This window comes from Afipia sp. DC4300-2b1 (assembly GCF_049895725.1).
Lineage (GTDB): Bacteria > Pseudomonadota > Alphaproteobacteria > Rhizobiales > Xanthobacteraceae > Afipia > Afipia broomeae.
In genome coordinates this window covers 403,124-460,794 of record NZ_JAFCSX010000004.1, presented here as the reverse complement: position 1 = coordinate 460,794, position 57,671 = coordinate 403,124, and the positions used below count along the sequence as shown (strand labels likewise).

At 60.8% G+C, this 57,671-nt stretch carries 48 protein-coding genes (1 of these 48 cut by a window edge); 18 read left to right on the top strand and 30 right to left on the bottom strand.

The window, feature by feature from the left end:
- Positions 1 to 1,051, bottom strand: the 5' portion of a protein-coding gene (locus tag ACP7AL_RS18630; protein WP_425993430.1) for an acyl-CoA carboxylase subunit beta. The gene continues 506 nt to the left of window position 1, outside the view; the window shows 1,051 of its 1,557 coding nt (coding positions 1–1,051); it begins with the start codon at positions 1,049 to 1,051; the stop codon falls past the left edge of the window.
- Positions 1,052 to 1,210: 159 nt separating this feature from the next.
- On the opposite strand from ACP7AL_RS18630, the gene ACP7AL_RS18625 reads away from it, so the two are divergent.
- From ACP7AL_RS18625 to ACP7AL_RS18610, 4 genes are all read left to right on the top strand, one after another.
- Positions 1,211 to 1,432, top strand: coding sequence for an acetyl-CoA carboxylase biotin carboxyl carrier protein subunit (locus tag ACP7AL_RS18625; RefSeq protein ID WP_425993429.1), 222 nt, complete (start codon positions 1,211 to 1,213; stop codon positions 1,430 to 1,432).
- Positions 1,433 to 1,578: 146 nt separating this feature from the next.
- The gene (locus tag ACP7AL_RS18620; protein ID WP_425993428.1) at positions 1,579 to 2,736 is read left to right on the top strand and encodes a TAXI family TRAP transporter solute-binding subunit; all 1,158 of its coding nucleotides are present in this window, start codon (positions 1,579 to 1,581) and stop codon (positions 2,734 to 2,736) included.
- A gap of 50 nt (positions 2,737 to 2,786) precedes the next feature.
- Positions 2,787 to 4,895, top strand: a complete 2,109-nt coding sequence (locus ACP7AL_RS18615) for a TRAP transporter permease (RefSeq protein WP_425993427.1) — start codon at positions 2,787 to 2,789, stop codon at positions 4,893 to 4,895.
- A gap of 190 nt (positions 4,896 to 5,085) precedes the next feature.
- Positions 5,086 to 5,328 (top strand): hypothetical protein, encoded by a 243-nt coding sequence (locus ACP7AL_RS18610; protein ID WP_006019769.1) that lies wholly within the window; start codon positions 5,086 to 5,088, stop codon positions 5,326 to 5,328.
- A 72-nt stretch (positions 5,329 to 5,400) separates the two neighbouring features.
- Here ACP7AL_RS18610 and ACP7AL_RS18605 read toward each other — a convergent pair whose 3' ends face one another.
- Complete coding sequence (locus ACP7AL_RS18605) at positions 5,401 to 6,792, bottom strand: aspartate aminotransferase family protein (protein ID WP_024920582.1); 1,392 nt, start codon at positions 6,790 to 6,792, stop codon at positions 5,401 to 5,403.
- Between the two features lie 147 nt (positions 6,793 to 6,939).
- Here ACP7AL_RS18605 and ACP7AL_RS18600 point away from each other — a divergent pair, with 147 nt between their 5' ends.
- A complete protein-coding gene (locus tag ACP7AL_RS18600) occupies positions 6,940 to 7,545 on the top strand; it encodes a DUF2147 domain-containing protein (protein ID WP_425993598.1) in 606 nt (201 codons plus the stop codon).
- A gap of 12 nt (positions 7,546 to 7,557) precedes the next feature.
- On the opposite strand, the gene ACP7AL_RS18595 is transcribed toward ACP7AL_RS18600, so the two are convergent.
- Positions 7,558 to 10,152: an MMPL family transporter gene (locus ACP7AL_RS18595; RefSeq protein WP_425993426.1), complete on the bottom strand. Its 2,595-nt coding sequence runs from the start codon at positions 10,150 to 10,152 to the stop codon at positions 7,558 to 7,560.
- A gap of 213 nt (positions 10,153 to 10,365) precedes the next feature.
- Between ACP7AL_RS18595 and dxs the strand changes: the two genes are divergently transcribed.
- From dxs to ACP7AL_RS18570, 5 genes are all read left to right on the top strand, one after another.
- Entirely contained in the window at positions 10,366 to 12,282 is a 1,917-nt protein-coding gene (gene dxs, locus ACP7AL_RS18590) for a 1-deoxy-D-xylulose-5-phosphate synthase (RefSeq protein WP_425993425.1), read from the top strand.
- Positions 12,283 to 12,304: 22 nt separating this feature from the next.
- Positions 12,305 to 13,264, top strand: coding sequence for a 4-hydroxy-3-methylbut-2-enyl diphosphate reductase (gene ispH, locus ACP7AL_RS18585; RefSeq protein WP_425993424.1), 960 nt, complete (start codon positions 12,305 to 12,307; stop codon positions 13,262 to 13,264).
- Between the two features lie 6 nt (positions 13,265 to 13,270).
- On the top strand, positions 13,271 to 14,461 hold the full coding sequence (gene hpnH, locus ACP7AL_RS18580) for an adenosyl-hopene transferase HpnH (RefSeq protein WP_006019763.1): 1,191 nt from the start codon (positions 13,271 to 13,273) through the stop codon (positions 14,459 to 14,461).
- A gap of 116 nt (positions 14,462 to 14,577) precedes the next feature.
- Entirely contained in the window at positions 14,578 to 14,943 is a 366-nt protein-coding gene (locus tag ACP7AL_RS18575; protein ID WP_009735793.1) for an ArsR/SmtB family transcription factor, read from the top strand.
- Positions 14,921 to 15,430, top strand: coding sequence for an SRPBCC family protein (locus ACP7AL_RS18570; RefSeq protein WP_425993423.1), 510 nt, complete (start codon positions 14,921 to 14,923; stop codon positions 15,428 to 15,430). The genes ACP7AL_RS18575 and ACP7AL_RS18570 overlap by 23 nt, the downstream gene beginning before the upstream one ends.
- 91 nt (positions 15,431 to 15,521) lie before the next feature.
- On the opposite strand, the gene ACP7AL_RS18565 is transcribed toward ACP7AL_RS18570, so the two are convergent.
- From ACP7AL_RS18565 to ACP7AL_RS18530, 8 genes are all read right to left on the bottom strand, one after another.
- On the bottom strand, positions 15,522 to 16,214 hold the full coding sequence (locus ACP7AL_RS18565) for a phosphorylase (RefSeq protein ID WP_425993422.1): 693 nt from the start codon (positions 16,212 to 16,214) through the stop codon (positions 15,522 to 15,524).
- Positions 16,211 to 18,184 carry a squalene--hopene cyclase gene (gene shc, locus ACP7AL_RS18560; protein WP_425993421.1) on the bottom strand — a complete coding sequence of 658 codons (1,974 nt, stop codon included), beginning with the start codon at positions 18,182 to 18,184 and terminating at the stop codon, positions 16,211 to 16,213. The genes ACP7AL_RS18565 and shc overlap by 4 nt, the downstream gene beginning before the upstream one ends.
- Positions 18,185 to 18,202: 18 nt before the next feature.
- A complete protein-coding gene (gene hpnE, locus ACP7AL_RS18555) occupies positions 18,203 to 19,462 on the bottom strand; it encodes a hydroxysqualene dehydroxylase HpnE (protein ID WP_425993420.1) in 1,260 nt (419 codons plus the stop codon).
- Entirely contained in the window at positions 19,462 to 20,316 is an 855-nt protein-coding gene (gene hpnD / locus ACP7AL_RS18550) for a presqualene diphosphate synthase HpnD (protein WP_425993419.1), read from the bottom strand. Before hpnD ends, hpnE begins: the two co-directional genes overlap by 1 nt.
- A 1-nt stretch (position 20,317) precedes the next feature.
- Entirely contained in the window at positions 20,318 to 21,199 is an 882-nt protein-coding gene (gene hpnC / locus ACP7AL_RS18545) for a squalene synthase HpnC (protein ID WP_425993418.1), read from the bottom strand.
- Positions 21,196 to 22,368 carry a glycosyltransferase gene (locus tag ACP7AL_RS18540; protein ID WP_425993417.1) on the bottom strand — a complete coding sequence of 391 codons (1,173 nt, stop codon included), beginning with the start codon at positions 22,366 to 22,368 and terminating at the stop codon, positions 21,196 to 21,198. Before ACP7AL_RS18540 ends, hpnC begins: the two co-directional genes overlap by 4 nt.
- Before the next feature lie 173 nt (positions 22,369 to 22,541).
- A complete protein-coding gene (locus ACP7AL_RS18535) occupies positions 22,542 to 23,729 on the bottom strand; it encodes an NAD(P)/FAD-dependent oxidoreductase (RefSeq protein WP_425993416.1) in 1,188 nt (395 codons plus the stop codon).
- Between the two features lie 45 nt (positions 23,730 to 23,774).
- Positions 23,775 to 25,361, bottom strand: coding sequence for a B12-binding domain-containing radical SAM protein (locus tag ACP7AL_RS18530; protein ID WP_425993415.1), 1,587 nt, complete (start codon positions 25,359 to 25,361; stop codon positions 23,775 to 23,777).
- Between the two features lie 239 nt (positions 25,362 to 25,600).
- Between ACP7AL_RS18530 and ACP7AL_RS18525 the strand changes: the two genes are divergently transcribed.
- The 3 genes from ACP7AL_RS18525 to ACP7AL_RS18515 all read left to right on the top strand — a co-directional run bounded on the left by ACP7AL_RS18525 (position 25,601) and on the right by ACP7AL_RS18515 (position 29,737).
- Entirely contained in the window at positions 25,601 to 26,599 is a 999-nt protein-coding gene (locus tag ACP7AL_RS18525) for an NADP-dependent oxidoreductase (protein WP_425993414.1), read from the top strand.
- A 127-nt stretch (positions 26,600 to 26,726) separates the two neighbouring features.
- Entirely contained in the window at positions 26,727 to 28,013 is a 1,287-nt protein-coding gene (gene oxlT, locus ACP7AL_RS18520) for an oxalate/formate MFS antiporter (RefSeq protein WP_425993413.1), read from the top strand.
- A 134-nt stretch (positions 28,014 to 28,147) separates the two neighbouring features.
- Positions 28,148 to 29,737, top strand: a complete 1,590-nt coding sequence (locus ACP7AL_RS18515) for a gamma-glutamyltransferase family protein (protein WP_425993412.1) — start codon at positions 28,148 to 28,150, stop codon at positions 29,735 to 29,737.
- Between the two features lie 196 nt (positions 29,738 to 29,933).
- Here ACP7AL_RS18515 and eda read toward each other — a convergent pair whose 3' ends face one another.
- The 7 genes from eda to ACP7AL_RS18480 form a co-directional block, all read right to left on the bottom strand.
- Complete coding sequence (eda, locus tag ACP7AL_RS18510) at positions 29,934 to 30,593, bottom strand: bifunctional 4-hydroxy-2-oxoglutarate aldolase/2-dehydro-3-deoxy-phosphogluconate aldolase (RefSeq protein WP_425993411.1); 660 nt, start codon at positions 30,591 to 30,593, stop codon at positions 29,934 to 29,936.
- Positions 30,590 to 31,528 (bottom strand): sugar kinase, encoded by a 939-nt coding sequence (locus ACP7AL_RS18505; protein WP_425993410.1) that lies wholly within the window; start codon positions 31,526 to 31,528, stop codon positions 30,590 to 30,592. Before ACP7AL_RS18505 ends, eda begins: the two co-directional genes overlap by 4 nt.
- Positions 31,529 to 31,546: 18 nt before the next feature.
- A complete protein-coding gene (gene denD / locus ACP7AL_RS18500; protein ID WP_425993409.1) occupies positions 31,547 to 32,530 on the bottom strand; it encodes a D-erythronate dehydrogenase in 984 nt (327 codons plus the stop codon).
- Positions 32,531 to 32,571: 41 nt separating this feature from the next.
- Positions 32,572 to 33,483 carry a carbohydrate ABC transporter permease gene (locus ACP7AL_RS18495; protein WP_024573898.1) on the bottom strand — a complete coding sequence of 304 codons (912 nt, stop codon included), beginning with the start codon at positions 33,481 to 33,483 and terminating at the stop codon, positions 32,572 to 32,574.
- Between the two features lie 90 nt (positions 33,484 to 33,573).
- Positions 33,574 to 34,530, bottom strand: a complete 957-nt coding sequence (locus ACP7AL_RS18490; protein ID WP_006019745.1) for a carbohydrate ABC transporter permease — start codon at positions 34,528 to 34,530, stop codon at positions 33,574 to 33,576.
- 120 nt (positions 34,531 to 34,650) lie between these two features.
- On the bottom strand, positions 34,651 to 35,976 hold the full coding sequence (locus tag ACP7AL_RS18485; protein WP_425993408.1) for an ABC transporter substrate-binding protein: 1,326 nt from the start codon (positions 35,974 to 35,976) through the stop codon (positions 34,651 to 34,653).
- 76 nt (positions 35,977 to 36,052) lie between these two features.
- Positions 36,053 to 37,120 carry an ABC transporter ATP-binding protein gene (locus ACP7AL_RS18480; RefSeq protein WP_425993407.1) on the bottom strand — a complete coding sequence of 356 codons (1,068 nt, stop codon included), beginning with the start codon at positions 37,118 to 37,120 and terminating at the stop codon, positions 36,053 to 36,055.
- Between the two features lie 206 nt (positions 37,121 to 37,326).
- Here ACP7AL_RS18480 and ACP7AL_RS18475 point away from each other — a divergent pair, with 206 nt between their 5' ends.
- From ACP7AL_RS18475 to ACP7AL_RS18465, 3 genes are all read left to right on the top strand, one after another.
- Positions 37,327 to 39,204 (top strand): IlvD/Edd family dehydratase, encoded by a 1,878-nt coding sequence (locus ACP7AL_RS18475; RefSeq protein ID WP_425993406.1) that lies wholly within the window; start codon positions 37,327 to 37,329, stop codon positions 39,202 to 39,204.
- Positions 39,205 to 39,219: 15 nt separating this feature from the next.
- A complete protein-coding gene (locus tag ACP7AL_RS18470; protein ID WP_425993405.1) occupies positions 39,220 to 39,954 on the top strand; it encodes an SDR family oxidoreductase in 735 nt (244 codons plus the stop codon).
- 205 nt (positions 39,955 to 40,159) lie between these two features.
- Entirely contained in the window at positions 40,160 to 40,906 is a 747-nt protein-coding gene (locus ACP7AL_RS18465) for an SDR family NAD(P)-dependent oxidoreductase (protein WP_425993404.1), read from the top strand.
- Positions 40,907 to 40,974: 68 nt separating this feature from the next.
- Here ACP7AL_RS18465 and ACP7AL_RS18460 read toward each other — a convergent pair whose 3' ends face one another.
- The 11 genes from ACP7AL_RS18460 to ACP7AL_RS18410 all read right to left on the bottom strand — a co-directional run bounded on the left by ACP7AL_RS18460 (position 40,975) and on the right by ACP7AL_RS18410 (position 54,376).
- A complete protein-coding gene (locus tag ACP7AL_RS18460) occupies positions 40,975 to 42,291 on the bottom strand; it encodes an MFS family transporter (protein ID WP_024920602.1) in 1,317 nt (438 codons plus the stop codon).
- A 46-nt stretch (positions 42,292 to 42,337) separates the two neighbouring features.
- Positions 42,338 to 44,050, bottom strand: coding sequence for an IlvD/Edd family dehydratase (locus tag ACP7AL_RS18455; protein ID WP_425993403.1), 1,713 nt, complete (start codon positions 44,048 to 44,050; stop codon positions 42,338 to 42,340).
- 65 nt (positions 44,051 to 44,115) lie between these two features.
- Positions 44,116 to 45,081, bottom strand: a complete 966-nt coding sequence (locus tag ACP7AL_RS18450) for a Bug family tripartite tricarboxylate transporter substrate binding protein (RefSeq protein ID WP_425993402.1) — start codon at positions 45,079 to 45,081, stop codon at positions 44,116 to 44,118.
- The gene (locus ACP7AL_RS18445) at positions 45,078 to 46,058 is read right to left on the bottom strand and encodes a fatty acid desaturase family protein (RefSeq protein ID WP_425993401.1); all 981 of its coding nucleotides are present in this window, start codon (positions 46,056 to 46,058) and stop codon (positions 45,078 to 45,080) included. Before ACP7AL_RS18445 ends, ACP7AL_RS18450 begins: the two co-directional genes overlap by 4 nt.
- Before the next feature lie 24 nt (positions 46,059 to 46,082).
- Positions 46,083 to 47,606 (bottom strand): UxaA family hydrolase, encoded by a 1,524-nt coding sequence (locus tag ACP7AL_RS18440; RefSeq protein ID WP_425993400.1) that lies wholly within the window; start codon positions 47,604 to 47,606, stop codon positions 46,083 to 46,085.
- Between the two features lie 155 nt (positions 47,607 to 47,761).
- A complete protein-coding gene (locus ACP7AL_RS18435; protein ID WP_425993399.1) occupies positions 47,762 to 48,538 on the bottom strand; it encodes an HpcH/HpaI aldolase family protein in 777 nt (258 codons plus the stop codon).
- Positions 48,539 to 48,630: 92 nt separating this feature from the next.
- Complete coding sequence (locus ACP7AL_RS18430) at positions 48,631 to 49,716, bottom strand: malate/lactate/ureidoglycolate dehydrogenase (protein WP_425993398.1); 1,086 nt, start codon at positions 49,714 to 49,716, stop codon at positions 48,631 to 48,633.
- Positions 49,717 to 50,445 (bottom strand): ABC transporter ATP-binding protein, encoded by a 729-nt coding sequence (locus tag ACP7AL_RS18425; RefSeq protein WP_425993397.1) that lies wholly within the window; start codon positions 50,443 to 50,445, stop codon positions 49,717 to 49,719. It lies immediately after the preceding gene.
- Positions 50,446 to 50,448: 3 nt separating this feature from the next.
- The gene (locus ACP7AL_RS18420) at positions 50,449 to 52,227 is read right to left on the bottom strand and encodes an ABC transporter permease subunit (RefSeq protein WP_425993396.1); all 1,779 of its coding nucleotides are present in this window, start codon (positions 52,225 to 52,227) and stop codon (positions 50,449 to 50,451) included.
- Positions 52,224 to 53,099 (bottom strand): branched-chain amino acid ABC transporter permease, encoded by an 876-nt coding sequence (locus ACP7AL_RS18415; RefSeq protein WP_425993395.1) that lies wholly within the window; start codon positions 53,097 to 53,099, stop codon positions 52,224 to 52,226. Before ACP7AL_RS18415 ends, ACP7AL_RS18420 begins: the two co-directional genes overlap by 4 nt.
- 131 nt (positions 53,100 to 53,230) lie before the next feature.
- Positions 53,231 to 54,376 carry an ABC transporter substrate-binding protein gene (locus ACP7AL_RS18410; RefSeq protein ID WP_425993394.1) on the bottom strand — a complete coding sequence of 382 codons (1,146 nt, stop codon included), beginning with the start codon at positions 54,374 to 54,376 and terminating at the stop codon, positions 53,231 to 53,233.
- On the opposite strand from ACP7AL_RS18410, the gene ACP7AL_RS18405 reads away from it, so the two are divergent.
- Both ACP7AL_RS18405 and ACP7AL_RS18400 read left to right on the top strand, forming a co-directional pair.
- A complete protein-coding gene (locus ACP7AL_RS18405) occupies positions 54,270 to 54,674 on the top strand; it encodes a hypothetical protein (RefSeq protein WP_425993611.1) in 405 nt (134 codons plus the stop codon). The two genes, ACP7AL_RS18410 and ACP7AL_RS18405, sit on opposite strands and share 107 nt — an antisense overlap.
- Positions 54,675 to 54,676: 2 nt before the next feature.
- Complete coding sequence (locus tag ACP7AL_RS18400) at positions 54,677 to 55,180, top strand: hypothetical protein (protein ID WP_425993393.1); 504 nt, start codon at positions 54,677 to 54,679, stop codon at positions 55,178 to 55,180.
- 76 nt (positions 55,181 to 55,256) lie between these two features.
- On the opposite strand, the gene ACP7AL_RS18395 is transcribed toward ACP7AL_RS18400, so the two are convergent.
- A complete protein-coding gene (locus tag ACP7AL_RS18395; RefSeq protein WP_425993392.1) occupies positions 55,257 to 57,611 on the bottom strand; it encodes an efflux RND transporter permease subunit in 2,355 nt (784 codons plus the stop codon).
- Between the last annotated feature and the right edge of the window lie 60 nt (positions 57,612 to 57,671).

Genomic DNA, 57,671 nt, shown 5'->3' with positions numbered 1-57,671 from the left:
GCACTACTTTTTGGCACGTGTCCGCCGCCCACGATCCCCCATAGATAAAGGGGTCGCCGGCCAGCACCAGAACCGCTCGCCCCTGCAGGCGCGCAAATCCTGTGATGATCGACCGGCCGAAGTTCTGGCCCATCTCAAAAAACGAACCACGGTCCACCACCGACTCGATGATCGGCCGCATCTTGTAGACCTGCTTCCGGTTGCGCGGCACGGCGCTCAGCAGCATCTCGTCAGCGCGCTCTGGATCATCATTGCAAGGAATGGTCGGCGGCAGGTCGAACACCGACGACGGCAAATACGATAGAAACTTCCGTGCACATTCGAAGGCTTCTTCTTCGGTCTCAACTGCGTGGTCGACACCACCGGCCTTGGTCTGGATCTGCCAGCCGCCCAGTTCCTGCTTCTCGAGCGATTGGCCGAGCCGCGCGACCACAGGTGGCCCCGCCACAAACATCGCAGACGATTTTGTGATGACGGAATAATGACTGGCGGCGAGCCGCGCAGCACCAAGTCCCGCTACCGATCCAAGACCTAGACCGACAACAGGGACACGCGCCATGTTCGCGGTCGTGTACCAGTACCATTCCGTCCCGCCGATGCCGCCGGGCAGGTTGGCCGCTCCCTTGGTCTCGATGGTTTTCACCGAGCCGCCGCCGCCTGAGCCTTCGATGACCCGGATGATCGGCAGGCGGAAGTCATGCGCCATCTGCTCGGCCATCATCGGCTTCGCCCAGATCGACGCGTCAGCCGAACCGCCGCGCACCGTGAAATCGTCACCGACGATGACAACGGGCCGGTCCCCGACCTTGCCGCGGCCGAATACGCAATTGGCGGGCGTGGCGGAAATGAGTTCGCCGCTTTCCGCATATTCTCCGATGCCTGAAATCGCGCCGATCTCGTGGAAGGTCTTTGGATCGAGCAGCTTGTCGATGCGCTCGCGAACCGTAAACCGGCCCTGATCGTGCTGCCGCTTCACCTTGTCGGCACCGCCCATTTCTTTCGCAAAGGCTTCGCGCCGCGCAAGTTCGTCAAGTTCAGGCTTCCAGTTCATCGTCGCTCCTTGCAGTCCGCGTTGCGAACGCGTCATTCTGTTCTGCGGAATAAAGTTTCCTCTTGCGGAACACGCTACCCCGGGCAATCTTCCGTCACAATAAAGAAGCCGCGCTTGCAGAGCCCGCATGCTCTGCTCAAAGCGGATGGGGGAAAGTCAATGCCACAGATCAAGATCGTCACCGAGGTTGCCGGACGTGTCTGCGCGGTTGTCGCCAGCACCGGCGGCAGTATCGGAAGCGGCGACGACGTCGTGCTGGTCGAAGCGATGAAGATGGAAATTCCCGTCCCCTCGCCTGCCGCAGGAAAAGTCGTTTCAATCCTCGTTAGCGTCGATGACGTCGTGGCAGAGGGACAAACGATCGCTCTTCTCGAAACGTGAACTGCGCGAAGCGTTGCGTTCCGCGACAAACTGTCCAGTACACCTTAGTAGGCTTGCAGCCGTTGCGCTGGTCCTTGCACGATGACATGATCCGGCAAAATCAAAAACGCGTTTCGCACAGCGAAAGCAGTTGGGGAGGGTTTTTCATGACGCGGCATATCATTTCAGTTGCGGCAATCGTTCTTGCAGGCACGACGATTTCGCCTGTGCTGGCGCAAGAGGTCAAGCTACCGACCTCGATGGCGTTTACCGCCTATGACACCGGCACTTCCGGTTTCAACATCGCAGTCGGTGTCGGCAAGATGATGAAGGACAAGTACGGCTCCGACGTTCGCGTGCTTCCGGCTGGCAACGACGTGGCGCGTCTCGCCCCGCTGCGCACCAACCGAGCGGTGCTGGCCTGGATGGGAACGGGAAGCTATTTCGCCCAGGAAGGCGTATTCGAGTTCGGCGTCAAGGAATGGGGCCCGCAGGCGTTGCAGATGACGCTCTCGACGGTCGACTGCAACGGACTGTCGGTCGGCGTCGCGAAAGACAGCGGCGTGAAGGAATGGAAGGATTTTCGCGGCAAGCGTTTGGGCTTTGTGGTGGGCTCACCCGCACTGAACCAGAACGCGCTGGCGATCATCGCCTACGCCGGACTCACCCAGAAAGACGTCAAGATTGTCGAATTCGCCAGCTACGGCGCGATGTGGAAGGGCGTCATCAACAATGATGCCGACGGCGCGTTCGGCTCGACAGTGACCGGCCCCGCCAAGGAACTGGAAAGCTCGCCGCGCGGAATCGTCTGGCCGGAGTTGCCTGCGGGCGACAAGGCCGCCTGGGATCGTGTGAAAAAAGTCGGCGCATTCTTCAATCCGCACGACGTCACCTGCGGTGCAGCCATCGAAGCTTCGAAACCCCTGAAGCTGGCGACCTATCCCTATCCGATTGCAACCGCCTATGCGACGCAGCCCGTTGACCAGATCTACGGCCTCACGAAGGCAATGATCGTCAACTACGACATGTACAAGGATGCTGCGCCCGGTTCATCCGGCCTTGATGTCAAGAAGCAGACCAAGCAGTGGGTCATCCCCTATCATCCCGGCGCCGTGAAGGCCCTGAAGGAAGCCGGGCAATGGACCGACGCGGATGAAAAATACAACAACGACCTGATCAAGCGGCAGGGCGTTCTGGCGGACGCGTGGAAAGCCTACAACACGGCAAGCGCACCGGGTGAGCCGGCCGCATTCCTCTCGGGGTGGATGGCTGCGCGGAAGGCCGCACTCGCCAAAGCCAACATGCCGAACGGCTTCGAGGACTAAAGGTTTTAAGGCCAGCGGACGTCGTCAACATTCTATTTTCGGTACTGCCAATGTCAGCTTCGTCCGACAACACCCAAAATACAGCAGTCGCTCCGGTTGCGGCTGCCACCATTAACTCAGCGCAAAAGAAGGTCGTGTTCGATGATCCGCATGCGGGTGTCGGCGGCCTGCAGGAAGCCGAAGTCACCCGGGTGCGGACCCTTCGCGGTGGTTGGCGCTGGGCTCTCGTTGCAGCGACCGCGGCGACGATCCTGCTCTGTATCAATCAGCAATTCACGTTGCGCTTCTTCATCGGCTACACCCAGCTCAACACCGAGTATTTCTATCTGCTCATCGCGCTGATGCTGCCCTTCACGTTCCTGATTTTTCCGGGAAGCGAGAAGGCTCCGCTTGATCGGATTCCCTGGTACGATATCGTCCTGTTCGTTGCGACATTCGCTTCGGCAATCTGGCTGATGATGAACATTCGCAAGGCCGCGGCCCTCGGATGGGAATTCGCAGGCGCGCCGGCACCGGTCATAGCAGGTGGCCTGGTCATGTGGGCCGTGCTGATGGAAGCCCTGCGCCGCACCGGCGGCTGGAGCTTGTTGCTTTGTGTGCTTCCCTTCACCGTTTATCCGCTTTTTGCGGAATCAAGCTGGCTGGGTCCCTTCCGCGGTACCCAATCCACCCTTGATCAGGCCACGGCCTACCATGTCCTCTCCGGCGAAAGCCTGCTGGGCATTCCGATCCAAGCCTTCGCCGATACGGTGATCGGCTTTCTCGTGTTCGGCACGGCGCTGATGATGACCGGCGCCGGGAAGTTCTTCATCAACATCGCGTTCGCACTTTGCGGAACATTCCGCGGCGGCGCTGCCAAGGTCTGCATCTTCGCCAGCGGCCTTCTCGGCATGATGTCGGGCTCGATCATTTCCAACGTGCTGACCGCAGGCACGATGACGATTCCCGTCATGAAAAAGAGCGGCTTTCGCGCCTCGTACGCCGCAGCCATTGAAGCCTGTGCTTCGACCGGTGCAGTCCTCGCGCCGCCGGTGATGGGCGCGACCGCATTCGTCATCGCGCAATTCCTGAACGTCAGCTACGCCGACGTCGCGGTGGCGGCGATTATTCCAGCCGCGCTTTATTATCTCGGCCTTTTCATGCAGGTGGACTCCTACGCCGCGCGGCACAACCTTGCCGGCATTCCACGCTCAGAATTGCCGCGCGTCTGGGACACCGTCAAGGAAGGCTGGTACTACATTTTCGTTATCGCGCTGCTGGTCGTGATGCTGCTGTACTTCAAGCGCGAAAGTCACGCGCCTTTCTACGCGACCGTTCTCCTGCTCATCCTCAATCAATTATTCTCCAAGGACACCCGCTGGACTGTTGCGACGATCAGCAAGTTCCTGGAAGTGAACGGACGCACCTTCGTCGAACTGGTCGGCATCTTGGCAGGCTGCGGCCTGTTGATCGGCGCATTCTCGATGACCGGCGTGATATCGAGTCTCGCCAATGATCTGCTGACAATCGCCGGTGACAACGCTTTTCTGCTTCTGGTGATGTGTGCCTTTACCAGTCTGGTGCTGGGACTCGGCCTGACCACGACGGCCTGTTACATCTTCCTCGCCATTCTCGTAGCGCCGGCGCTCGAGAAGGTCGGCCTCAACAAGATGGCTGTGCACATGTTCATCTTCTATTGGGGCATGCTCTCATCCATCACGCCTCCCGTGGCGATCGCTTCCTTCGCGGCAGCGGGCATCGCCGGTTCGCCGGCGATGAAAACCGGCTGGGAGTCGATGTGGGTCGGCAGCATCATCTACTTCATCCCCTTCTTTTTTGTGCTCAACCCTGCCCTCGTGCTGCAAGGCGATGCGCCCTATCTCGCAGCGCTTGGTCTGATGACGCTGGCCGGAATGGGAACATTGTTCATCTGCGGAGGGATTCAGGGCTACCAGGCCTTTATCGGCGACTTGCGGCGAGCCGGATCACTTGAGTGGCCGATCCGGGTGCTGCTGGTCATCGGAGGATTTGTTCTTGCAACGCCAGGGGGCGGCATCATGCCCGTCTCGCAATGGCAGGTCATGGCGATCGCGCTTGCGATTCTCATTCCCACCTTGATCGTCACTTTTATTCTCGTGCAACGGAACCCGGTTGCCCGATCGCAGTTGTCGGCGCGCTAGACAAGCGAACCCGCGCCAAATTGTGGCGAGAGTTGGTATTCAAGCCTTGCGTAATGCTGTGACGCGGAAAAGCCGTGCATCAACGCCACACCCGGCGAAATACGATGCCTGTGCCATAGCGTGGAGACTTGTATCTGGCATTCCGATATGTTCGACCTATAGTCTGGTCAATCGAACGCTAGGGATAATGATGCTCAAAGCACTTCTTGCAACCACTCTGCTCGTCTCGGCGACCGTTGGCGCCTTCGCACAGGCCCCGGCTCCGCAGCGCGGCGGCACCCCGGAAGAACAGAAAGCCTGTGCTCCCGATGTTTCACGTCATTGCCGTCAGGTAATGAACGATGGCGATTTCGTGATTCTTGGTTGCCTGCAGGCCAACCGCGCCAAGATCAGCAAGAAGTGCGATGCTGTTCTCAAGAGCCACGGCCAGTGAGCCGCAGCGTTCTTCCTGATTAATTCCGGATAATAAAATCAGCCTGACCGCTCGTCAGGCTGATTTGCTCGGTCAGGCTGTTTTTCTTGCAGCGTTGTCGACCAACGTCTTCCCGAGCGACCAGATCGCGCCGGGAACACGGTGGCTGTTTTCGATCACCGTATCGAACGAGCTTGTGATCCAGTTACAATCTTCCTGCGTGATCGTGAGCGCTGGCAGCAGCTTGATTGTGTGGCTGGCGTGGCCGGAGACCTGGCTGAGGATCTTGTGATCCTTGAACAGCGGGATCGTAATCAACTGGCAGAACAGACCCTTGCTCGCCGCCTCCAACATCGCCCATGAGGCCTTGAGCTTGAGCGACTTCGGCGGACCGAATTCGACCCCGATCATCAATCCCTTGCCGCGCACGTTCTTCAAGAGTTCATAGCGCGGGATCATCGCTGACAGGGTCGCAAGCAGTTCGGCGCCCCGCGCCGCCGCGTTCTCGATCACCTTCTCCTGCTTGAGGGCCTCCAGCGTCGCAATGCCGGCAGCCATGGCGAGATCGTTCTTGGAGAACGTCGAGCCGTGGACCACCGCGCGATCCATCCGGTCGAAGATCTTGTCGAAGATCGCCTTGCGCGTCAGGACGGCTCCAACCGGGACGTGACCGCCGGACAGCGACTTCGACAGCAGCACCATATCGGGCTCGACGTTCCAGTGCTCGACCGCAAGAAACCGCCCTGTACGGCCCATTCCGGTCTGGATTTCATCGGCCACGAACAGTGTGCCATAGCGCTTGCACAGCGCCGCAGCGCCCGCGAGATATCCGTCGTCGGGCATATTGACGCCCTTGCCCTGGATCGGCTCGACGATGAAGGCCGCAATCTGGCGAGAGGCCAGCGCTTTCTCGAGCGCGGCGAGATCATTGAACGGGATCGAGAAGGTGTCCGGCAGCAACGGTCCGAAGCCGTCACGGAAATTCTTGTCGCCGGTCAGCGACAGCGAACCGTAGGACAGGCCGTGATACGCATGGTCGCAATAAACGATGCCGGTACGGCCGGTCGCACCGCGCGCGAACTTGATCGCAGCTTCGACACACTCCGTCCCTGAATTCGCAAAAAACACCTTGTCCAGATACGGCACATGCGCGATCAGGCGCTCGGCCAGAATGCCGGCCAGCGTGGACAGATCGAGCTGAACGAGGTTCGGAAGATCGCTGTCCAGGACGCTCTTGAGGGCGTCCTTGACGGTCGGATGATTGCGGCCAAGAGCAAAGACGCCGAACCCGCTCAACAGATCGAGGTAACGATCATCGTTGCGGTCGAACAGATACTGCCCCTGCCCGCGTTGAAAGCCGACGTCGTAGCCGATTGTTTTGAGCACCCGGACGAGTTGCTCATTGAGATATCGCGTGTGCAGAGCGTTGCGCTGAAACTGGCGATCCGCGAACATCTCTGAAATGTCTAGATTTGGCTGCATGATGTCATACATACTTCGTTTGTCAGGCTTCTAGTCAACTGAAATTAGTGTATGCGTCGTTTTGTCAATCTCTGGAACAATGCACGGCCTTTGTGTTTAAATTGGTTGCAATGCACGCGAGGATTCATGCGGAAACTAGCCTTTAGTGGAATGTTCTTGCTCGCTGCCGCCGGAGCTGCCTCTGCTGCCGAACCGCTGGGCGAGTGGAAGGTCGAGGATGACAAGGCGACGATCCGAATCGTTGAGTGCAACTCCAGGCTTTGGGGGGTCATCGCCTCTGAACAAATTCCGGGCAACCTCGACAGCAAGAACCCTGACAAGACCAAGCGGACGCGTCCCACCCTGGGCATCCCCATCCTTCTGAACATGAAGAAAGCGGATGACGAGAAAGACAAGTGGGAAGGCCAGATCTACGACGCCACCAGCGGCAAGACCTATGACGCCAATATCCAGCTCAAGTCGCCCAATTCGCTGCGCGTCGAAGGCTGCGTCGCCATGATCTTGTGCGGCGGCCAGACCTGGACGCGCGTGGCTGAAGGCTCCGCCGCTCCCGGTGGGGCCAAGGCCGGCGCGGCAGCTCCGGGGGCTCCCAAGACAACAGGAAGCCCACCGGCTCCGAAGACAACGGCCGCACCACCATTCCCGACCCCTGTCGGCGCGCCGAAGACCGCGGCTCCGAAAGGCGCGAAGGCTGGCGATCAGGCCACTTCCGAAATTTGCCTTCTCCCCGAGATTGCATCAGCACCTGCCAAATAATCCGGCAGGATCTTACTTCTGCTCTGTGTCGCGCGGCTTGCCCATGAGCGCCGGCTGAAACAGCACCGCCGCTGCCAGCGTCGTCACCAGCGACAGCGCCAGCAATTTGCCCATGCTTGACGTGCCGGGGTGGCTCGACAGCCAAAGGCTGCCGAACGCTGTCGCGGTCGTCATCGCGCTGAAGAAGATAGCACGCGTCAGGCTCGATTGCAGCAGGTCGGTCTGCCCGGCCCGCCATGCGGTCACGTAGTAGATCTTGAAAGCAACGCCGATGCCGAGCAGCAACGGCAGCGCGATGATGTTGGCGAAGTTCATCGGCAGTCCGATCAGGACGCAGATCTCGAGCGTCACGACACCTGCCAAAACCAATGGGACCAGCGTCAACAGCACATCGCCGACCCGCTTGAGCACGATCCAGAGTAGGATCGCAATCGACAGCAGGGCCCAGAAACCGGCATGGATGAACGCTTTGACGATGGTATCGCCGGATTTCAGAATCGAGATCGGCCCGCCAATCGCGTCAGGCTGAACTTTCAGAACTGCACCCGCGAAGGCGCGCAATGTATCGTTGTCGTTGGGATCGCCCTTCGGCTGAGCTTCGACGCGCGTTCTGCCGTCTGCAGACGTCCAATCATGCAGGATGTCCGGCGGAAGGGTTTTTACACTCACCGGCTGGGCCTTGAGCAGACCTCGAACCTGATCCAGCGCAACGTTCAGAGGCGAAATGAAGGTTGCCGTCGCCTTCTCGCGCGTGGCTTTTTCAGCCTGAGCAAGCTTGTCCAGTGCCGTCGCAAGCCGCCGTGCGGCCACCGCCCCCGGTCCCTTGTCGTCGCCCGCGGTCTTGCGCAGGCTTTCCGCCGAGCCCTTCAGCGCAGCGACATTTTCCTCGTCGGACGGCGCGGAGCCGCGCGATGTCTCATTCAGAATCGGATTGAGCGATGCCGCCGCCTTGCGGATGATCGCAAGCTTGGCCGGCTGGTCATCAGGAATGAAGGTATCCAGCGAGATCGTGCGCGATACTTCAGGAAGCTTGGCGAGCCGTTCCTGAATTTCCTTAGCCGCAGCCGCGGAAGGAGCCATGACTTCGACGGCGTTGGTGCCGGTGTTGGGATCTCGGCGGAGATCCAGATACGTCGCCACCGACTCGACCTTCGCACTGCGCAGGTTCATGGGATTGAAGTCAAACTGCAGGAAATACAGCAACGGCAGACCCAAAACGGCCACCCCGAGCGTCGCGGCAACAACACCGACGCGATGCCGCTCAAGGAAACTGTCGACCGGCGCCAGGAATTTGAAACCGAGCGGTTCGGCTTCGCCCGGAGGATTGAAAATCTTGAGCAGCGCGGGCAGCACTGTGATAGCGGCGATGAATGCGATGATCATGCCCGCGCCGGCGATCTTTCCGAGTTCCGACACGCCTTTGTAATCGGTTGGCAGAAACGACAGGAATCCGGCCGCCGTGGCCACCGCCGCAAGCGTGAGCGGAACGGCGGAATACTCGGCGGCCTTCTCGAGCGCCGGATCAAGCTGATCGATTTCATGGCGCTCGGCGCGATAGCGCACACTGTACTGAATGCCGAAATCCACCCCGAGACCGACAAACAGGACGAAGAACGCAATCGAAATCAGATTGAACGCGCCGACCAGCATCAGTCCGACGGCGGTGGTGACCGACAGACCGATGACAAGCGTGATGAACACCGAACCGATGATCTTGGATGACTTCAGCGCGCACCACAGGATGAAGAGCACGATCAGGACCGTCCCCGTGTGGGTGACAAGCGCCCCCTCCTGCACCGTCGCGAACTCATCGTTTGCGATCGGAACCGGCCCCGTGAGACGGACCTTGGCGCTGTAATCCACCGCGAGTTTGGCGTCTTCGGCCGCCTTGCGAATGGCATCGACCGCGGCGCCGCCCGGCTCCAGCGCCTTGAAGTCGAGCACAGGCCGTATCTGAAGCAGCGCACGGGTGTCAGCAGGCGTCAACGGCTCGTTGCTGGACAGTTCCTTCCAGGAGAAGGTTGCTGGCTTGTTCGCGACGACTTTCTCGACGGTATCGGCCACCAGGTTCAGCGGGCGGGCCATGGAATCGCGCGAATACTGCCCCCGCTGGGAACCCGCCAGACCGAATTCCAGCACGCCTGTCAGGCCCCGCAGGCTGGGATCGTCCACCAGAATGTCGAAAATCGGGGCCGCCGAGGCCAGTTGCCCGGTCTGCTTGGCCACTTCCGGGGTCGGCAAGAACAAAAGACCGTTATTGTCAAAGAAGGGCCCACCGCCGGGTCGCCGGATCGAAATGAACCTTTCGGTCTGTGGCCGCAACTTCTTCTCAAGGGCGTCGCCAGCCTGCCGGGCGAGTTCCGGGGTCGGCGCCTCTACAACGGCCAAAATCGAGTCATTTCGGCCCGGAAAGGCCTTTTCGAAGTCGATTTCGCGCTTTCGCCAGTCCAGATTAGGGGAGATCAGCGTCGCAACATCGGTATTGATGGCAAAGTTCCGGTGGGAATAGACGCCCGCCACGGCAGCCAAAGCCAAGCCAGCCACGAGGACCAGCCATGCATGGCGCGTGCAAAAACGAACAAGCGATACAATAGTCCTTGTCAGCACAGGTTTTCTTTCTATTTCTGGCGGCCAGCTTGGGGTAAAGGCAACTGCCGGGGAGGCAAGCCGTTAACTTACTGATGCCTCAAACGATGCCCTTAAGTCACACAATAGTGGCATTTAACCAGCAGTTCCTCAGAACTACTGCTGCATAGCTGCAATAATGCTACACTGCAAAATGTTCTTGTCTTGTTCCACAGTCGCATTGGAAGCCTTGGTATGACCTCTTCAACCCCATTGCTCGACGCAATCAAGTCGCCCGCTGACCTTCGGAAGATGAAGGAAAGCGACCTGCCTCAAGTTGCGGCAGAACTTCGCGCCGAAACAATCAGCGCGGTTGCGGTAACTGGTGGTCATCTCGGCTCCGGTCTTGGTGTCGTTGAACTGACGGTTGCAATACATCATGTTTTTAATACGCCATCCGATCGCGTCATCTGGGATGTCGGGCATCAGGCCTATCCTCATAAGATTCTGACGGAACGGCGCGACCGGATTCGCACCCTGCGTCAGGGCGGAGGTCTTTCGGGTTTCACCAAGCGCGCAGAGAGCGAATACGATTGTTTCGGCGCTGCGCACTCGTCGACGTCCATTTCAGCAGGCCTCGGCATGGCCGTCGCGCGGGATCTCGCCGGCGAGGAGCGAAATATCGTCGCAGTAATCGGCGATGGCGCGATGTCTGCCGGCATGGCCTATGAGGCAATGAACAACGCCGGCGCGATGGATTCGCGCCTGATCGTCATCCTCAATGACAACGAGATGTCGATTGCGCCCCCAGTCGGCGCCATGTCGGCTTATCTGTCACGCCTGACGTCCAGCAACACCTACCGGTCGCTGCGCGAGATCGGCAAGCAGGTCGCCAAGCGCCTTCCGAAGTTCATCGAGAAGGGCGCGCAGCGCGCCGAAGAATATGCCCGCGGCTTCCTGTCTGGCGGAACCTTGTTCGAGGAGCTCGGCTTCTTCTATGTCGGCCCGATCGACGGTCACAACCTGGACCATCTGCTTCCTGTCCTCAAGAACGTGCGGGATTCGAAAGTCGGCCCGACCCTGATCCACGTCGTCACCGAAAAGGGCAAGGGCTACACCCCGGCCGAGACATCCGCCGACAAGTATCACGGCGTGGTCAAATTCGATGTTGCGACGGGCAAGCAGGCGAAGGCTCAGGCCAACGCCCCCGCCTATACCAAGGTGTTCGGCCAGAGCCTGGTCCAGGAAGCCGAGAAAGACGACAAGATCGTCGCGATCACCGCCGCCATGCCATCCGGCACCGGCGTCGATATTTTCGGCAAGGCCTTCCCCAAGCGGACCTTCGACGTGGGTATCGCCGAGCAGCATGGCGTGACTTTCGCCGCCGGCCTTGCTTCCGAAGGACTGAAGCCATTCGTTGCCATCTATTCCACGTTCCTGCAGCGCGCCTACGACCAGGTCGTGCATGACGTCGCCATTCAGGGTCTGCCGGTCCGGTTCATCATCGACCGCGCCGGTCTCGTCGGTGCGGACGGACCGACCCACGCGGGCTCGTTCGATCTCGCCTATCTCGGCTGTTTGCCGGGGATGGTTCTGATGGCCGCGGCCGATGAGGCCGAACTGGTTCACATGGTCGCGACTGCCGCCGCGATCAATGATCGTCCGTCCGCCATCCGCTTCCCGCGCGGCGACGGTGTCGGCGTCGACCTGCCGTCGGTCGGCGTTCCGCTGGAGATCGGCAAAGGCCGCATCGTCCGCGAAGGTAGCTCTGTCGCGCTGGTGTCTCTCGGCACCCGCCTTCAGGAATGCCTGAAAGCTGCAGACATTCTAAAAACCCATGGCTTAACGACGACCGTCGCTGATGCCAGATTTGCCAAGCCGATCGACACGGATCTGATCCTGCGTCTGGCGCGCGATCATGACGTGCTCGTCACCATCGAGGAAGGCTCGATCGGCGGCTTCGGGGCGCAGGTCTTGCATACCCTTGCAGAGAACGGCGCGCTCGATAAAGGACTGAAGGTTCGCTCCATGGTTCTTCCGGATACATTCATCGATCAGGACAGCCCGGCTGCGATGTACGCCAAGGCTGGCCTCGACGCCAAGGGCATCGTGACGCGCGTCTTCGAGGCGCTGGGCCGCGAAGGCGAGATCAGCGCGGTGCAGCTTGCTTGATCACGTGCCCATGAAATCCGAAATGAAAATCCTGCTGGCTCAGCCGCGCGGATTTTGCGCCGGAGTCGTGCGCGCGATCGAGATCGTCGAACGTGCTCTCGAGAAGTATGGGCCGCCGGTCTACGTCCGCCACGAAATCGTGCACAACAAGTACGTTGTCGAAAGCCTGAAAGCCAAGGGCGCGGTTTTCGTCGAGGATCTGCACGAAGTGCCGGCGAATGCCATCACCGTGTTCAGCGCCCATGGCGTCGCCAAGAGCGTCGAGGAAGAAGCTGCCGCGCGCGGTCTCCCCGTTCTCAACGCCACCTGCCCGCTCGTGACCAAGGTCCATAACCAGGGCAAGCGCTACGTTTCCAAGGGACGCAAGCTCGTCCTGATCGGCCATGAAGGTCACCCTGAAGTCGTCGGCACGATGGGTCAGGTCCCCGGCCCCGTGATCCTCGTGCAGAGCGTCGAGGATGTCGCGGCGCTCAATCTGCCGAGCGACGAGCCGATGGCCTACATCACGCAGACCACGCTGAGCGTCGACGACACCCGCGATATCATCGCGGCTCTTGAAGACCGCTTCAGCGACCTCGAAGGCCCCGATACCCGCGACATCTGCTACGCGACACAAAACCGCCAGTCTTCGGTGCGAGATCTCAGCAAGCTCGTCGATGTCATCCTGGTTGTCGGCGCGACGAACAGCTCCAACTCCAACCGCCTCCGCGAGATCGGGACCGAAGTCGGCGTCCCGAGCTACCTCATCGCCGACGGCAGCCAGCTCAATCCTGAATGGTTGAAAGACGCGAAGACCGTCGGCATCACCGCGGGCGCCTCGGCGCCTGAGGTGCTGGTGGACGATGTGATTGACGCCCTGCGGAGAATCGGACCGGTGACAGTGTCCGTGCTGCCGGGCCGGGAGGAAAATATCGAGTTCAGACTGCCCGCGGAGCTGACCCAACGTCAACCGCGCCTCTCTCCTGCGATGCAAGAAAGATAAACGTTCATGGCGATACCGTTTTTCAAAGAGATCAAGATCGGCTCGTACCTCGTCAAGCAGAAGTTGCTTGGCCGTAAGCGTTATCCTCTGGTGCTGATGCTGGAGCCGCTTTTCCGTTGCAACCTCGCCTGCGTCGGTTGCGGCAAGATCGATTACCCCGATGCGATCCTGAACCGCCGCATGTCGGCGCAGGAGTGCTGGGACGCCGCCGACGAGTGCGGCGCGCCGATGGTCGCAATCCCGGGCGGCGAGCCGCTGATCCACAAGGAGATCGGCGAGATCGTGCGCGGCCTGGTCGAGCGCAAGAAGTTCGTCTCGCTCTGCACCAACGCGCTGCTGCTCGAGAAGAAGCTCGATCTGTTCGAGCCGTCGCCCTACCTGTTCTTCTCGGTCCATCTCGACGGTCTGAAGGACCATCACGACAAGGCGGTGTCGCAGAAGGGCGTGTTCGACCGCGCCGTGTCCGCGATCAAGGCTGCCAAGGCACGCGGCTTCACCGTCAACGTCAACGCGACCATCTTCGACGGCCATCCGGCCGAGGAGATCGCCAAGTTCCTCGACTTCACGACCGAGCTTGGGGTCGGCGTCTCGATGTCGCCAGGCTACGCCTATGAGCGCGCGCCGGATCAGGAGCACTTCCTGAACCGCACCAAGACCAAGAAGCTGTTCCGCGACGTGTTCGCGCTCGGCAAGGGCAAGAAGTGGAATTTTATGCACTCCGGCCTGTTCCTCGACTTCCTCGCCGGCAACCAGAACTTCGAGTGCGAGCCGTGGGGCATGCCTGCCCGCAACATCTTCGGCTGGCAGAAGCCCTGCTACCTGCTCGGTGAAGGCTATACCAAGACCTTCAAGGAGCTGATGGAAACCACCGATTGGGACACCTACGGCACCGGCAAGTACGAGAAGTGCGCCGACTGCATGGCCCATTGCGGCTACGAGCCGACCGCTGCAAACGCTGCTGTCAGCAACCCGTTCAAGGCATTGAAGGTCTCGCTGTTCGGCATCAAAACCAGCGGGCCTATGGCGCCTGAGATCGATCTGTCGAAGCAGCGTCCGGCACAATACGTGTTCTCGTCGGAAGTGCAGAAGCGCCTGTCGGAAATCCGTGCCGACGAAGCGAAAGCAGCGGAAGCCAAGGCAGCGAAGCTCGCTGCGCAGACTGCGGCTCCGGCAACCAACGCATCGACCGCGGCCTGATTTTCGGACCGCACTCATTCAAAAGGCGCGAGCATCGCTCGCGCCTTTTTCTTTTTTGTTGATCGCAATCGGCTTGCACTTGCGTCTGCCAATCCCTGCGCTATATACTGAACCACATGGTTCAGTATAGTCAGGCCCGTTTTGACGCCACATTTGCCGCGCTCTCGGATGCCACTCGACGCGGCGTTCTGGAGCAACTCGGGCGTGCAGACGCTTCCATCACGGACCTTGCCGATAAGTTCCACATGACCCTCACGGGCATGAAGAAGCATGTTGTCATCCTTGAGCAGGCCGGCCTCGTCACCACGGTGAAAATCGGGCGTGTGCGGACCTGCAAGCTCGGCCAGCGCCGGCTGGAGCAAGAGGCGGCATGGATCGAGACATACCGCCAGCTCTGGAGCGCACGTTTCGACGAACTGGACAAGGTTGTCGAAGAACTGAAACAGAAGGAAAAGGCCGATGGACGGAAAAAAGCAAAATGAGCCCGGAAACCCCACAACGGTCGAACGGAAGTCCGACCGTGAGCTGGTTGTTACGCGGATTTTCAATGGGCCGAGACATCTCGTGTTCGAGGCGTGGACCAAGCCCGAGCTGTTTAAGCGCTGGTGGGCACCGCGGTCGTTCGGCCTGACTATGCTTTCCTGCGAGATGGATGTTCGCGTCGGAGGGACTTACCGTCTGGAGTTCGGCCACTCTTCGTCAGAACAGCCTGTGGCATTCTTCGGCAAATATATCGAAGTCACGCCGCCTGTCCGCTTCGCTTGGACAAATGAAGAAACCGGCGAAGGCGTGACCATCACGACAGTTACCTTCGACGACAGAGGTAACGAGACGCTGGTCGTGATGCACGATCTCTACCCATCGAAGGAAGCCCTCGACGAGGCGATCTCGTCCGGAAGCACCAGCGGATTTGGCGAGCAGTTCCAGCAGTTGGACGAGTTTCTTGCCGAAGGCAATACTGCGGCTTGATTGCAACTGCATCAATAAGAAAGCGCGAGCATGACTCGCGCTTTTTGATGCTGCCATCAGTTGAAAGAACGGCTGCTGAAACGCAGCCGCGTTAGCCCAACGCGCCCTTGCAGCCGCGCAATGAGCGCAGCGCGCGGCTGAAGTCGCGTCCCGTCGAAATCAGATGCGGAATCGACTTCGGGTTACGCGCGATCCCGCGCATCACCTTCCACATATCGACGTTGCCGTTCGGTTTGATGGCGCTCATCGTCAATTCCGGCAGCGCACGATGCGCCGGATCGCTGATCACGCGCACCGCCGCAAACGGCAGGCCGTTGTATTCGGCGTATCTCGCAGCGATATGGCTCTCCATATCGACCGCATCGGCGCCGGTGGTGGCGCGCAGCGCAGCCTTGGCCACCTGACCGGTGACAACCTCTTCGACACCCGCAAGGACGCCCGAAACGATCGAGCGGCGGCGCCTCGTCGGCAATGCGACGAGATTTTCCGTCAGCGACGCCTCGGTCGACCAGCGCCGTTTCGCGGTGACGATATGAGAGGCGACAACAACGTCACCTGACTTGAGCGAAGGGTTGAGGCCGCCGGCGACGCCGAAGCTCACGATGCCGCGAATGCTCGCCGGATCGAACGACGTCATCATTTCGCGCAACTGAACTGGATTGCTTGAACTGCAGATGACGGTGAGACCGGGGCCGGCAGCGATGCGGGCCTCCTGTTTCAAGCCAGTAACAATCAGGACTGGCAGCCCCTCGTGTGCGGCGTCCCCGCCCGCGCCTATAATCACATTCCGATCCCCACGAAGCGGCTGTTAGTATTACGCAAATTCCGGTACCGCGCCAGCGCCCACAAGGGGAAGAACTTAGAATATCCGTGGTATCGCAAATAGAACACACGTGGGAACCCGCCCCCGGTGTACTGCGGCTCGCTCCAAAGCCCGTCTTTGCCCTGGAACTGAATCAAATAGGCGATTCCGCGCTGAGTCGCGGGATGATCGACCTTCCCTGCCGCCATCAGCGCCAGCGTCGCCCAGGCCGTCTGCGAGGCGGTCGAATCAGCCCTCTCATAGCCCCGGTAGTCGAGCCGGTAGCTGTTGCCGTCCTCGCCCCAGCCGCCGTCGCTGTTCTGGATCGCGATCAGCCAGTCCGCGGCTTTCGCCATCACGGGGTCCGCGTGATCGACGCCGGCGGCGTTCAGCGCGCAGAGCACCGACCATGTGCCATAGATGTAGTTCACGCCCCAGCGCCCGAACCATGACCCATCTGGCAACTGCCTCCGGCGCAAGTACTCGACGCCCCGCGCCAGAGCCTCACTGGTCTTCACGGTCTCGCCGAGTTGCGCCAGCATCGAAACGCAGCGCGCGGTGACATCCTCGGTCGGCGGGTCGAGCAGCGCGCCGTGGTCCGAGAACGGAATGTTGTTCAGATAGTATTCGAGGTTATCCGCGTCGAACGCTGCCCAGCCGCCGTCCTTGCTTTGCAGACCGTCGATCCACTCGCGGCCGCGAGCGATCGACTCGTCGTACTTGGTGCCGGCGTTGAGCGTTCCGCGCGCACGGTCCATCGCCATGACGACAACGGCGGTGTCGTCGAGATCGGGATAGTGCGCATTGTTGTACTGGAACGCCCAGCCGCCAGGACGCACGCCCGGCCGCTTCTCGATCCAGTCGCCCTCGACATCGAGCACCTGTTTCGGCTTGAGCCAGTCCAGCGCGGCCTTTGCCGACGCAACTTCCTTCTCGCCGCCGACCTCGATCATGGCGTGTGCGGTCAGCGCGGTATCCCAGATTGGCGAGACGCACGGCTGGCAGTAAGCTTCGTCATCCTTGATGACGAGCAGGTTCTCGATCGACTGCCGCGCCAGAACGTAATGCGGATGATCCTTCGGATAACCGAGCAGATCATACATCATCACGGTGTTGGCCATTGCCGGGAAGATCGCGCCAAGACCATCGACGCCGTTGAGGCGCTCGGTGACAAACGCCACGGCCTTGTCGATGGCGCGCTGGCGTGGGGCTTTCGGAAACAGCGGATCGACAACGCGCAGGACCTTGTCGAGAAGATTGAAGCCCGTGAACCAGAGCTGGCTCTGATGCGGGGCTTTCGCCGTCATGCCGATGGATTTCGGGTCTTCCAGAAAGAGCTCATCGATGCCGACGCCGAGTGGATTGCGCGCACGCGGCTTCTTGTTCATCAGCACCAGCAGCGGCACGATCACCGTGCGAGCCCAATACGAAATCTTGGTCAGATGAATCGGAAACCAGCGCGGCAGCAGCATGATCTCGACAGGCATCATCGGCGCGGCACGCCATGTCACGACGCCGAACAGCGCCAGCATGATGCGCGTGAACACGTTGCTCTTGATCGCGCCACCGCGGCGAAGCATTTCTTCGCGCGCCTTCTTCATATGCGGCGCGTCAGGCGAGTCACCGATCATCTTGAGCGCGAAGTAGGCCTTCACGCTGGCGCTCATATCGAACTCATGGCCGTAGAACAGCGACCAGCCGCCGTTCTCGTTCTGGATGCGGCGCAGATAATTCGCGATCTTGCCTTCCAGTACGGTGTCGATCGGCTCGGCCAGATAATGGCGCAGCAGGACATACTCGGCCGGAATCGTGGCGTCGGCTTCAAGCTCGAACACCCAATGGCCGTCGGGCTTGCGATAGTCCAGCACGGCGCTGCTCGCGGCCGCGATGCTGGCATCAACAGCCGCCGCTGACGGTGCGGCGGCTCCGGCCTTGTGATCTTCGAGAGTCATGCCCTGCATGTCTGTCCGCTATCGCATTTGCAGCGCCAGATCGGCGGCGCGATCGCCGGAGCGGATCGAGCCTTCGATGGTCGCTGGCAGTCCCGTATCAGTCCAGTCCCCCGCGAGGAATAGGTTTTTCCACTCGGTGACCGGCCCTGGACGCATGGCATTCTGTTCCGGAGTTGCCTCAAATGTGGCACGGCGCTCTCGCACGATCTGCCACGGCGGCAGCGGCCCCTCCGCCACCTCATCACTGATGCCCGCAGCCTTGCAGATGTCGCGCCAGATGTCGCGGGCAAGCTGCTCGCGCGGCACATTCACCAGCCGGTCGGCATCGCTGATTGTGATAGACAGCCGCTGCGGAAATGCGAACAGCCATTCAATGAGGCCGCCGATCACGCCCATCATTGGCGGCATGTTGTCCGGCGGATCGTAGCGGAAATGTGCGTTGACGATGGCGCGGAACTTGGTGGGGGTCTTGAGACCCGGCAGGATCGACGATGCAGAGCGCGGCGGAACCGCCAGCACGACAACATCGCCTGGCGCGACGACAATCGTGTCGTCACCGAATTCCAGCATCGAAATGGACTCGCCAGCCATCAGCACCTGACGCAGTTCGTGGCCAAGATTGACAGTACCGCCCTTCTCCCGGATCAGCTTCAACGCCGGATCGACCAGCACCGTGCTCAATCCTTCGCGCGCAATCAGCGGACGGCAGGACTTGCCGCCTGCAAGCAACGTCTCGCGCACGATGGCACCAGCGAGGCCTGCAGAGCCATCCGGCGGATCGACGTTCAGCGCCGCGAGCATCAAGGGCTGTACAAGCCTCTCATAAAGCTTGCCCTCGCATTTGATCGTGTTGCCAATCAGTGCATCGTCGCCGGCCCAGGCGAGCGGAGCCAACGCGAGATAATCGCCCACGCCCGTGTCCGGCACGCGGCGTGACTTATCGAATATCCATGTCGGCAAACGGCCATTGCCGAGATCGAGCATCCAGCGCTTGCCCGCTTTCAGATCGACGAAATCGAACTGCGCGCGCTCCGGGCCGACCAGACCGTGCTCGCTCCCGATCGACAACGCATAGGAGCGTGCATGAAGATTGCCCGACAGCAGCAAATGGTTGCCGTTGTCGATGACCATGTCCGTCGCGCCATCATAATAAGAACGGCAGCGGCCACCGGCCTGCTGGGTCGCTTCGTGGACATGAACCTCGAATCCTTCATTCGCGAGCCGAACACCCGCGGACAGGCCGGAGACCCCGGCGCCGATGATATGAGCTTTTGCCATCAGATGAATGCGTACCGAATGAGAATGAAAATCTTGGCGGCCTTGCTGAGTTTGACCGGCTTGCGCGGCAGAGCGAAGCCGCGCTCCACGAGCTTCTCGAGGATCGCGTGGTAGTATTCCGACATGATCTTCGGCGCACGGACCACGCGCCGCGAATTGCGCGCCATGATGTCATTCGACTTGGCGAAATGATCTCGGGCCTGCTTCAGAATGCCTTCGCAGACACGCGGCAGCCGCGGGTCGGAGGCAACCACCAACGGATCGTTGGACATGATGCCGGCGGCGTTGAGGCTTTCGCGCGGCAGATAAAGCCGGCCGATACCGGCATCCTCATCGATGTCGCGCAAGATGTTGGTGAGCTGAAGCGCGCGGCCAAGATGATGCGCCAGCAGGATGCCGTCCTCCTCGCCGAGGCCGAACACCCGCACCGACAGCCGCCCCACCGCGCTCGCCACGCGATCGCAGTAAAGATCGAGCGTCCGCGCATCAGGCGCGCGAATGTCGGCGGGGACGTCCATTTCCATGCCATCGATGATGGCGATGAAGTCTTCGCGCCGCAGGCCGAACCGTTTCACCGACGGCACATAGTCGCGCAGATGTTGAGACGGTTTCCCGGCGTAAAGCGCATCGATGTCGCGCCGCCATTGATCCAGCGCCTTGAGGCGTTCAGGGCGCGGACCATCGGAGTCGGCGATGTCATCGACCTGACGGCAGAAACTGTAAATATAAAACATCGCCTCGCGCTGCTCGCGCGGCAGGATGCGCATCGCCGCGTAGAACGAACTGCCCGAGGCAACGCCCTGAACATTCGCTTCCGGCGCGGCGGCGTGCGGCGCTGTGCTCGTTGAGATCATGTCAGATCACGCGCCCGGTGCTGGCCGGACGTGGCATTTGCCCCGTCACGCGCCGGAACAAGCCACCCGCCATCGCGGATAGCGCAACGCCCGCCATCTGCCCCTTCGACAGATGGACATTCTCGCTGAGCGGATCGCGCACTTTCAGCAAGTTCACGATCTTGTCGGCGAAAGCATCGATCACGCAAACCTCCAGCGCGAACCGGGTGTCCTTGATCTCGCCTGGAAGCGAACGGCCCTCGTGCAAGAGCGTCTCGGTGCGCCGCGCCAGCGCCTGCAGGCATTTCAGCAACGCGGGCGCGGAACGCGCCTCTCCGAGCATCTCGACAGTAGCACCCGATGCCGCCAGTGCGTCGCGCGGGATGTAGACCCGACTGAGATTGCGATAGTCCTTGCCGCAATCCTGCAGATGGTTGTTGATCTGCAACGCGGCGCAGATGGCGTCGGACGCCGCCCACGTCGAGCGGTCCTCGCCATGAACGTCGAGCATGAAGCGGCCGACCGGCATCGCCGAGAGCGAGCAGTAGTGGATCAGTTCGTCCCAGTTTTCGTAGCGCAGCTTGGTGACATCGAGACGAAACGCGTTCAGCAAATCCTGCGCATGCTTCGGAGACATTCCGCGTTCGGCAAACGCCTTGCGCAGCGCCACCGCTTCCGGCTGCGTGTCGCCCTTCCCCAGCAGTTCGGCTTCCAGCAGATCGAGCTTGTCGAGCTTTTCCTGCGCGGGCAGCGTCGCATGATCGGCGACGTCGTCGCCGGTGCGCACAAAATTATAGAACGCAAGGATCAGCGCCCGATGGCGCGGATGGATGATCCATGACGCGACCGGGAAGTTTTCGTCCTTGTGGCTTTTGCCTGAACGCAATTCGCCTGCTGTTGTCATTGCGAGCTGGATACCTGTGCCTGGGCGCGGCCTTTCCACATTCCGCCACGTCCCTGAAAATGCTGGATCGCGGAGTTGACCGTGAACACCATGTAAGCGACTGCGATTGCGGGAAGCGCCGGTCCCCAAAGAACCGGCTGCCCATAGTATCGCAGCGTGGGCTGGAACGCGAGGGCCATCAGCAGCCACGCGGCGGCCGCAAATACTGCCGCAAGGCCGTGACCGAACAGCACAATAAGGACCGGTGCGAGGAACACGATTGTCATCGCAAAGATGGTTCCGATCAGAAGCGCCAGCGAATAGTGCAACTGCGCGTAGGCTGAACGTGAGATCATCTGCCCCACGTCACCAACGGTATCCGATGCACGAACGCTGACGACGTTCTGCGAGAAACCAAGCCATACCGGTCCCTGCGTCTTCAGCCGTACACCGAGTGCGCAGTCATCGATCAGCGACCCCCGAATGGCGTCGATACCGCCGGCATCCTTCAGCGCGTCCCATCGCGCCAGAATGCATCCGCCCGCGGCCGCACCAGTCGCGCGCGTGCGGCTGCGCACCCAACCGAACGGATAAAGCATCCCGAAGAAGAAGATGAAGGCCGGGATCAGATATTTCTCGGCCAAGCTCTCGCAGCGAAGTTTCGCCATGATCGACGTCATCGCGAGCTTTTCGTTTTGTGCGCGAGCCACCAGCCGCATCAGCACATCGCCGGCGTAAACGATGTCGGCATCCGTCAGAAGAACATATTCAGGCTGCGTTGCGCTGCTTTCGACCAGCGTGAGCCCCTGCTTCACCGCCCAGAGCTTGCCCGTCCAGCCCGACGGCAACGGGCGGCCCTGTAAAACCGTCAGACGATCCGATGCGCCGATCTTTGCCGCGGCTTCGCTTGCGATCTGCGAGGTGCCGTCCTGGCTTTGATCATCGACCAGGATCATCGACAGCGCGCCGGGATAAGGCTGGCTGAGGATCGAGGTCACGCAGGCACCGACGCCCGCAGCCTCATCGCGTGCAGGCACGACGACGGCGACCGGCGGCCAGTTCATGAAGCCGGGCGCAGGCGCAAGGTCATCGAACTTCTGCGTTCGCCAGAAGTCGCCCCGGGCCACAATCAGATAGACCCAGATCGCCAAGGCTACGGCAGCGGTGACCAATGGTATTTCAGCGGACAATTCAGGCTCGCGAGCAGGTTCGGGACGGCGGCGGTGGGCCTCCGCCGCAGTCGATTAGCAGGTTCGCGCCCCTGAAGACAATCCTCCATTCTGACGAAATATTCTTGCAACTTCAGGCGTTTATAGGGAGCGCTTGGGCTGAAAAGCCATCTCGATAGCTTCCAGGGAACCGGTCAGACGATTTGGCCGGCGGCAAACCCCGACGACCAGGCCCACTGGAAGTTGAAACCGCCAAGGTGGCCGGTGACGTCGATCACCTCGCCAATGAAAAACAACCCGGGGACCGACCTGGATTCAAAGGTCTTCGACGACAATTCCGCCGTATCCACCCCGCCCAGCGTGACTTCCGCTGTACGGTAGCCTTCGGTCCCGCGCGGCGTCACCTGCCACTTGTTCACGAGCACAGCTACCGCCTGCAATTGGTGATCGGACATGTCCGCCATTCGCGACATTCCACCACCCGCCTCCGCGATCCTCTGCGCAAGCCGCGACGGCAATAGCCGCGCAAGCCCGGTCGCCAGCTCCTGGCGAGGATGATCCCGCCGCAACTCTTTCAGCGCGGCGAAAACATCAACACCCGGCGCCATATCGATCTGAATATGGTCGCCGTCGCGCCAATAGGATGAAATTTGCAGGATCGCCGGGCCGCTCAATCCGCGATGGGTGAACAGCATCGCCTCGTCGAATTGCACCCCATCGCAACTCACAATCGCATCGACAGCGACGCCCGCAAGGTCTTTGGACCGCGCCAGCAAAGCCTCATCGAATGTCAGCGGCACCAGCCCCGCGCGCGGGGGGACGATCTTAAGACCGAACTGCTCGGCGATTTTGTAGCCGAAACCGCTCGATCCCATTTTCGGAATCGAAGGACCGCCGGTCGCGATCACCAGCGATTGCCCGCGGATCTCGCCGCGATCGGTGACGACCGTGAAGCCACTCTCACCCTTCGCAACCGATGAGATTTTCGTGCCCGGATACAGCGTCACACCCGCAGCTCGGCATTCATCGAGCAGCATGTCGATGATCTGCTGCGAGGAGTCGTCGCAGAACAGTTGCCCCCGCGTCTTCTCGTGATAGGCGATGCGGTGCTTCTCGACGAGCGCAATGAAATCGTGCTGCGTATAGCCGCTCAGCGCCGACTTGCAGAAGTGCGGATTGCGCGACAGGAAATTCGCAGGCGTCGCGTGCAGATTGGTGAAATTGCAGCGCCCGCCGCCAGAAATGCGGATCTTCTCGGCAGGCCGCTTCGCCTGTTCGATCACCACCACGCGCCGGCCGCGGCTTCCCGCAACGCTGGCGCACATCAAGCCCGCCGCGCCTCCGCCGAGGACAACGACGTCGTAAACCAGCGGCTGTTTCATGAATCCCCGGACGACAAGGCGGCTGGCGATGCCGTCATGCGCGCATCACTCAGCGGCGACAGGCATGTCCCGCAATCTTGTCGAATAGTATGAAGCATTCTGCTGCCCGCCCGATGCGTCCCGCGCAAACAATATCAGATGGTGCGCGACCAGACCAACAGTGATGACACGTTCGATATCCCCGCGCTTGAGAAGCGGCAGTGAGAACTTCCAGAATTCACGCCGATAGTCGCTTTTAACGCCGACCTGCCAGACGATGTTGGCCAACATGGTCAGCCCGCGCTTGATATTGCGCAACGACAGCCTCTGCTTGCTGTTCGGCAGCTTGATCCGGTTCGGATAGGTATGGATCAACTGATGCTTGAAACGCGCAAACAGTTTTTCGGGCGTATAGGCGCGGCCCATGCACTCGCGCCATGTGGACACGACGTGATCGTAAGGAAGCAAAAAGTCGACGTTTGAATCGCGGTCGCTGTCTTCGATCAGGCGGCCCTCGCGCTTGAGGCGATCGTACAGAGGCGTGCGCGGCAACGCCTGCAGCAGATTGATGGTCAGCAGTGGAATTTGGGACTGGTCGATGAATTCGAGAATGCCCTCGCCGGCATCGAGCTTGTCGGTGTCGAGACCCAGAATGATGCCGGACACCACCTCCAGCCCGTAGCTGTTGAGCGTCTGTACGCCCTCCAGAATAGGCACCACCATGTTGTGCTGCTTGGACATCGCTTTGAGCGCAGCGGGGTCCGGCGTTTCGATGCCGCAGAAAACGGTGGCGAAGTAGGCATCGCGCATCAGCGAGAGAATTTCGGGGCGCTTGGCGATGTTCAGCGTGGCTTCACATGCGAATTGAAGAGCAAAGCCGTTGCGCTTCTGCCATTCAACGAGATGCGGAAGGAGATCCAGCGCCGCCTTGCGGTTGCCGATAAAATTATCATCCACGAAATACACCGAGCCGGTGAGGCCGCATTCGAGAAGTTTGTCGAGTTCGGCGGTGACTTGCTCGGGCGTCTTCAGGCGCGGATTGCGCCCGTAGAGTCCAGGAATGTCGCAGAACTCGCACTGATAAGGACACCCGCTCGAGAACTGGATACTGCCGAGAAAGTATCGCTCTAGCGGAATCAACTCATAGGCCGGGATCGGAAATTCCGACATCTCACGGCGGTCCTGAGTCGTCAGGACGACCTGTTTTTCCGGACGCGACGTATCGCGCGCCAGCCGCCGGAACAGTTCTTCGGTTGCGTCGCCAAGCTCCCCGATATGAAGGTAGTCGAAGTCGGGGTAGTTCTCCGGACACGCGCTGACGGACGGGCCGCCCAGCGCTACGGCCAGATTATGCGCATGGGCGCGGTGGCAGATATCGTTGATCTGCGGCCGCTGGATATGCATGCCGCTGACGAACACAGCGTCCGCCCAGATGAAGTCCTCGTCGGTTGCCGCCCTGATGTTCTCGTCGATAAAGCGGACCTCCCACCCGGCCGGAAGCGAGGCCGCTATCAGCAGAAGCCCCTGCGGGGGCATGAAAGCCTGAACGCCATCGGTCAGAGGGTATGCGTATTCGAAAGTGCCAAATGAGGGGGAATATCGGGGAAAAACACAAAGGATGCGGCGTAGGGAAGGACTTACCACGTCTCTCATCAGGCCCCCTGCTCTCGAAATATGCAATTGCGCTAAGAACGGGCCACAATTCCGGTGAGATTAGGGCGCTTCCGAGGACGCAGACCCGCTCTCAACGCAGCCATACTCAGACAAGCAAGCTGCGGTCCACTCCGAGAAGAACGCCCCCGACATGGCTCGGTTCCACCCCGTTCCAATCCCGGATCAAAGGCTGCTATCGTCGCGGGATAAAAAGACACAAGCCCTGCGGAGGAATGCCTATGACACAGACCAATCGTCAGATTCTGCTGGTCGAGAAGCCGACCGGAAAGCTGCTGCCCCAGAATTTCAAGATGGCGGAAGCAGCCATTCCCGAACCGAAGGACGGCGAAGTTTTGCTGCGGGTGCTTTACATCTCGCTCGATGCGGCCAACCGCGCCTGGATGCAGGGTGCGACCTACCGTGCAGCTGTCGAGGCCAATACCGTGATGGCGGGCGGCGCCATTGCCGAAGTGGTGAAATCCAATGCGCCGGGCTTCACTCCCGGCGATCTGGTGTTCGCCGATACCGGCTGGCAGGACTACGCCGTGGTCCGCGCAAAACATCTGGTCAAGGTGCCGCGCATCGATCCGATCACCAACCTGCTCAGCGTGTACGGCGTGGCAGGTCTCACCGCCTATTTCGGCCTGCTCAACGTCGGCAAGCCGAAGGCAGGCGAAACAGTCGTGGTGTCCGCCGCCGCAGGATCGGTCGGCTCCTTTGTCGGGCAGATCGCCAAGATCAAGGGCTGCCGCGTGGTCGGCATCGCGGGCGGCAAGGAGAAGTGCAACTGGCTGGTTTCGGAGCTCGGTTTCGATGCGGCAGTGGATTACAAGTCCGAGCCCGTGTTCAAAGCGCTGAAGGCGTCCGCGCCGAACGGCATCGACGTTTACTTCGACAATGTCGGCGGCGATATTTTCGAAGCCTGCCTGCCGCAGATGAACCAGCACGGCCGTATCTCCTGCTGTGGAGCCGTGTCGGCCTATGACGGCACGCCGCCGGCCCACGGCCCCCGGGGCGTCCCGGGACTGATCGTCGTCAAGCGCCTGATCGTGCAGGGCTTCATCTTCACCGACTTCAATGATCAGCGTGACGCCGCGATGGCCGACCTGCAGTCGTGGGTGAAGGCCGGCAAGATCAAGGTGCAGGAAGACATCATCAACGGCCTGGAAAACACGCCGAAGGCGCTGATCGGACTTCTCGTCGGCGAGAATCGCGGCAAGCGAATGGTCAAGGTGTAACGAACACTCCGACCACGGATTCATTCCGTTCAAAAATGCATGTGCCACCACCTCACAAACGCATAACGCCGATGAGGTGAGTGGCACGTACATTGCTGTGTTTTCTCGAACCATGGAGAAAACCGGCATGAGTCTCACCACCGATCTCAAGACAAGCAACGCACGCTGGATTCAACTGTTGCTGGGCGTCATCGCGATGATGGCGATCTCCAGCCCGCAATACGTCTGGACGCTGTTCGTCAAATCCTTCCAGACCACAACGGGCGCAACGCTTCCCGCGATCCAGATCACCTTCTCCTTGCTGATCGTCCTGCAAACATGGCTGTCGCCGGCACAGGGCTGGCTGATCGACCGTTTCGGACCAAAGCTCCTGATCGCCGCAGGCACCGTTCTGAGCGGACTGGGATGGGTACTCTCGGCCTATGCAACATCGCTGACCGCGCTTTATGCAACCTATGGCTTGTTTTGCGGCATCGGCACCGGCATCGTTTATGTCGGCATTGTCGGCCTGATGGTGCGCTGGTTCCCGGACCGGCGCGGTTTCGCCACGGGGATGGTTGCCGCCGGATATGGCTTCGGCGCGATCCTGACCACGTTCCCGATCGACGCCATGCTGAAGAGTTCGACCTATCAGTCGACGCTGATCACCTTCGGCATCATTCTCGGCGCCGTTGGCCTTCTGGCCGCGCTCGGTTTGCGCAATCCCAAAGCCGGAGAGACCGCGGCAGCGGCGACCTCGATCAAGGTCGCAACCTCGGCCGTGGATTACGAACCGAAGCAGATGCTGAAGACACCGATCTTCTGGCTGATGTTCGTCATGATGACGATGATGTCCACCGGCGGGCTGATGGTGATTTCGCAGTTCGCAAATTTCACCAAGGATTTTGGCGTCGCCAATGTGATGGTCTGGGGTCTGGCGGCACTGCCGCTCGCGCTCACCATCGATCGCATCACCAATGGACTGACCCGGCCATTCTTCGGCTGGGTATCGGATCGCATTGGACGTGAGAATACGATGGGCCTCGCGTTTATCTTCGAAGGCATCGCCATCGCATTGATGGTCGCCTTCCGCGACAACGCGCTTGCGTTCGTGCTGCTGTCGGGCGTCGTGTTCTTCGGCTGGGGCGAGATATTTTCGCTGTTCCCCTCCACCCTGACCGACACCTTCGGCACCAAGAACGCGACCACGAATTATGGATTTCTCTACATGGCCCAGGGCATCGGTTCTGTGCTCGGCGGCCCGGTTGCAGCAATGATCCGTGAATCCACCGGGAGCTGGATGCCGGTTTTCGGCCTGATCATCGTCATGGATGTGCTGACCGGCCTGCTCGCCCTGTTCGTCTTGAAACCATGGCGGATGGCATGGTTCGGGCACGCCGCACCCGGCACACCTCTGGCTGCCCCCGCCGAATAGGCTTCTTAGCAAATCCACGCCAAAATACCCGGCAAAAGCCGGTTATTTTGCGGTTTGCCAAAAGTGAAGTATTCACTTACATATGGCATAGCGTCCATTGTCGGCGCGTCAACGCTAGACCATGGATACGATCAATGCTGAATACGCCTCGCTCCCGCCGCGGCATGGTAACCTCGCCGCACCATCTCGCCAGCGAAGCCGGGCTGCGCGTGCTGCGCGAAGGCGGCAACGCCATCGAGGCAACGCTGGCCATGGCAGCGAGCCTGCCGGTGGTCTATCCGCACATGAATTCGATCGGCGGTGATGGCTTCTGGCTGATTTCCGCCGGCGGCAAGCCACCGATTGCGGTGGACGGCTGCGGCGCGGCGGCACAGGCTGCGACCGTTGAATTCTACAAGGGCAAGGGTCTGTCCGCAATTCCATCACGCGGTCCCCTCGCCGCCAATACAGTCGCTGGCACCCTGTCCGGCTGGGCCGAGGTGATCGCGATCAACAAGGAGATGGGCGGAAAACTTCCGCTGTCCCGGCTTGTGGAAGATGCGGCGTGGTCCGCGGAGAACGGCTTTGCCGTCACCGCGACGCAGCAGGAATTGACCGAGACGAAATTCGCCGAACTGAAAGACTCGCCGGGCTTTGTCGATACATTCCTGCTTGGCGGCAAGCTGCCGAAGGAAGGCCAGTTGATGAAGCTGCCCGCGCTCGGCGCAACGCTGAAGCGGCTCGGCCAGCACGGCCCAATGGATTTCTACACCGGCGCACTGGCGAAGGAGATCGCCGCGGATCTGGCGCGCTGCGGCTCCCCGGTCACGCTGGCCGATCTTGCTGCGCAGAAAGCGCAGCGCCGTCAGGCGCTGTCAGTCGCGGTCAAGGGCGCGACGCTGTACAACTTCCCGCCGCCGACGCAGGGCCTCGCCTCGCTGATGATCCTCGCGATCTTCGAGCGGCTCGGCGTGAAGGAAGCCGAAACGTTCGAGTATCTCCATTGCATTGTCGAAGCGACCAAGCAGGCGTTTCTCGTGCGGGACCGCATCGTGGGCGACCCCGCATTGATGAAGGAAAAGGCCGAACACTACCTGACCTCCGCCACGCTCGACGGGCTCGCGGCCAATGTCAACCGCAAGCGCGCGCTGCCTTGGCCGGTGCCGGTCAATCCGGGCGACACCGTGTGGCTGGGCGCCGTGGACAAGGACGGCATCGCCGTCAGCTTCATCCAGAGCATCTACTTCGAGTTTGGCTCCGGCTGCGTGCTGGAGAATTCCGGCATCGTCTGGCAGAACCGCGGCTCGAGCTTCCTGCTCGATGGCGATGGACCGCGCGCGCTGCGCCCCGGCCGCAAGCCGTTCCACACCCTCAACCCGGCGATGGCGTTGTTCGGCGATGGCCGCCGCATGGTTTATGGCAACATGGGCGGCGAAGGGCAGCCGCAGAGCCAGTCCGCCGTGTTCAGCCGCTACGCCATGTACGGTCAGGGCTTGCAGGCGGCGATCACCGCGCCGCGCTGGCTGCTCGGTAAGACATGGGGCGACGCCACGGTGACGCTCAAGCTGGAAGACCGTTTCGATCCGGCGGTGGTTCAGGCCATGCGAGATGCCGGTCACGACATCGAGATCCTGCCGGCTTTCACCTCGACCATGGGCCACGCCGGCGCTGTCGTACGTCATGCCGACGGAATGTTCGAGGGAGCGACCGATCCACGCAGCGACGGCGCAGCGATGGGATTTTGAGAGTCGGATGAGTCGCTTAAGTGTGGCACCTCATCCTCACGCAAAACATTATGCCGAGATTCAGTACCGGCGTGAGATTTGAATCGTAACCCGCTCATCGGACTCAGTTTTCGCAACTCCCTCGCCCCGCTCTTGCGGGGAGAGGGTTGGGGTGAGGGGCAATCTTTCACAAGCATAATCTAGAGGTGAAGACAGGCTACCTTCGCCGCAGCGATTTCATCGCGTCGATGCAGCGCCCGGTGATGACCTCCCAGTTCCCCGATTTGACGTCCGATGCCGGGCATAGCCACGACCCGCCGACCGCGATGACATTCGGCTCAGCCAGCCATGTTGCGGCGTTGGCGGCGCTGACGCCACCGGTCGGGCAAAAGCGCGTATGGGGGAACGGTCCGGCCAGAGCGCGCAGCATCGGAATACCGCCGGATTGCTCGGCGGGAAAGAATTTCAGCAGATCAAATCCCCGCGCCCGCGCCTGCATCAGCTCAGATGCTGTAGCGATACCCGGCAGTAGCGGAAGGTCGCTCGCCGCTGCGGCATCGAGCAACTCCGGCGTCGCGCCGGGACTGACCGCGAACCGCGCCCCGAGGGCCTGCGCTCGGCGCAGGTCGTCCGCGTTGAGGACGGTGCCGATTCCGACTACGGCCTCCGGGACCTCGGCAATAATCGCTCTGGCGGCATCGGCTGCTGCCTCTGTGCGGAAAGTGATTTCGAGCGTTTTCACGCCACCCGCCACCAGCGCTCGGGCCAGAGGCACGCCATCCTCGACGCGGCCGATGGTCAATACCGGAATTATCCGCGCAGGAATCAGGATCTTCTCCAGGGCTGCCTGCCTCTCAGAGCCCGACATGCCCGTCATGATGATCGCTCCATCCCGGCCGCGCTGGCCGTCCAGTTAGACGGCATCGCGGCGCGCGGAATGATTGCGCCCCGGTGACCGATCACCACACCGGCCAGACGATGCCCGGCCAGCGCCGCCTCAACAGGCGCCATTCCGTCCAGCCGCGCGGCAAGATAGGCGGCTGCGAAACTGTCACCCGCCGCTGTCGTATCCACCACTTTGCTAACCGGGTCCGCCTTAACGGCGTGCTCCACGCCATCATGCCTGACAACGCTGCCCGGCGTTGCAAGTTTCAGCACGACCTCGCGGGCGGCCATGCGGTCAATCAGTTCACCGTGCATGCGCGCTCCGAATAATGGAGTGAGGTCATCGACGGACGCCAGAACGATATCCGCGACGGCAAGGATATCGCGATAGACCTGACGCGCGGTATCCAGCACCGGCCAGCCTTGCACGCGGAAATTGGTGTCGAACGCCACGCGCGTCGAGCCCTCGCGAGCCTTCCGGAGCGCATCGATCAGCCGCTGACGGCCATCGGGGCTATAGAGCGACAGCGTAATGCCCGAGAGATAGATCAGATCATAGCTTGCCAGCGCCGCCAGGATTGCATCGGTCTGCGGCAAATCGAGCAGCATCCGCGCCGCCGCGCTCTCGCGCCAGTAGTAGAATGACCGTTCACCCGCCTCGCTGGTCCGTATCACATAGAGGCCGGGCAGCTTGCCGTCGATCCGCGCAACGCGCGCGGTACCAACGTCCTCGCCCTTCCAGGCTTCAACCATTTCGTCGCTGAATGGATCGGTCCCGAGCGCAGTGACGTAGTCCACGCTCACACCAAGACGCGCAAGATAGACCGCCGTGTTCAGGGTATCGCCGCCATAGCTACGCGTCAGTTGACCACCGGCGCCCTGCGAAAGTTCGATCATGCATTCGCCAATGCAGGCGACAGTCGTCATCACTGCACCGGCGTTGTGTCAGGACACGAATGAACCGTCGAGTTCGTCTTCAATATGAATTCGAATGATGTCATCGAAGGTCTTTTCGGCCGTGGTGAAACCGAGTTTGAGCGCGCGATCGGTGACGAAATCGCGCGGCCAGCCGGCCACGATGCCGACAATGGTCGGGTCTGGCTCGCGCTTGATCCGTGCCGTCACGTTCGGCCCTGCCACGCGTGTCAGCGCGGCGATCTGCTCACCGACCGTCACCGAGAGTCCCGGCATGCTGAGCGCCCGGCGCGGACCGATGGTGCCGGTGTCCATGGTCGCGGCCTGCAGCAGGAAGCCGACTGCGGAGCGCGGCGATGCGTGCCAGTGGCGCACATCTTCGGACACCGGCAGAACCGCTTCCTTGCCGGCCAGCGGCTCGCGGATGATGTTGGAGAAAAAGCCGGACGCCGCCTTGTTCGGCAGCCCGGGCCGCACACAAATGGTCGGCAGACGGATGCTGACGCCATCGAGCAGGCCCTTACGGGAGTAATCGGAAACCAGAAGCTCGCCGATCGCTTTCTGCGTGCCATAGCTCGTCAGCGGGGTGGTGAAGAACTCGTCACCGATTTTATCCGGGAACGGCGCGCCGAACACTGCAATAGATGATGTAAACACCACGCGAGGCTTGTAGTCACCGCCGATGGCGCGGATGGCGTCGATCAGATAACGCGTGCCGTCGAGATTGATGCGGTAGCCCTTGTCGAAGTCCGCTTCAGCCTCACCCGAGACAATGGCCGCGAGATGGAAAATCACATCCGGTTTTGCCGCCACCAGTTTGGTCACCGCAGCCTGCTCCGCGACGTCGCAGGTCACCGTCTCGACGGGAATGGAGGTATTCGGCTGTGCCGGAGCGACGACATCCTGCAACGTCATGCGGGTGATGTCGGACTTTCCGAGCCTGCCGTCGCGGAGCAACCGATCGACAAGTTTGCGCCCCACCATGCCGGCCGCGCCGAGAACCAGAATATGCAAAGCCTTCGCCCTTCTTTGGAGTTTCTTCTTGATGTCGATGTCTATTCCTTGACCGCGCCGGTCATGGCGGACACGTAGTGCTCCACGAAGAACGCGTAGAGAATGACCAGCGGCAGTGAGCCGACCAGCGCGCCTGCCATCAACGATCCCCATTTATAGATATCGCCGTCGACGAATTCGTTGACGATGGCGACGGGGACCGTCTTGTTCTGTGTCGAGGACAGAAAAGTCAGCGCGTAGATGAACTCGTTCCAGCAGAGCGTGAACGAGAAGATGAAAGCCGAGATCAGCCCGGGCACCGCAAGCGGCAGCACGATCTTGGTCAGGATTTGCCAGCGGCTGGCGCCGTCGATCAGAGCACATTCTTCGAGTTCGTACGGAATGGTCTTGAAATAGCCCATCAGCAGCCAGGTTGAAAATGGGATCAGCAGTGTCGGATACACCAGGATCAGCGACAGAGGGGAATCGAACAGTCCGTAGGAATGGATTACCGAGGCCAGCGGAATGAACAGGATCGACGGCGGAATGAGATAGGCCAGGAAAATCGAGGCGCTGACGACATTGGCGCCCTTGAAGCGGAGGCGGACGATGGCGTAGGCCGCCAGCACACTCGCGACAATCGAGATAAACGTTGCCGCAGCGGCGACATACATCGTGTTCCACAGCCAGCGCGGATATTGGGTTTCGAACAGCAGCTTCTGGATATGCTTCAAGGTCGGCTTCACAACCCAGAACGGGTTGTAAGTCTCCATATCGATCAACTGTTCATCGGGTTTGATCGACGTCAACGCCATCCAGTAAAACGGAAACAGCAGGATGACGACCATGATGAACAGCGGAATGTAGAGCGTCACGATCTTGCTGGGCAGCGTCTCGAGATAGCTCATGCCCTCGCTGTTGTCGGTCGACGACTGCGCTGTCGCGGCTGGCGGATGTGCTGCGTGATCGGTCATTGTCAGATCCTTGCTGCCATTTGCGCCATGCGCGCGCGGGGCTTCCCCCGTTCGCGCAAAACCAAAGACTTCAGCGGGGGCGCGACGTCATCAGTCATTGTCGGACCCCTGCTGCCATTTGCGCCGCTGCATGCCGAACCACGAGATGGTAATGGCCGCGAGCAGGAACGGAATCATTGCGGTTGCGATCGCAGCACCCTCGCCGAGCCGGCCGCTGAGAATGCCGCGCTGATAACTCAACGTCGCCATCAGATGCGTCGCGTTGACCGGGCCGCCGCGCGTCAGCGCCCAGATCAACTGAAAATCGGTGAAGGTGAACAGCACCGAGAATGTCATGACAACTGCGATGATCGGCGTCAGCAGCGGATAGGTGATGTAGCGGAAACGCTGCCAGTTGGTCGCGCCGTCGAGAGTCGCGGCCTCATAGAGCGATGGCGACACCGTCTGCAAACCTGCGAGAAGCGTAATGGCGACGAACGGCACGCCGCGCCAGATATTGGCGATGATGACGCTCACCCGCGCCCAGGTGGAGTCGCCCAGAAAATTGATGTTCTGATGGATCAAGCCCATCTTGGTGAGCGACCAGGAAATGATCGAGAATTGCGAGTCGTAGATCCACCAGAATGCGATCGCGGACAAAACTGTGGGCACGATGAACGGAATCAGAACGGCAGCGCGGATCAGCGCCTTGAACGGCATACTGCGGTTGAGCAGCAGCGCAAGATAAAGTCCGAGTGCGAATTTGATGGCGCTGGCGACGATCGTGTAAACGAGGGTGTTGAACACCGACAGCCAGAAGACGCCGTCTTCCCACAACCATTCATAGTTCTCGATACCGATGAACTGTCCGGCGCGGCCGATGCGAACATCGGTAAAACTCATCCAGACGCCAAGGCCGAGGGGATAAGCCAGAAACAGGATCAGGAAGCCGGCCGCAGGCAACATGAACCAGAGTGCGATCCAGTTGCGGTTCGTCACAAGACGCTGCCAGGCGGATTGCGAGCTGACATACGGCTTGGCAGAGACGGTTGCTGGAATCGTGGTCATGGTTCCGAACCCTTGTCGCGCATTTCGCAAAAGTGGAAACCAGATTTGCGGAGAGAATACGCGCAGATGGTTGATCGATAAAGCGCCGGCGCGGAAGTTCCGCGCCGGCGATGTCAATTATCAGCGATAAAGCCGCTTGGCCTGACGTTCGGCGAAGGCAATCGAGCCCTTCGCATCTTCACGACCGGTGCAGTAGTTCGCGAACATGTCGACGACGAGGAAGTCCGCGATCGCCGCTGCGGCGTTCTCTCCGAGCGTACCGAGACCACCCGGCGTCAGGGTGCGCTTGGCGACGTCGCGATACACCGTGTTCTTCGGATCCGACGTCCAGACCGGATTGTTGTCGTAGCCGTTGAGGAATGGCGACAGATAGCCGGACGCAGACGTCAGCCACGGATTGAACTGGTCGGCCTCCATCATGAACGCGGTCAGCGCCTTGCACGCCTGCGGGAACTTCGTGAAGCTGAAGGTCAGCATCGTGAAAGGCAGATGCAGTTCGGTCGGCTTTCCGGCCGGGCCGATCGGCATGTAAGCATGATTCATGTCTTCGGCGATGTTCTTCGCCTCGCGCTTGGCGGTGACATAAACCGAGATGCCGTTGCAGGTCGCGTGCAACTGGCCGGCAAGGAACGCCTTGTTGTTCGACGAGTCGTTCCACGACGCGGTGCCGGGAATGAATTCGCCGTAGAGCGCCTTGACGTATTCCAGCGCCTTCATCGTCTCAGGCGAGTTGATGATGACCTTGTCGTTCTTGTCGACGAGATAACCGCCATGGGTCCACAGCGCCCAGTGCAGCCAGGTGTTGGCATCGCCCGAGGCGTGGCCGAGCGCCATGCCTGCCGGTGTGCCGTTCTTGTTGAGAGCCTTGCACAGTTCGAGAAAGCCCGCCGTGTCCTTCGGGAATTCCTTGAAGCCGGCCTTCTCCATCGAGCTAATGCGATAGTTCATCAGCGCACCGGTGCAGGCGACCGGAATGCCGATCCACTTGCCGTTCTTGTCCTTCCCGTAGGCATTGGCCGAGTCGGCCCAGCCGCCGTACTTCTTGCCGAGATAGTCGGCAACGTCGCTCACGTCGACGCACTTCGTCGGCAACAGATGCGGCAGCGAATACAGGCCCCAGACCATATCAAGGCCCTGCCCGGTGTTGGCCGCGACCGACGCCTTCGGCTGAATGTCGTCATACGATTCGTTGGAGACGTTGACCTCGACACCGGTGGCCTTGGTGAAGGCCGCAATGATGTCCATGAAGGCCTTGTCTTCGGCTTCCACGAAACGCTTCCAGCGCAGCAGGTTGATCTTGGCGCCGGCCTCGGGCTTCCACTGCGTGGTCTGCGCCCAGGCCTTTGCGAAGCCAAGAAGCTGATCGGCTGAAACCGTCGCCGCGCCGGCGAGCACCGATGCGCCACCTTTCAGAAGCGCACGGCGATTTGGCATAAATTTATCCATTCCTTCATCTCCCTGTTGTACCGGCTCTTCGGTGTCGTGGCCGGCTGTTGGCTATGATTTTAGTAAAGCGCGATTGTTAGTTGATCAGACGCTTTCCGGTTTCCTTGTCGAAGACATGGGCCGCAGCAGGATTCGGCCGCAGCCTCACCTTGTCGCCCGGCTTCACCGGGCGGCGATCGCGGATGACGGCGATCAGATCCTGCTGGCCGATGCGTGCCACGATCTGGGTTTCCGATCCGGTCGGCTCGACCACGATGACGTCGGCTTCGATTCCGTCATCGGCGAATTCGAGATGCTCGGGACGAATGCCGTAAGTCACCGGCTTGCCGTCGAGACCAGCGCGCGAAGCCACCAGCGGAAGCTTTGCGCCGTTCGCGGTCTCGACATGCGGCGTATTACTGCCGACCAGCTTGCCGTCGAGGAAATTCATTGCCGGTGAGCCGATGAACCCTGCGACGAACTTGTTGTCCGGATGATCATAAAGCTCGAGCGGCGAACCCATCTGCTCGACAATGCCGTCGTGCATGACGACGATCTTGTCGGCCATTGTCATAGCCTCGATCTGGTCGTGCGTGACGTAGACCGTGGTCGTCTTGAGCCGCTGATGCAGTTCCTTGATCTCGGTGCGCATGGCCACGCGCAACTTGGCATCCAGATTGGACAGCGGCTCGTCGAACAAAAATACCTGGGGATCGCGCACAATGGCCCGGCCCATGGCGACGCGCTGGCGCTGACCGCCGGACAACTGCCTCGGATAGCGGTCGAGCAGCGGCGTAAGTGCGAGAATATCGGCGGCGCGGTGCACCAGCTTGTCGATCTCACCCTGCGGCGCGTCGCGTAGCTTGAGCGAGAAGCCCATGTTCTTGGCGACTGTCATGTGCGGATAGAGCGCATAGTTCTGGAACACCATGGCGATGTCCCGCTCCTTGGGTTGCACGTCGTTGACCACGCGGTCGCCGATCGAGATTGTTCCCGAGGTGATGTTTTCCAGACCCGCCAGCATCCGCAGCAAGGTCGACTTGCCGCAGCCGGAGGGACCAACCAGAACGACAAATTGTCCGTCCTCGATCGGAACCGTCACGCCGTGCAGGACTTCAAATCCGCCAAACGATTTTCGCACGTCGTGAATATGCACAGACGCCATAAACTCTCCTCCCTGTGGTCCCGGCGTCGTCCGGCGGTAGCCGTCGCTGCTCTGTTTTTTCTGAACTTCGATGCTCGGAAGTTTCCCGAACGTATTTTCTGCGGTTTATCCGTTCTTGCTATTAGACGGAGGTCTTAGCAGAGATTTTCGGCTTTGTCCCAAAGATCGGATGTTTGAGCCGCGAGCGTTGCAGATGCCGCTTCGACATGCAAACATTACCAACGCCGACGCAAGCATGTGTGCAGTGCGGGAGAAATCTTGTGAAAAAAAACGACGATAACGCCGCAACAAAACACGGCGGAAAGCGCAAACTCCGGTCCCAGCTCTGGTTCGATAATCCTGATAATCCGGGAATGACGGCCCTTTATCTTGAGCGGTATCTGAATTACGGGCTGACGCGGCACGAACTGCAATCCGGCAAGCCCATTATCGGCATAGCCCAGACCGGCAACGATCTGTCGCCCTGCAACCGCCATCATATCGAGCTCGCACAGCGCGTGCGCGAGGGCATCCGCGAGGCCGGCGGCATTGCGATGGAGTTTCCAACCCACCCCATTCAGGAAACAGGCAAGCGGCCGACGGCGGCGCTGGACCGCAACCTTGCCTATCTCGGCCTTGTCGAAATCCTGTTCGGCTATCCGCTGGACGGCGTGGTGCTGACCACGGGCTGCGACAAGACTACACCCGCCTGCATGATGGCGGCGGCGACCGTCAACATTCCTGCTATCGTGCTGTCGGGCGGGCCGATGCTGAACGGCTGGTTCAATGGCGAGCGAACCGGTTCCGGGACCGTGGTCTGGAAATCGCGCGAGGAAATGGCCGCCGGCAAGATCGACTATGACGAGTTCATGGAGATCGTGGCGTCGTCCGCGCCATCGGTCGGCCATTGCAACACCATGGGTACCGCCTCGACCATGAATTCGCTGGCTGAAGCGCTCGGATTTTCGCTCCCGGGCTGCGCTGCGATTCCGGCGCCCTACCGCGAACGCGGCCAGATTGCGTACGAGACCGGCAAGCGCGCCGTCGAGATGGTGTGGGAGGACCTCAAGCCCTCCGACTTCCTGACCCGGAAAGCATTCGAGAACTGCATCGTGGTCAACTCGGCAATCGGCGGCTCAACTAACGCCCCGATTCATATCAATGCGCTGGCCCGTCACATCGGCGTTGATCTCACCATCGAGGACTGGCAGACCATCGGCCACGATGTGCCGCTGCTGGTCAACATGCAGCCCGCCGGCTTCTACCTCGGCGAGGAGTATCACCGCGCCGGCGGCGTCCCCTCCGTGGTGCGCGAACTGATCAAGCACAAGCGCATCCACGAGGATGCGCTCACTGTCAACGGCAAGACCATCGGCGAGAACTGCAAGGCGGCGCCCGCACCGGACAGTGACGTGATCCGCACCTACGACAAGCCATTGGTGAAAGATGCCGGCTTTATCGTCCTGCGCGGCAACCTGTTCGATTCGGCGATCATGAAGACCAGCGTGATTTCGAAGGAATTCCGCGACCGCTATCTGTCCAACCCGAAAGACCCCGAAGCCTTCGAAGGCCGCGCCATCGTCTTCGAGGGACCGGAAGACTATCATCACCGTATCGACGATGAATCCCTGAACATCGACGAACACTGCATGCTGTTCGTGCGCGGCGTCGGGCCGATCGGTTATCCCGGCGGAGCGGAGGTCGTGAACATGCAGCCGCCCGCGGCACTGATCAAGAAGGGCATTACGTCGCTGCCCTGCATCGGCGACGGGCGACAGTCCGGCACGTCGGGCTCGCCCTCGATCCTCAACGCCTCCCCGGAAGCAGCTGCCAATGGCGGACTTGCGATTCTCCGAACCGGCGACCGGGTGCGCATCGACCTCAACAAGGGCGAAGCGAATATCCTGATCTCGGACGCCGAGGTGAAGCAGCGCCACGCGGACCTGTTGGCCAAGGGCGGTTTCCCCTACCCGAAGAACCAGACGCCGTGGCAGGAGCTTTATCGCGACACGGTCGGTCAGCAGGCCACTGGCGCCTGTCTTGAACTGGCAACCCGCTATCGCAACATCGCCGGCACCGTCGGCGTGGCGCGCGACAATCACTAACGTCGGGGCTTTGATATGTCTGATCGACTGAAGGGCAAGCGCGCGTTCATCACCGCGGGCGCAGCCGGCATCGGCCGCGCCTGCGCCCTCGCCTTCACAAAGGAAGGCGCGACGGTGATTGCGACCGACATCGATGACAAGGGGCTGGCCGCGCTCGCCAGGGATGGCGTGGCCGAAACGCACAAACTCGATGTGCGCGATACCGCGGCGGTCGAAGCGATGGCGAATAAGGTCGGCAGGATCGATGTTCTGCTCAATGCCGCCGGATTCGTCCACAACGGCACCGTGCTGGATTGCGCCGACAGCGACTGGGATTTTTCGTTCGACCTCAATGTCAAATCAATGCACCGGACGATTCGCGCCTTCCTTCCGCTGATGCTTGAAGGCGGCGGCGGCTCGATCGTGAATGTCGCCTCCGCCGCTGGCGTATTCAAGGCCGCGCCCAACCGCTACGTTTACAGCGCGACGAAAGCTGCTGTGGCGGCTCTCACCCGCGCCGTCGCAGTCGATTTCATCACCAAGGGCATCCGATGCAACAGCATTTGCCCGGGCACCATCGAAACGCCATCGATGCTCGGACGTGCCGCCGCGCTTGGAGCCGGCGGGCGCGAAATGTTCGTCAGCCGCCAGCCAATGGGCCGCCTCGGCACCGCGGACGAAATCGCGTCGCTCGCGGTCTACCTTGCCAGCGATGAAAGCGCCTTTACCACGGGCGTCGCGCACATCATTGACGGCGGCTGGACGCTGTGATTTGGACGCTCCACCAAAAGCGAAATAGAGTGAGTTATTCACCTCTCCCATGGGGAGAGGTCGGATTGCGAAGCAATCCGGGTGAGGGCGTAGAATCTCCCAATAGATTTAGTGCCCCTCACCCCACCCCTCTCCCCACCGGGGAGAGGGAGCAGTCCGCAGTTGTCGCAGCATTATCCTCATAAGAAACCTCGGGAGAGCCACCGTGAACAAGATCGATCTCAACGGACGGTTCGCCGTCGTCACCGGCGGCGCGCAAGGTTTCGGCCGCGCCATCACCGAACGCTTTGTGGCCTCGGGTGCCAAGGTTGCGATCTGGGATTTCGACCAGGCGCTGGCGGACAAAACCGCGAAAGAGATCGGCTCCGCAGTCACCGTTCTGAAGATCGACGTTACCGATCCGGCGGCCGTGGAGGCCGCGCGCGACGCAACGCTGAAGGCGTTCGGCCGCATCGACATTCTGGTCAACAATGCGGGTATCGCGGGCGTGAACAAGACCGTCGCCGATCTCTCCTACGACGAGTGGCGTCAGGTGATGAAGATCAACCTCGACGGCCCCTTCATCTGCTGCAAGGCCATCGTGCCCGTGATGATGAAGCAGAACTACGGGCGGATCGTGAACATTGCCTCCATCGCAGGCAAGGAAGGCAACCCGAACGCGTCGCACTACTCGGCCTCCAAGGCCGGCGTGATCGCACTGACAAAATCGCTCGGAAAGGAACTGGCTGGCACCGACATCGCAGTGAATGCCGTGACTCCCGCTGCCGCGAAGACAGCGATTTTCGATCAGATGACGCAGCAGCATATCGACTTCATGCTGTCGAAAATTCCGCGCGGACGCTTCCTGAAGGTGGAAGAGCTGGCATCGCTTGTGGCGTGGATGGCATCCGAGGAATGTCTCTACACCACCGGTGCCGTGTTCGATATTTCCGGTGGCCGCGCGACCTATTGAGGATGTCCGTCATCCTGAGGTGCGAGCGCTTGCGAGCCTCGAAGGATGACGGCACGCTGTGTCCTGACCTAATCCGGATCGGACTCATGCCCATGTAGATAGCCCTTGACCTTGGGGTCAGGCATCAGGATCGCCGCGAGCAACGCAAGGGCGCACATCACTGTGACGTACCAGAAGAAGTCCGATTCGATTCCGTGATCCTTGAACCACAACGCGACATATTCCGCGGTGCCGCCAAATCCCGCATTGGCAATGGCATAGGCAAAACCGACGCTGAGCGCCCTCACCTCCGGCGGAAACATCTCGGCCTTCACCACGCCGCTGATTGATGTGTAGAGCGACACGATCGCCAGCGCGATGACGATCAGCAGATAGGCCATGTAGGGACTCTTTACGCTGCCGATCGCATGCATCAGCGGAACGACAGTCAGGACCGTCAGCACACCGAACAGCCGCATCTGCGTGCGCCGCCCGATCCGGTCCGACAACGCGCCGAATGGCGGTTGCATGATCATGTAAGTGAACAGCACCGCGCTCATCACAATGTTCACGGTGCGATGGTCCATGTGCGCGGTGTTCACCAGATACTTCTGCATGTAGGTCGTGAACGTATAGAAGATCAGCGACCCGCCCGCCGTGTAGCCGAGCACCAGCAGAAACGGCTTCATGTGATGCGTAAAGATATTGCGCAGGGTTCCTGCGCCCTCCTGCGAGCGGCTCTTTTCGGACGATGTTTCGTGCAGCGACATTCGCAGATAAAGTGCAACGATCGCACAGAGCGCACCGATCAGGAATGGAATACGCCAGCCCCAGGCCCGCAGTTCCGCGTCCGTCAGTGAAAGCTGGACGATCAGCACGACCAGCGAGGCGAGCAACTGCCCGCCGATCAGCGTGACGTACTGGAACGATGCGTAGAAACCGCGCTTGCCGGGCAGCGAAACCTCGCTCATGTAGGTCGCGGTGGTGCCATATTCACCGCCGACCGAAAGCCCCTGCACCATGCGCGCAAGCAGCAGCAAGATCGGCGCTGCAACACCAATGGTGTCGTGGGTCGGCAGCAGGCCGATGGCCAGCGAGCCGCCGCACATCATCAAAATGGAGGTGACCATCGAGGTCTTGCGGCCGTATTTGTCGGCGATCCTGCCGAAAATATATCCGCCGATCGGCCGCATCAGGAAGCCGATGGCAAACACCGCCGCCGTTTGCAGCAATTGCGTGGTCTGGTTGCCCGCGGGAAAAAACGCGTGAGCGAAATAAAGCGCCGTGAACGCGTAGGCGTAAAAATCGTACCACTCCACAAGATTGCCAGATGAGCTTCCGACGATGGCCCATATCCGGCGGCGGCGGTCGGCGTACTGTTCCGCCGTCATTGTCATGGTGCTCATCGCTCTCTCCCCTTGTGAAAACGGTTCAAACGAAACGGTGCGCTGTTCAGACCTCGCCGGGACCCTCCCGCCGCATGAAATCAAAATCGCAGCCCTCGTCGGCCTGCGTGATCGTCTCATGGAACAAATGCGCATAGCCACGAGACGCCCAGTCCGGCGTTGACGGCTTCGGCAAGGCTTTCTGGCGCATGGTCAATTCGACCTCGTCCACCAGAAGATCGATGCGCCGCTTCGCGACATCGAGCCGGATCATGTCACCGGTCTGCACCAGCGCCAGCGGGCCGCCGGCGGCAGATTCCGGCGTGATGTGCAACACAATGGTTCCGAATGCCGTGCCGCTCATGCGGGCATCCGAAATGCGCACCATGTCCTTGACCCCCGTGCGCAAGATTTTTTGCGGAATCGGCAGATAGCCGGCCTCCGGCATGCCCGGCGCGCCCTTCGGCCCGGCATTGCGCAACACCAGCACGTCATCGGCTTTGACGTCCAGCTCTGGATCGTCAACGCGGAGCGTCATGTCCTCGACCGACTCGAACACCACCGCACGTCCGGTGTGCTGAAGCAGCGAAGGCGTCGCCGCCGACTGCTTGATGACCGCACCGCGTGGCGCGAGATTGCCGTGCAGGACCGCCATCGCGCCTTCGCGGTTGATCGGATTGTCGCGCGGACGGATAGCGTCCTGCCCGGGCACTTCCTCCGCATTGGCGACGACATCGCGCAGCGTACCGCCGGCGATGGTCTTCGCATCTAGATCGATCAGGTCGCCAAGTTGCTTCATCAGCTTCGGCACACCGCCCGCATGATGGAAATGCTCCATGTAATGAGCACCAGACGGCTTCAGATCGATCAGCACCGGCACCTCGCGGCCGAGCTGATCGAACGCGGCGAGATCGATGCGATGCGGCGTGCGATTGGCTATCGCCGTCAGATGAATCAGCCCGTTGGTCGAACCGCCGATCGCCTGCAACACCACCTGCGCATTGCGAAACGCGGCAGGCGTCAGCAATTCACTGGGACGAGGTCCGCCGGTAACTGCCATTTCAGCGGCGCGCTTGCCGCTCAATTCGGCCGAGCGTATCCGCTCGGAATGTGGCGCAGGAATCGTCGCGCTCATCGGCAACGACAGGCCCAGCGTCTCGGTGATGCAGGCCATGGTGCTGGCGGTGCCCATGACCATGCATGTTCCCACCGATGGCGCGAGGCGGCCGTTGACGGCCTCAATTTCGGCCGGATCGATTTCGCCCGCGCGGAATTTTCCCCACATGCGGCGGCAGTCGGTGCATGCGCCCAGCACCTCGCCCTTGTGATGACCCACCACCATCGGCCCCACCGGGATGACGACCGTCGGCAGGTCGGCGCTCACCGCGGCCATGATTTGCGCCGGCAGCGTCTTGTCGCAACCGCCGATGACAACGATCGCGTCCATCGGCTGCGCGCGGATCATCTCTTCCGTGTCCATCGCCATCAGGTTGCGCAGGTACATCGAGGTTGGATAGGAAAAACTTTCGGCGATCGAAATGGTCGGAAACACCATCGGCATCGCGCCGGCCAGCATGACGCCGCGCTTCACGGCCTCGATGATCTGGGGGACGTTGCCGTGGCAGGGATTGTAATCGCTGTAGGTGTTGGTGATACCGACAATCGGGCGCTCCAGCGCATCGTCGGAATAGCCCATCGCCTTGATGAAGGCCTTGCGCAGGAACAGCGAAAATCCCGGATCGCCGTAGCTGGTCAGCCCTTTCTTGAGACCCTTTGTCATTCTGCCTTTCCGTCCTTATGCGATGGGCACTTAAGAACATTTCGGGATGGATGGCAAAGGCAGTGTCATTCGACCTTGAGGTCTGCGTCCTTGGCGACCTTGCGCCATTTCGCGGTTTCGGATGCGATAAATTTAGTAAACTCCGCAGGCGGCTGCCCGCCCGGCTCCGCCGCCAGATCCTTGAGGCGGTCGGCGATCAGCGGCTGTTTCAGGACATCGACGATGGCCGCGTAAAGCTTGTCGCGAATGGCAATTGGCGTCCCCTTCGGCAACAAGACGCCGTACCAGGTCGTGATCTCATAACCCTTGAGCCCCGCTTCATCGAGCGTCGGAAGCTCCGGGAAGTAAGGAGAACGCGCAAGCGTGCTAACCGCCAGCGCGCGGACCGTGCCGCTCTGGATATGTGGCCGTGCCGATCCGCTGGTCTCGATCGCCATCTGGATCTGGCCGGCGATCAAATCGGTCATCATCGGCGCGCCGCCCTTATAGGGAACATGCACGATGTCGATGCCGAGGCTCGCGCGAAACATCTCGCCGGACATGTGCTCGGTGCTGCCAAGTCCCGCCGAGCCGAAATTCACCTTGCCGGGATTCGCCTTGATCCAGGCAATCAGTTCACCGACGGTTTTCGCTGGCACCGAGGGATTGACGATCAGGATGTTCGGCACCTTCGCAGCAATCGTAACCGGCTCAAGATCCTTCTCGAAGTCATACGGTAATGCTTTGTAAAGGCTCGGCGCGATCGTATGCGCGATGGTCGAGAAGAACACCGTGTAGCCGTCGGGCGGCGATTTCGCGACGATGCCGGCTGCGAGCGTGCCTCCCGCGCCGGCCTTGTTCTCCACCACGACGGACTGGCCAAGCTTTTCTGTCAGCCCTTGCGCGATCGGCCGCGCGACCAGATCGGCTGTACCACCCGCCGCGAACGGAACCACCAGCGTAATCGGCCGCGTCGGCCATTCCTGCGCCTCCGCGAGCGTGGCGGCAAACAGCGATGCGACGAGAGCGATTGTGATCCGTGCGGCGGTCATGCTGCGGAAGCAGGCCGCGCGCGCGACGTCGCAAGGCGCAGGACGTCGAGATAGCCAGGAGCGACGTCAACCCGCTGGATCAGGCCCTTCTCGGTCAGCAAGCGGTGCGCTTCCTCCAGCCGGTAGCACGGCAGATACATGAACAGATGGTGCTCGGCGTGATAGTTCACCCAATAAGGTGCGATCAGTGCGCGCTCGATGATGTTTGCATGGGTTGTGCGCGCATGGCTGAACGGATCGGGACCGGTCGAAGTGCAGGCATGCTCGGCGATGTTGCGCACCCGCGTCACCAGCGGAAACCACGTCGCCATCGCAACGATCCAGATGCCGAAGAACCAAATGCCTGCGCCGGCAAGCCAGAACAGGCCGAACAGCAGCGCGTTGACGGCGAGAAACCGCTGCATGGCGATCCGGCCGCTGGTCAGGAAGTTCTCAGTCTCCTCATCGCGCATCGCGTCCGTCAGCACCAGATCACGCCGCGCGAACAGCGCCTTGAACGATGGCCTGCGCTGCTTGATGAAGGTTTGCCCTGTGAGATCGCGGAACGCCTTCCGATAGAAGCTGTCCTTCGAGATCGGAAACGGCGCGGAAAGCCCGAGGTCGGGATCTTCCGGCTGCTGCGTGAACCGATGATGCTTGAGATGGTAAGTGCGATAGCCTGCCAGCGTCGCGCCGACCGGCACGGCACAAATCCAGTTTCCGACGAACTCGTTGATCTTCTGGTTTGTGTGCAGCCCGCCATGTGCGGCCTCGTGCATCAGGATCGCCAGCCCAAGCTGCCGCGTGCCGACGATCATCACGGCGAGCAGCCAGGTGAACGGGTTCGGCCAGATAGTCACGAGGACGACGGCAGCGGCGATGGTGCCCCAGCAATGCACGACCAGCCACATGCCGCGCCATGAATCGCGCGCGGTCAGCCGCGCCCATTCCTCGGCAGAGAAGATCGTCTTTGGGTCAATGCGTTCAACGGCCGGCATGTCCAGAATCCCCGCGGTCGATGGCTACATCGTAGCGCCTAATACCCACGGCGCAAATTCCGCAGCGCCGAAATCGAACGCTTCGCTCTTGGTCTGTTCTCCGGAGGCCACCCGCAGGATCAGCTCGAAAATACGCTGGCCGCATTGCTGCACGGTTTCGTCGCCGTCCAGAATGGTTCCGCAGTTCACATCCATGTCCTCTTCCATGCGGCAGAACATCGGCGTGTTGGTCGCGAGCTTGATCGACGGCGATGGTTTGCAGCCGAACACGCTGCCGCGCCCCGTCGTGAAACACACCAGATTGGCACCGCCCGCGACCTGCCCGGTGGCCGCCACCGGATCGAAGCCCGGCGTGTCCATAAAGGTGAAGCCCTTCTTGGTGACCGGCTCGGCATAGCCAACCACATCGACAAGGTTGGTGCTGCCGGCCTTGGCCATCGCGCCAAGCGATTTCTCCAGGATCGTCGTGAGGCCGCCCGCCTTGTTGCCGGGGCTGGGATTGGAATCCATCTCCGCGCCGTTGCGCTGGGTGTAGTCCTCCCACCACCGCATCAGAGCGACGAGTTTCTCACCCACTTCCGGGCTCACCGCACGGCGCGTCAGAAGATGTTCCGCACCATAGGTCTCGGGTGTTTCGGACAGGATCACCGAGCCACCGTGGCGCACCAGCAGATCGCTTGCGGCGCCGAGCGCCGGATTGGCCGACACGCCGGAGTAGCCGTCCGAACCGCCACATTGAAGTGCGACGATCAACTCGCTCGCCGGGCACGGTTCGCGCTTGATGTTGTTGGATTCCGCAAGAACTTCGCGCACAAATGCGACAGCCTTCTCGACCGTCTTGCGCGATCCACCAACATCCTGGATGTCCAGCGACCGCAGACGGCCCGTCAGCCGCTGCTCTTCGAGAAAGCCGCCGATCTGATTCATCTCGCAGCCGAGACCGAGAATGATCACATGCGAGAAATTCACATGGCGTGCATAACCGCCGAGCGTTCGCCGTAGAACCGTCAGCGGCTCAAGCTGCGTCATGCCGCAGCCAGTCTTGTGGGTCAGCGCGACCACGCCATCCACATTGGGATAATCGGCGAGCGGATCGTGACCGGTGAACGGATTTTTCTTGAACACGTCGGCCACAAGGCCGGCGACATGTGCGCTGCAATTCACCGAAGTGAGAATGCCAATGTAATTGCGCGTCGCTACGCGCCCGTCCGGACGGCGAATGCCCTGAAATGTTGCAGGCAGATCGAAGTTTGGCGTCGGCTTGACGTCGACACCGTAAGCATAGTCCTTGGAAAACTCCCCCATGCCGATGTTCTGCACGTGGACATGCTGCCCCGGCGCGATCGGAACGGTGGCGAAGCCGATGATCTGGCCGTAGCGCTTTACTGGCTCTCCGACCGCAATCGTCTTCACCGCAACCTTGTGACCTGCGGGAATGCGTTCCATCGCAGCAACACCCTGCGCAATCTCGGCGCCCGGCAGCAGCGCCGTCCGCGCGATCACCACGCTGTCATCGGAATGCAGGCGGATCACGGGTGTCGGGGCCATGGCTGTTATCCTTGTTTGGCTCTGGCTTTCGGTTCACTTCGCGCGAATCTCGTCTCGTCATTGCGAGCGAAGCGAAGCAATCCACTCTTTAAAGAGACTGGATTGCTTCGTCGCAAGAGCTCCTCGCAATGACGGCGTACCCATGCCTGCGCTCGTTACGCCTTGCCGCCCGAATTTTTCCGCGTCTCGGCGATGTGACTCTTCGCGGACATGGCCAGCAGCCCGCTATCGTTCATGATCGTGACGAGCTTGAAGCCGCGCTCGATGGCGAGTGCCGCGCCCGCCGCACCGCTGCAATGGATTCCGGGGAAGATGCCGCGCTTGTCGCATTCCTTCACGATCCGCTCATAGATCTTGATGATCTCCGGCTCGGTACGATCCAGTGTCGGATGCAAGCCGTAGGAGAAGCCGAGATCTGACGGACCGATATAGACACCCGCTATGCCCTTCACATCAAGGATCGCTTCGAGGTTTTCGACCGCAGTCTTGGTCTCGATCATCGGAATGCAGAGCGTCTCTTCATTCGCAGTCTGCTGATAGGTGCCGGCGGAGCCATACATCATGGCGCGGATCGGACCGTTGCTACGGGTGCCGCGCGGCGGATACTTCGCATACTGCACGAAGCGCTCGGCTTCCTCTTTCGTGTTGATCATCGGACAGATAACGCCGTAAGCGCCGCCATCCAGCACCTTGCCGATAATGCCGGGCTCGTTCCACGGCACGCGCACCATCGGTGTGACCGGATGCGCCTGCATCGCCTGGAAGCACTGGATCATTGACTGATAATCCTGCACGCCATGCTGCATATCGACGGTGACGCTGTCGAAACCGCATTGCGCCATCACCTCGGCTGAAAAACCTGAGGGGATGGCAAGCCAGCCGTTGACGACCACCTTGCCCGCAGCCCAGATTTCCTTGACCTTGTTTGCCATTCGATCGTTTCCCGTTTCTGTTTTGATTGTTGTCGCTTGGTTTGGGCGCGGGTCATGCATGAGCTGCCCTCCGGCTAAACCCGATCCTCGACCTACCCGGTTGCGTTGGCAATGGCGTCTTCGCCGATTCCGAGGGACCGGGCCGTAGCCGCGATGGAATTCCAGGTCTCGTCGGTCAGCGGGACGCCATTCTTTGTGCGCTCGGCGCGCGTCGCCGCTTCCGGCTCGCCCGGAATCAGCACCGCTTCGTGGCCCTGCGCGAGCTTGCTGTCCTTGAAGTAGGCAATGTAGCGGGCGACTTCGCCGTCGAAGAAATGCGCAGGATCGACGACCTTGGGGTCGATGAAGATCGCAAGCATGCCGTTGGAGAAGCGCCGGTCTGTCTTGGTCGCCCCGTTCCCGGTCAGCGCGCCTCCTAACAGTTCGCACATCAACGCGAGACCCGAACCCTTGTGCTCGCCGAACGCGCGGATCGCGCCTGTCCCAAGGGCATGATTTCTTGGCCCTTCGGCGTCATAGGGCCCGTAAAGAACATGCGGGTCCTCGGTAAGCGCACCGCTTTCATCGACCAACGCGCCTTTCGGCAGCTTCTTGCCGCCTCGGCTCGCGACCATTACCTTGCCTTCGGCGACAATGGAGGTCGCAAAATCCAGCACCACCGGCCCCTGCCCCGGACGCGGAATGCCGACGCAATAGGGCGCGGTCGAAAGTTTGCGGCCGACGCCGCCATAAGGCGCAACGAGCACCGATCCCGCGGCGTTGACGAAGAAGATCGAGATCAATCCTTCCGCCGCCGCCATTTCGGCCCAATCGCCGACCCGGCCGAGATGTCCGGAATTTTTCAGCGTCATCACCGCGACGCCATTCGCCTTGCACTTCTCGATGCCGATCTTCACCGCCTGCGGCGTGACCGTCTGTCCATAGCCGAAGCCGCCGTCGATCACCGCCAGCGATGGCGTGTCGACGTCGATCTTGATCTTCTGGTCAGGGATGATGGAGCCGTCCTGCACCCAGGCGACATATTTTGGCACGCGGATGACGCCGTGGCTGTCATGGCCAGTGAGGTTTGCCGTCGTAAGATAAGTGGCGATGCGATCCGCCTCCGCCTTTGACGAGCCGGCGCGGGAAAAAATCTCGGAGACGAAGCCGATGAGCTTCTGGGAGTTTATAGTGACCATTTAGACAGTTGCCTTGGTATGGCCGCCTAGGTAAGCGGCTCTGATTGCTTCGTTGCTCCACAGTTCGTCGGGTTTGCCGCCCAGAGCAAGGCGGCCCGTTTCCAGCACGTAGCCGTAATCGGCGACGGACAATCCCATTCGCGCATTCTGCTCGACAAGTAAAACGGTCGTTTCCTTGCGGATTTCGGCGATGATGCGAAACACCGCCTGCACGATCACCGGCGCAAGGCCGAGCGACGGCTCATCCAGCAGCAGGAGCCGCGGCTTGGCCATCAGCCCGCGCGCGACCGCGACCATTTGCAACTGGCCGCCTGACAGCGTCCAGCCGAGTTTGTCGGAGAACGCACGAATATCCGGAAACAGATCGAACATCGCATCGGCTTCGCGCGAAAGCTGAGCCTTTGCGACCTTGCGGTTCGACGCGCCAAGCATGATGTTTTCTTTCACGGTGAGGCCGGGAAACACCCGCCGCCCCTCCGGAACGTGCGAAATACCGAGACGCACGATGGCTTCCGGTCCGAGGCCCACAATCGACTTGCCGTCGAACAGGATTTCTCCGGCCGCTGGCTTGGCGAGGCCGGATATCGCACGCAGCGTAGTGGACTTGCCCGCCCCGTTGGAGCCGAGCAGCGTCACCACCTGCCCCTGCTCCACCTTGAGCGAAACACCCCGCAGCGCTTCGATTTCGCCGTAGAGGACTATAAGGTCGTTGATCTCGAGCAGCGCCATGATTCACTCCGTCCCGAGATAAGCAGAGATGACATCGGGATGCTGCAATACCGCCAGCGACTCGCCATCGGCGATCCGCTTGCCGAAGTTGAGCACGGTGATGTGCTGCGCCGCCTCGCGTACCAGCGTCATGTCGTGATCGATAATCAGAATGGTGAGCCCCTGAGCCGCGATCCGCTTGAGCAGGTCATGCAATTCGACCTTCTCGCTCGAATTCAGGCCTGCCGCCGGTTCGTCCAGCAACAACAGTGTGGGATTTCCTGCCAGCGCGCGGGCGATTTCGATCAGGCGCTGGTGACCATAGGAGAAACTGGACACCAGCTCATTGGCACGCCCGCCGAGACCGACAAATATCAGCGCAGACATCGCGCGCTGGGTCAACGCGTCCTGACCGCCCTTGCCGATCAACGTATTGCCCGGACGCTCCGCGCCTATCACCACGTTCTCCAGCGCGCTCATCGAACGGAACAGCCGGATATTCTGGAAGGTGCGCCCCAGTCCCGCAGCGGTACGCTGGTGCGCGGGCATATCGGTGACGTCGGTACCGTCGAGCACGATCCTGCCGGCAGTCATCTTGTAGAGGCCCGACAGCATGTTGAGTGTGGTGGTCTTGCCCGAGCCATTCGGTCCGATCAGCGCATGGACGCTGCCACGGCGCACGGAAATATCCACCTTATCGACGGCCTTGAGACCCCCGAAGTGTTTGGACAGGCCCGTCACCTCAAGCACCATATCGCCGCCGGTCTTGGCCGGCGCGAGTTGTAGCGCGGGACTTGCGATATGAGGCGCGGCTTTCGCCCGCCACCTCGTGATGACGTCCTGCACGAAGCCCCAGATGCCGTCCGGCATGAAGCGCACGATGAGGATGACGAACAGCCCGTAGATCGCAAGATATAGCCCCGGGATGTTCTTCAGAAAGCGCAGCCATTCCGGAATCAGGATCAGCAAGCCCGTGCCGATCACGGCGCCGATCGGGGATCCGACACCGCCCAGCAGCGCCATGGTGAGGAAGACAATCGACTCTGCGAACGAGAACTGGTCCGGGCTGACATAGGAGAAGCCACCCGCGAACAGTCCGCCGCCGATTCCGCCAAGCAGTGCGGAGAGCGCAAACGCCGCCACCTTGGTGCGGAAGATGTCGATGCCCGCGACGCCAGCAGCAAGTTCATTGTCACGTACCGCGCGCATGGCGCGGCCGATCCGTGTGTCCGGCAGATGCCAGACGATGTAACCAATCACCGCGAGCGCCGCGACGCAGAACGCCAGAAACGACTGCTGCGACTGGAAAAGCGCCGGCCGCCCGATCTTCGAGATGCCGTCGGGCCCGCGCGTGAGCCAGATCGCATTGATCATGACCAGCGTGACAATCTGCTGGAACGAGATCGTGACCATGGCGAGGTAATGGCCGCCCAGCTTGAGCGTGCTCATGCCGAGCAGCGCTCCCGCCGCCAGCGCCAGTAGCGAACCTGCCACAAGGCAAATCCAGAAATTGATCTGGTAATCAGCCGTGCCCAATCCAACGGCATAGGCGCCCAATCCGAAGAACGCCGCCTGTGCCAGATTGATCTGTCCGCACAACCCGAGCACGACCGTCAGACCGAACACCGCGATGGCAAACGTCGCCGCCTGCATGAGAATATTGAGGACGTAACCATCGAAGTTCATGGTCGCCGCGGCGAACACGGCAAGCGCAGCGAGGAGGAAGTACGGCAGATGTCGGAGCACCAGCGGCGTCGAGCGCAGGGTTGCGGTGACAGGTATGTTCTGGCTCGGCATGCTCATGCTTTTTCCGCCACGCGTTCGCCGAAGATGCCTTGCGGACGGAAGACCAGAAACGCGATCAGCACGAGGAATGCGAACGCATCCTTGTACGGAACCGACACATAGGCGGCACCGAAGGTCTCAATGATGCCGAGTGCGACACCGCCGATGATTGCGCCCGTGACATCGCCAAAGCCCCCGATAATGGTGGCTGCGAAAGCCTTCAGCGCGATTGTCGCCCCCATCTGGATCGAGACGAACAGGATGGGCGCGACAAGGATGCCGGCCAGTCCGCCCAGGACCGCCGAATAGATGAAGGTGATCATGATCATGCTCGACACGGAGATACCGAGCAGCGACGCCATCTCCTTGTCCTGCGACGTCGCCTGTAGCTTCTTGCCGAGCATCGTGTGCTCGAAGAACCAGTAATTCAGAATCACCAGCGCGATGGTGACGGCGATAATCAGCAGATACTGGCTGTCGAGATAGACCGGCCCCAACTGGATGCCCGGCGTCTCGAACCAGCCTTCCAGCACCTGCGGCGCAGGTCCGTAGATCGCCAGCACCGAATTGGCGAGAAAGATCGACGCGCCGATGGTGGCGATGATGACCGGCAGAAAGGTGCGGTGGCGCAGCGGATAATACACCCCGAGATTGAAGATCACGCCGAACAGCGCCATGCCGCCCAGCGATATCAGGAACGACAGCCAGTAAGGCCATTGCAGGTCGACCGCGAACACAACCATCAGAAACGCCGCCACCATCGAGAACTCGCCCTGTGCGAAGTTCACGACATTGGTCGCGCGGAAGATCAGCACGAAACCGAGCGCGACGAGCGCATAGACGGAGCCGATGCCGATGCCCGTAAAGAGCAATTGAAGAATCTGATCCATGAGACACTCTACCCGGGAGACGGAGGTGAATTGCCTTGGTCTCGTCATTGCGAGCGAAGCGAAGCAATCCAGAACTACAAAAGAAGCTGGATTGCTTCGTCGCTGCGCTCCTCGCAATGACGAAGGGCGGCCTATCGCTTCGCTTCGATATGCTTCTCGAAGACGATGTTGCCCTTGTCGTTCTTCACGATGTTGTAGCCGTGAAGGCCATCCCCGTTTTCATCGAAGTTGTATTGACCTTCCGCGCCTTCGAATCCCTTGATCGCCAGGATCGCAGCGCGAACCTTCTCCGGCTCGGTGGACTTTGCAGTGTTCATCGCCTTTGCGAGCACGGTAACAGCATCATAGGTCCATGCGCTCTGATTGTCCGGCGCGAGCTTGTAGGCATCGCGGTAAGCCTTGCCGTAAGCCTTGGCTGTAGGACTTGAATCTTCCGCGTAATCCGCGACGCCGTAGGTTCCAAAGAGCGAGGCGCCCGCCAGACGTGTCGATGACACGCCGACGATCGACGGCGATCCCACCCACGGGATGTTGACGCCAAGCTGGCGCAACTGGCGCGCGAAGATGCCGAGATCGTTCTCGAACGTGAAGTAGGAGCCGAGAACATCCGCGCCGGATTGCTTGATCGCCAGCACCACCGGGGTAAAGTCCTGGCTCTGGTTGGCATAGCCTTGGTCAAGAACCGGGGTAATGCCGAGCTTGCTCAATCCTTCGGTCAGCGCCTTGCCGCCGGCCGTACCGAACGCATCGGTGGAATGGAGCACAGCCCACTTTTTCTTGCCGAGGGTGTTGGTGCCATAGTCGGCGATCACGCTGCCGGAATAACTGTCGTTCGGACGGAAGCGAAAGAGCCACTTGTTGCCCATGTGGGTCAGGTTCGGATCGGTTCCCCCGATCGCCATCGGCTTGCCGAGTTTCAGCACATCCGGCGCCATGGCATGCACCTGCGTCGAACGGATCGAACCGAGAAATGCGACGATGTCCTGCTGCGCAGCGAGCTTGGAGAATGCGAGCACAACACCCGGATTGGTGGTCTGATCATCTTCGGTGACAAGCTCGACCTGCTTGCCGAGAACGCCGCCGGCCTTGTTGACGGCCTCCAGCGCCAGTTTGGCGCCGTTCAGTGCGAACTTGCCTTGCTCTGCGGCTGATCCTGTAACGGGAAGCACCATGCCGATCTTGATGGTCGCGCCTTGCGCTCCGGCGCTTTTTATAACGGCAGGCGCCGCAAGGACGGCACCAACGCCCACGGAAAACTCACGTCTCGTCAATTTCATCGTCATCCTCCCAAATGGCCATGCTTTTTTCCGCCGGCCTTGGGCAGGATTAGAAGTCCGAAAAACGGGATTGTCTACCGCTGCGGGGAGGAATTATCCCAAACATCCGATCATTGCGCTGCAGCGCGTGCAATGGCCGAAAAGCGTCCAGTCATGGCCGGATGAGCCGATGTCACAAGACTTACAAGGAGTCCGTCATCGCGATTTTCTCGTTTTGGTGCACTGCGCCACGTTTTCCAATGAACCAAAGCGTGATATGAGCGACAAATACTTATCGCCCGCCAACGATGGTGTTTAGAGATGTCTTTCCTCGCTTCGCGTTTTGATTTTCGTAGTTTTCGCGGCGCTACCCTGGCCGCAGCCTTCCTGATCGCTCCCGCGCTCGCGCATGCCGAAAGCGCGCCATTTGCCAATTATGCAGGCAACTGGTCCGGCAACGGCACGATCACCATCGCCGAGGGCGGTACCGAGCGCATCCGTTGCCGCGGCACCTACTCCGTCGACGACAGCGGCAACAACCTTCGTCAGGTCCTGCGCTGCGCCAGTGACAGCTACAAGTTCGAACTCACAAGCAATATCCTGGCCAGGGGCAGCAACATTACCGGTTCCTGGAGCGAAGCCAGCCGCGGCGTCAACGGCACCGTCGAGGGCAGTATTGCAAACGGCCAGGTTACCGCCCTGGTCCAGACCAACGGCTATGCAGCGACCTTCAACGTCGTGACCCGCGGCAACAAGCAGTCGGTCAACATCAGTTCGAAGGGCGAGTTGCGCGGCGTGACCATCAGTCTGTCGAGAAGCAACTAGGATCTCATATTCAAAAACCCGCCGATGATGAATCGGCGGGCTTTTTGCTGACTGAAGCCGAGAGACGCCTCGGGGTTTATTTCCTGCCCCACGCCGCCTTGATGCGGTGAGAGGTGCTGATGAGCCACATCGCCGTCGGCCGCAAAATGAAAAGGTCGGCGATCAACGCCGCGATCATGGCGAAAGCGCTGAGCCATCCGAACAGGCGCAGCGACGGCAGATCGGAAAACACCGTCACCACCAGACCGCAGGCCAGCACCACCGTGGTCAGGATCAAGGCCGGGCCGACCAGAACCGTGGCGCGCTCGACCGCCTGCGCCTCGTCGACGCCAGGCTTCTCTTCCAGCCGCAAACGGTTGAGGAAATGAATTGTCGCACTCAATCCCAGGCCGAATGACACGGTCAGCGCGACCACGCTTGCAAACTGCAGCCCCTCGCCCATGAACCACAGCACCGTGCCCGACAGCACAACCGGGAAGATGCCGGGCAGGATGCTCGCGAACATCACCACCACCGAGCGGAACGCCAGACCGATAAAAGCCGCAACCAGAATGAACTCGATGGTCAGACCGTGGTTGAGTTTTCCAATCATGCTGGCGCTGTTGCGCGCGGCGATGGCGGACAGGCCGGTCACCGCAATATTGTAGCCTGGATGCGCCTGACGGACCGTCCCCATCGCTGCATCGAGCTTCTCGACCGTCGGCAGGATCTGGCTGGAGTCGAGATCAGGCACGCGTCCTGACACCACGACCGCGTCCTGCTGCTCAGATATGAAGCGCCTGACCAGATAGGCCGGCAGCAGGTCGACATATTCTTTCAGGATCGCCACGTCAGAGCGGCCGGCTTTTTCCGCCAGCCAGCGACGCAGCGTCTCGATCGACCAGACGTTGCCGACACCCGCCTGCTTCTCGATGATCGAGTGAACGGCAGCGATGGTATCGAGCGTATCCTGATCATAGAGCGACTTGCCCTTCGGGAATTCGATCAGCACATCGATCGGATTGGCGCCGGTCAGCTTGGCATCAAGGCGGCTCGAGGCTTCGACGGCCTGCTGCTTGTCCGGCACCTGATCGGCCAGACGATAGCGCGGCTCAAGGCTCGCGTAGATAATACCGAGACCGAGCACCACGAGCAGCGCAATCAGACTGAAAAGTCCGGGGTGCCCGACCATCCGCTTGGCAATAAACGCGCAGAACGCACGCAGGGCTTCGACGCCACGGTCCGCGCCCTTCACCTTGGTGGCGAGGAGGTTCTCCTTGCGCACCAGCAGAACGCCAAACACCGGCACCAGCGACAACACCGCGAGCAGTGCGATGACGGTCGCCATCAACCCGGCCTCGCCGAAGGTGCGGATCAGGTCGGAATCGGAAAACTGCAAGGCAAGGAATGACAACGCCGCCGTGCCGTGGGTCAGCACGCAGGCCGGCCCGACCACCAGCACGGCGTTACGAAAGGCGGTGTATTTATCCTCGCCCGCGATCAGACGATCTCGAGCCGCGAACGTAAGCTGCATCGAGTCGGCGAAACTGATGACCATAATGAGGGGCGTCATCACGTTCAGGAACATGTTGAGGCTGAAACCGAGCCAGCCCAGTGTGCCAATCGACAGCAGGATCGCCAGCAGCGGCGGAAACGCCGCGACGATCATGAACGAAATGCGGCGGAAAAAGATGATCGCTATGATGCAACCAGCCAGAATGCCCGCGATGTTGTAGGTCAGGCCGTCCCGCTCGACCGCGTTGCGGATTTCGAGCTGCATCACCGGCACGCCGGACAACTGGCTATTCAAACCGGTGTCGGCGAGATCTTCGCTCATCAGCTTGCGAACTTCGCCGATGGTCGCGTTGAGGCCCTTGTTGCCGACAATCTTCGGGTCGAGCGCGAGCACGATCAGCGCCAGCGTGCCGTCCTCAGACAGCAGCTTGCCCTTGATGACCTCGTTTTCCTTTACGCGATTGATAAAGGCATCATAAGCCGCGCCTTCCGGCAGGGTTTCAGGAAACAGGGCCGCAGGCAGCCGTCCGCCCTCGGGCGGCTGGCGCGCGGAGAACAGCGAGATAATGCCGCGGGTGCCGTCCACAAGTTGCAGGTCTGTGACCAGGTCGCGCAGCTTTTCGAGCGACGAGCGCTCCAGCAGCGACTTGCCCTCCACCACGACCAACACATCATATTCGCTGGACGGGAAGCGCTTGGTCACTTCCTCATATTGCTTGTATTCGGGGGTATCGGACCGGAACAACTGGCTCAGCGAATCGTCGATCTTGATGCGCTGGATGCCGAACACTGCGATCACGCACAGCGCAAGCAGGACGACCGCCGCCGTGCGCGGCGCGCGCAGCGCAATCAGCCCGATCCGTTCCAGGCCGAACGCGATACTGAAGTTCTTTTTTCCGGAATCGCTGTGAACGGGCTCTTTTGAAATCTGATGCAACGGGACGGTTCCGATTCGAAGGTAAACCAGCGTTTTATCTAGCAGATTTCCCTGTCAGGG

Excerpts from the sequence above, each read along its gene's own strand:
- hpnE (WP_425993420.1), bottom strand. The coding sequence starts at position 19,462 with ATGGCAAAAGCTCATATCATCGGCGCCGGGGTCTCCGGCCTGTCCGCG.
- ACP7AL_RS18405 (WP_425993611.1), top strand. The coding sequence starts at position 54,270 with ATGCCGATCTTGATGGTCGCGCCTTGCGCTCCGGCGCTTTTTATAACG.
- hpnH (WP_006019763.1), top strand. The coding sequence starts at position 13,271 with ATGGCGATACCGTTTTTCAAAGAGATCAAGATCGGCTCGTACCTCGTC.
- ACP7AL_RS18485 (WP_425993408.1), bottom strand. The coding sequence starts at position 35,976 with ATGGATAAATTTATGCCAAATCGCCGTGCGCTTCTGAAAGGTGGCGCA.
- ACP7AL_RS18410 (WP_425993394.1), bottom strand. The coding sequence starts at position 54,376 with ATGAAATTGACGAGACGTGAGTTTTCCGTGGGCGTTGGTGCCGTCCTT.
- ACP7AL_RS18425 (WP_425993397.1), bottom strand. The coding sequence starts at position 50,445 with ATGGCGCTGCTCGAGATCAACGACCTTATAGTCCTCTACGGCGAAATC.
- ACP7AL_RS18475 (WP_425993406.1), top strand. The coding sequence starts at position 37,327 with ATGCAAACATTACCAACGCCGACGCAAGCATGTGTGCAGTGCGGGAGA.
- ACP7AL_RS18420 (WP_425993396.1), bottom strand. The coding sequence starts at position 52,227 with ATGAGCATGCCGAGCCAGAACATACCTGTCACCGCAACCCTGCGCTCG.
- ACP7AL_RS18490 (WP_006019745.1), bottom strand. The coding sequence starts at position 34,530 with ATGACCACGATTCCAGCAACCGTCTCTGCCAAGCCGTATGTCAGCTCG.
- ACP7AL_RS18470 (WP_425993405.1), top strand. The coding sequence starts at position 39,220 with ATGTCTGATCGACTGAAGGGCAAGCGCGCGTTCATCACCGCGGGCGCA.
- ACP7AL_RS18515 (WP_425993412.1), top strand. The coding sequence starts at position 28,148 with ATGCTGAATACGCCTCGCTCCCGCCGCGGCATGGTAACCTCGCCGCAC.
- ACP7AL_RS18435 (WP_425993399.1), bottom strand. The coding sequence starts at position 48,538 with ATGGCAAACAAGGTCAAGGAAATCTGGGCTGCGGGCAAGGTGGTCGTC.
- ispH (WP_425993424.1), top strand. The coding sequence starts at position 12,305 with ATGAAAATCCTGCTGGCTCAGCCGCGCGGATTTTGCGCCGGAGTCGTG.
- ACP7AL_RS18505 (WP_425993410.1), bottom strand. The coding sequence starts at position 31,528 with ATGACGACTGTCGCCTGCATTGGCGAATGCATGATCGAACTTTCGCAG.
- ACP7AL_RS18460 (WP_024920602.1), bottom strand. The coding sequence starts at position 42,291 with ATGAGCACCATGACAATGACGGCGGAACAGTACGCCGACCGCCGCCGC.
- ACP7AL_RS18430 (WP_425993398.1), bottom strand. The coding sequence starts at position 49,716 with ATGGTCACTATAAACTCCCAGAAGCTCATCGGCTTCGTCTCCGAGATT.
- ACP7AL_RS18400 (WP_425993393.1), top strand. The coding sequence starts at position 54,677 with ATGTCTTTCCTCGCTTCGCGTTTTGATTTTCGTAGTTTTCGCGGCGCT.
- ACP7AL_RS18535 (WP_425993416.1), bottom strand. The coding sequence starts at position 23,729 with ATGAAACAGCCGCTGGTTTACGACGTCGTTGTCCTCGGCGGAGGCGCG.
- ACP7AL_RS18415 (WP_425993395.1), bottom strand. The coding sequence starts at position 53,099 with ATGGATCAGATTCTTCAATTGCTCTTTACGGGCATCGGCATCGGCTCC.
- ACP7AL_RS18480 (WP_425993407.1), bottom strand. The coding sequence starts at position 37,120 with ATGGCGTCTGTGCATATTCACGACGTGCGAAAATCGTTTGGCGGATTT.
- oxlT (WP_425993413.1), top strand. The coding sequence starts at position 26,727 with ATGAGTCTCACCACCGATCTCAAGACAAGCAACGCACGCTGGATTCAA.
- ACP7AL_RS18445 (WP_425993401.1), bottom strand. The coding sequence starts at position 46,058 with ATGCCGGCCGTTGAACGCATTGACCCAAAGACGATCTTCTCTGCCGAG.
- ACP7AL_RS18525 (WP_425993414.1), top strand. The coding sequence starts at position 25,601 with ATGACACAGACCAATCGTCAGATTCTGCTGGTCGAGAAGCCGACCGGA.
- ACP7AL_RS18495 (WP_024573898.1), bottom strand. The coding sequence starts at position 33,483 with ATGACCGATCACGCAGCACATCCGCCAGCCGCGACAGCGCAGTCGTCG.
- ACP7AL_RS18600 (WP_425993598.1), top strand. The coding sequence starts at position 6,940 with ATGTTCTTGCTCGCTGCCGCCGGAGCTGCCTCTGCTGCCGAACCGCTG.
- ACP7AL_RS18450 (WP_425993402.1), bottom strand. The coding sequence starts at position 45,081 with ATGACCGCCGCACGGATCACAATCGCTCTCGTCGCATCGCTGTTTGCC.
- ACP7AL_RS18620 (WP_425993428.1), top strand. The coding sequence starts at position 1,579 with ATGACGCGGCATATCATTTCAGTTGCGGCAATCGTTCTTGCAGGCACG.
- ACP7AL_RS18575 (WP_009735793.1), top strand. The coding sequence starts at position 14,578 with ATGGTTCAGTATAGTCAGGCCCGTTTTGACGCCACATTTGCCGCGCTC.
- ACP7AL_RS18615 (WP_425993427.1), top strand. The coding sequence starts at position 2,787 with ATGTCAGCTTCGTCCGACAACACCCAAAATACAGCAGTCGCTCCGGTT.
- hpnC (WP_425993418.1), bottom strand. The coding sequence starts at position 21,199 with ATGACAACAGCAGGCGAATTGCGTTCAGGCAAAAGCCACAAGGACGAA.
- ACP7AL_RS18440 (WP_425993400.1), bottom strand. The coding sequence starts at position 47,606 with ATGGCCCCGACACCCGTGATCCGCCTGCATTCCGATGACAGCGTGGTG.
- ACP7AL_RS18625 (WP_425993429.1), top strand. The coding sequence starts at position 1,211 with ATGCCACAGATCAAGATCGTCACCGAGGTTGCCGGACGTGTCTGCGCG.
- ACP7AL_RS18570 (WP_425993423.1), top strand. The coding sequence starts at position 14,921 with ATGGACGGAAAAAAGCAAAATGAGCCCGGAAACCCCACAACGGTCGAA.
- ACP7AL_RS18610 (WP_006019769.1), top strand. The coding sequence starts at position 5,086 with ATGCTCAAAGCACTTCTTGCAACCACTCTGCTCGTCTCGGCGACCGTT.
- hpnD (WP_425993419.1), bottom strand. The coding sequence starts at position 20,316 with ATGATCTCAACGAGCACAGCGCCGCACGCCGCCGCGCCGGAAGCGAAT.
- dxs (WP_425993425.1), top strand. The coding sequence starts at position 10,366 with ATGACCTCTTCAACCCCATTGCTCGACGCAATCAAGTCGCCCGCTGAC.
- shc (WP_425993421.1), bottom strand. The coding sequence starts at position 18,184 with ATGACTCTCGAAGATCACAAGGCCGGAGCCGCCGCACCGTCAGCGGCG.
- eda (WP_425993411.1), bottom strand. The coding sequence starts at position 30,593 with ATGACGGGCATGTCGGGCTCTGAGAGGCAGGCAGCCCTGGAGAAGATC.
- ACP7AL_RS18455 (WP_425993403.1), bottom strand. The coding sequence starts at position 44,050 with ATGACAAAGGGTCTCAAGAAAGGGCTGACCAGCTACGGCGATCCGGGA.
- ACP7AL_RS18530 (WP_425993415.1), bottom strand. The coding sequence starts at position 25,361 with ATGAGAGACGTGGTAAGTCCTTCCCTACGCCGCATCCTTTGTGTTTTT.